The organism is Kribbella sp. NBC_01510, assembly GCF_045040325.1.
Taxonomy (GTDB): domain Bacteria; phylum Actinomycetota; class Actinomycetes; order Propionibacteriales; family Kribbellaceae; genus Kribbella.
This window is the reverse complement of record NZ_CP109418.1, coordinates 4361684-4415800: the sequence shown is the minus strand read 5'-3', so window position 1 is coordinate 4415800 and position 54117 is coordinate 4361684. Positions and strand designations below refer to the sequence as shown.

The following is a 54117-nucleotide window of genomic DNA, read 5'->3' as shown; positions in this document are numbered from 1 at the left end:
ATGACCGAACTGTTCGCCACCACCGGACCGGCCCTGCTCTGCATCGAGCAGGACGCCGAACTGCTCTAGGAGAAGCCATGCCCGAGTACGACGACCTGCGCGCGCTGTACCTGAACTGCACCCTGAAACGCTCACCCGCCGTCAGCCACACCGAGGGACTGATCGACGTCAGCCGGAAGATCCTGGAGAAACAGGGCGTCCAGGTCGACGTGATTCGCGCGATCGACCACGACATCGCCACCGGCGTCTGGCCCGACATGACCGAGCACGGCTGGGCCGTCGACGAGTGGCCCGTGATCCAGGAGCAGGTGATGGCGGCCGACATCCTGGTGATCGCCGGACCGATCTGGCTGGGCGACAACAGTTCGGTCACCAAAAGGGTCATCGAACGCTTGTACGGCAACTCCTCGATCCTCAACGAACACGGCCAGTACGCGTACTACGGACGTGTCGGCGGCTGCCTGATCACCGGCAACGAGGACGGCGTGAAGCACTGCGCGCAGAACGTCCTCTACTCGCTGCAGCACCTCGGCTACACGATCCCACCGCAGGCCGACGCAGGCTGGATCGGCGAGGCCGGCCCGGGCCCGTCGTACCTGGACATGGACTCCGGCGGCCCACAGAACGACTTCACCAACCGCAACACCACGTTCATGACCTGGAACCTGATGCACCTGGCCAGGATGCTGAAAGACGCGGGCGGCGTCCCTGCATTCGGCAACCAGCGGTCCGAATGGGACGCGGGCTGCCGCTTCGACTTCGAGAACCCGGAATACCGTTGACCATTCTCCTGTACGGTCGGCCTGTGGGGGTGGTCCTGCCGACGGACGACGTCCTCGTCGCCGGGCTGCAGGCCGGGGACGGGGAGACATTCGCGTGCCTGCTGAACGGCTGGTCTGGCTCGATGCTGCGGCTGGCTCGGTCGTTCGTGTCAACCGCGGCGAGCGCCGAGGAGGTCGTCCAGGACACCTGGTTGGCCGTCTTCCAGGGCATCGAGCGGTTCGAGGGCCGGTCCTCTCTGCAGACCTGGGTCTACCGGATCCTGATCAACATCGCCCGCAAACGAGGGTCCGCCGAGCAACGCACCGTGCCGTGGGCCAGCCTGGCCCCGGACCGGGACCCGACTGTCGACCCGAGCCGGTTCCGCGGCCCACACGACCAGTACCCGGGCGGGTGGCTGGCGTTTCCGGAGCGGTGGCCGTCAACCGAGAGCGAGGTCCTGGCCAACGAGGTCAGAGCGACCGTGGCGGCGGCGATCGAGCGTCTCCCGATCCGCCAACAGGTGGTCCTGACGCTGCGGGATATCGACGGTCAGACCGCCGACAACGTCTGCGCGCTGCTCGACATCTCGACGGCGAACCAGCGCGTCCTCCTGCACCGCGCCAGGGCGGCGGTGCGCAGCCACCTCGAGCGGTACTTCGCAGCGACCGGAGTTGAGTCATGACGTGTGCAGAGCTGGTTGAACTCGTCACCGCCTTCCTCGAAGGAGGGCTCGACCCGGACACCGAACGGCGTTTCATCGAGCACCTGGCGGTCTGCGACGGCTGCGAGACGTACGTCGACCAGATGCGCCGCACCGTCGCCGAAGTCGGCCAGGTGGAACCCGAGAGCCTCTCGGACGAGACCCGCGATCGCCTGCTCGAAGCGTTCCGCACCTTCCCGCGCGAGTGAGCTGTAACGTCCGACCGCTCCACCGGCACTGAACCGCCATGCCGGATGTGGAGTTCACCACGATCCGGCCGCGCTACTCCTGACTCGAATCGACGAGTGAAGCTAATTTCCGTCGCTCTCCGTATTCCACCGAACTACCGGCGATAACCCCTTATGATTTACGAACAATTTCGGCCGGGATAACGGGTCCCTTACCGCCACCGGAGATTCCTTATTGGGCATTGCTCAGACATCTATTGTCAAAGGAATTCAGCGGTATCGCCCTAGGAAAGGAACTTCCATGCGCACCAGATCGGCCCGTGTCCTGGCTCCCGCACTGGCCGCCGTCGCCGCGGCGTCCCTGCTCGGACTCTCCCCCGCACACGCGACGGCCGGCCCTGTCGCGAACCCGGTCGTCGGGCACGTCTACGAGACGACCAACTCGGCCGCCGGCAACGCGATCCAGGTCTTCGACCGGTTGCATGACGGCCGACTGCAGGCCGGCGCCACAGTCCCGACCGGCGGTCGTGGGCTGGGTTCCTCCCTCGCCTCGCAGAACGGTCTGGTCCGAGACGGCAACCTGCTGTTCGCCGTGAACGCCGGGGACGACACCATCTCGACCCTCGCCATCACCGGCCACGGCCTGGTACGCCGTGACGTCGCCGCCAGCGGCGGCGACCAGCCGGTCAGCCTCACCGTGCGCCATGGACTTGTCTACGTCCTGAACCAGAACAGCGAAAACATCAGCGGCCTCCGGGTGAGCCACGACGGCCACCTCCAGCCGCTGCCACACTCGACCAGGGCCCTGAGCAAGACCACGGCCAATCCGACCGCGGCCGCACAGGTCTCCTTCAGCCCCGACGGACAGGCCTTGGTCGTGACCCACAAGGGCGACCAGACAATCGACACCTTCGCCGTCAGGAACGGTTACGCCGGACCCGCCGTCGCCCACCACTCCTCAGGCTCGACGCCGTACGGATTCGCCTTCGACCGCCGCGGCCACGCGATCGTCTCCGAAGCCGATGCCAGCGCCGTCTCGTCGTACGCCGTACACGCGAACCAACTGCGGACCATCAGCGCTTCGGTGCGCGACAACCAGGCGGCCGCCTGCTGGCTCGTGGTCACCCGCGACAGCCGCTTCGCCTACACCGTCAACGCAGCCAGCTCGTCGATCTCGTCGTACCGCATCACCACCGACGGGCACCTGCGGCTGGTGGCATCAGTAGCAGGAAGCACCAGCGGTGGCGGCACGGACGCCGCTCTGAGCCCTGACAACACGTCCCTCTACGTCCGCCTCGCCAACGGTGTTGTCGCCTCGTTCAGCGTCCACCACGACGGCTCACTCACCACGCAGAATGACACCGCCGGAGCCGCCATCTCCGGCCCCGCAGGACTCGCCACCGACTGATCAGGCGATCAGAACGAGCACACGTGAAGGCTGATGCCAGGGGGCGCGTAACGTCTCGCGCCCCCTGTGACACAAACATCCAGAAGAGCCAAAGCCACGCCGACAGCCGGAGTTCGCCGAGATGATCGTGCATCGCTATGACGGGGACCGGGATCTGCTGCGCCCGCTCTTCCGGGAGGCCGACGACTCCGAGCAGCAGATCGATGCCTACCTCGACCTCGGCGCCGTGTTCGTGGCTGAAGACGACGGCGAGATCATCGGCCACCTACAACTGATCACCGGCGACGACGCCGAGCTGAAGAGCATGGCCGCCGCCGAGAGCCGCCGCGGCACAGGCGTCGGCCGGGCCCTGGTCCGAGCAGCGCTCGAACACTGCCGACAGAACGCGGCGAAACGTCTCCTCGTCGCCACAGCGGCAGCCGACATCGGCAATCTGCGCTTCTACCAGCGTCAAGGCTTCCGCATGCTTCGCATCGAACGCGACGCGTTCGTGCCTTCGACCGGCTACCCCGATGAAATCGTCATCGACGGCATACCACTACGCGACCGCGTCTGGCTCAGCCAGGACCTGTAGGAGGGGCATGAAGACCGAACGGACACCACTGTTCTGCGACGCCGACCTGGCCGAGCGAATCGAGCTGGCCGAATCCCAGCTCATCGAAGCCACCGCCCTCGCCGCCCACCGCCGCCTCGGCGACGGCCGGGGCTTCGTGATCCCGATCGCGGGCGGACTCGCGAGCTTCGCCGACCACGACTCGCCGTTCAACAAGGTCGTCGGGCTCGGATTCGGCGGCGTACCGACCACCGGCGAGCTCGACGAGATCGAGCACGCGTACGCCGCCGTAGGCGCGCCCGTGCAAGTCGAACTCCCGCACCTCGCCGACCCCGAGATCGGCATCGCCCTCAGCCGGCGTGGATACCAGTTGGAGTCGTTCGAGAACGTGCTCGGCATCGCGATCGGCAACAGGTACGACGTCACGCTGCCCGACGGAATCGAGATCCGGCCGAGCGGCGATCAGGAGCTCGACGTTTGGCTGAACGCGATGGCCGACGCGGTCGCCGTACCGGACACACAAGGAGTCCCGTGGCGCGAGGAGTTCCCGCGTGACACCTACATCGAAGCCGAACGTGACGCCGCTGCAGCCGACATCACGCGCTACATCGCCCTACTGAACGGCGACATCGCGGGCGGCGCCGGGCTCCGCACAGGAGACGGCATCGCCCAGTTCGCCGGCGCCGCAACGCTCCCCGCACACCGCCGCCACGGCATCCAGTCCGCTCTCCTGTTCACGCGCCTCTCCGATGCGGCTGCCGCAGGCTGCGACGTCGGCGTGATCACCACCCAACCCGCCTCGAAATCCCAGCAGAACGCCCAACGCAGCGGCTTCAACCTCCTCTACACCCGCGCCGTTCTGGTGAAGCACCTCGACGCCACCTGACAGTCCAGACACATCAGCGCCGGCCGTCGGCGAGGCTGAGCGCGGCGGGCAGTCTCCGCAGCCGCAGCATCGCGACCGTCCCGAGCAGTGCCGCAATCGCGAGCGGCAGTAATGCGCAACGCCAACCGACGACATCGACGGCTACCGGCACGAGGCCCCGACCTCGTCGCGTTCGTGCTCGGCACCACGCGCCAGGACCCTGTCGCATGCCGAAAACAAGACAAGAGGTCGTCTCGATCGCCGGGTGCCTCAGCAGCGACGGAGGACAGCCGCGCCGAGATCGCGGATTGCGCTGCAACGCAGGCTCGGGTCGCCGCGTACGTCGTAGGTTCGACGATCACGTCCGCCAGCCGACAGAGCGAGCCCAGGACGCGGCCACCTCTTGGCGGGCGGCCGGGTTGTCTGGTCGCTGGTGGCCGTCCCGCAGTGCGTTGGCGCGGATGCGCGCAACGTTCTCGGCCAGGGAGTCGAGGCGTACGGCGCGGCGGCGTGCGTCGACGTCCGCCGGGTCGGCGATCGGGAGGGGGTTGAGCAGGCCGTCCTCGTCCCAGTCGAACTGGGTCCCGTAGCGCTGCGGCTTCCCCTCGAAGCTCAGGATGCGGTCCTCCAGCATCGCAACCTGGACCGGATCTACGTCCCCGTCCATCGCGGCCGCCTGTACGAGCGGCAGACCGCGCCGCATGACCGCCGGCGAGCCGATCGCATGCTGCAGCACCAGGAACGCCGCCTGTGACGCATCCTCGCCTACGAGGACACGCCCCGGCCAGCCATGCGCGTCGATGATCGCGTCGAGCCGCTTGGCATTTCGCCGATGGACCTCCGCCATCCGGGAGTGATAGCCCTCGAACAGCGACCCGTCCGCCACCAGCTCCGCTCGCACGGCCTCATCCTCGGCCGCCATCGCCAGTAGCTCCTGCGCCAGGTCGCGGCCTGGTCCCTGCCTCATCGACATGCCGCCTCTCTTGTCTCCGACCCTCGGCGGCCATCCCAAGCCACTACAGGACGGCGCGTCAACCGTCCGATCCAGTGAGCTCCACCCGAAGTGCCGTCGCCACGTTTGTCTTCGGCCGCTCGAGCGTCCGACCGGTCCGGTTGGCCTGGTCGCCTTCCATCACGTCGTGGGCGAAAAGAGGGCTCAGGTCACAGACCGCTCTGACGAACATCGCCGTGCGTCGTCGCCTCCACTCAGACCAAGAAGTCGAGCAAGGACTTCGTGACCAGGTCCGGGTCTTCCTCGCACAGCCAGTGGAGGGCCTTGTCCACAGTGATGATGCCGCGGATGTCGGCTGCGATCTGCGGCAGTGTGTACTCGAACCAGTGGCGCGACGTGGCGGCGATCAACCCCAGCAGCGGCATGGTGACCTTGGCGTAGGTCTTCATGTCGGCGATGTCCTGGTGGACGGCCTGGTACCACCCGTTCGACGCCCGGATCGCGTCCGGATCGTCGTACCAGGAGGTGTAGACGCGGCGGTCTGAGTCTGTGACGTTGCCCTGGTCCCGTAGACCGATGCCATAGTGCCAGTCGATCAGGTACCTGGACCGGCCCTGCATGAGTTGGCCGGGAAGCTCCTTGACCTGGTTGAACGCCCACCACCACATGTGTACGCCGGCACCGGGCTTGGTCAGCATCGGCAGGTTGTAGAGGGTCTCGTCAGGGTGCAGGACGTCCAGGAGCGCGACTCGCCGCGTCACGGCACCGTGGTTGGCCGCGAAGCTGAAGGCCACCATCGCCCCGATGTCATGCCCGGCGATGTTCACCTGCCGGTAGCCGAGGCTGCGGACCAGCTCGTAGATGTCGCGAGCCATCGTCTTCTTGTCGTAGCCGCCGGCTGGGCGTTCCGAGGCGCCCATGCCGCGGATGTCGACGACGATCACCCGATAGTGCTGGGCGAGCAGCGGCATCACCTTGTGATAGCTCCACCAGGTCGCCGGCCAGCCCGGCACCAGCACCAGCGGCTCACCCTTGCCCCCGGCAACGTAATGCAGTCGTACGCCGTTGACACGCGCGAAGTGGCTCTGGAAGTCGCCGTCCAGCCGCGTGGCCAGCAGCTCGTCGTCCATCCCTCTCGCCGGCCGGCGATCCGCCGTACCGAAGGCCTCGCCGGAAGCCGACGCGGCCAGTGCTGCGCCCACACCGACAGTGAGAGCCCTTCTCCTGCTCAGTTCCAGCTCGGGTTGCTCCTATGTCGTCGACCGGGGATCCCGGTCCTCGCTGCACTGGCGCAGCCCGGCGGGTGAAGGTGACATCTGCATCAGTCACCTCGGCTCGATTTGATCCGTCATGTCCCTGACAGTGGACGGAGAAGGGTGAGCGATGAACGAGCAGGACTATCTGGCCGACGGATTCGAGACGCATCGGCCGCATCTGAAGGCGGTCGCCTACCGGATGCTCGGCTCCTTGAGCGAGGCCGACGACGCGGTGCAGGAGGCATGGCTGCGGCTGAACCGCACCGACACCAGCGATGTGGAGAACCTCGGCGGCTGGCTCACGACGGTCGTCGGCCGGGTCTGCCTGGATCTCCTCCGCCGTCGCACCGCCCGCCGCGAGGCGCGGTACGAGGCACATCTCCCGGACCCGATCGTGAGCCGCGACGACACGGTCAATCCTGAGGACGAGGTCCTGATCGCCGACTCGATCGGGCTTGCGCTGCTGGTGGTCCTCGAGTCGCTCGGACCGGCTGAACGACTCGCCTTCGTCCTGCATGATCTGTTCGGCGTGCCGTTCGAGGAGATCGCGACGATCCTCCAGCGCACGGTCCCCGCGGCCAAGCAGCTGGCCAGTCGCGCGCGGCGCCGGGTGCGTACAGCGGCACCGGCGCCGGATCCCGATCTCGCCCTGCAACGTCGCGTGGTCGAGGCATTCCAGGCGGCATCGCGCGACGGGGATTTCGCAGCGCTGGTCACTCTGTTGCATCCAGACGTCGTACTGCGTGCGGACCGCGGTCTGATCGCAGGCGCCAGCTGGACCGAGATCCGCGGGGTTGCCTCGGTTGCCGGCCAGGCGATGACATTCCGCCGACTGTCCGCCTTCCCGCTGCCGGTGCTTGTCAACGGCAACGCCGGTCTGATCACCGTGGCCGACGGTCAGCCGATGGCGGTGATGAGCTTCACGATCACGGGCGGCAAGGTCGTTGCCATCGACATCCTCGCCGACCCCGCGCGGCTGCGGCAGCTCGACATCGACGTACTTATCGCGGACTAAGGCCCAGCGATACCTTCCCCGATCCGGTGCGTCAGTGCAACGCGTACGACACGATCGGCCTGCTGTCGGTGGCGGTCTATCCGCTCGGCGCCCTCGTCGCGCTGCCGGCCTTCAGCCGATCGTCGGCCCATCCGTCCTAGGCGGATGGGCGTCGAGCAGGAGGGCGGCCAGCTCGTGTGGTCGGGTGAGCATCACGTCGTGCGGACCGTCGATGGCAACGGTCCGGTAGCCGATCTCTTGCGCGAGTTGCTCGAACTGATGCGCCTGCGGACGGCAGTAGATGGCGGTCCCAGGGATCTGATCGACGGCGCCGGTCAGCCGAGTGACCTCGGTGAACGTTCGCAGCGGCTGCGGCAGCAGCCGCTGCGACAGCCAGGTGGCGTCGTCGGGATCGGTGACACCGAAGGCGCTCGGGGCCGGCACGGGGATGTATCGACCATCCACGTTTGCCTCGGCACTGCGCCGGATGGCATCGACGAACGGCTTGGGTGCCAGGGTGAACATACCGGCACCGTCACCCCCCGCCCAGCCGTCCACGAGAACCAGCTGACGAACCAGCCGCGGCCGCTGGTCGGCCGCCTCGCGTGCGACCAGGCCCGCGTAGCTGTGTCCGACCAGTACGACGTCGTCCGCGGCGGTCAGGCTGTCCAGAGCACCAACGACTCCGGCGACATGGTCGTGCAGACCTGGATCGTCCTCCCAGGGCAACGTGACACTGATGGTGTGCGCGCCGGCTTCCTCTAGTACCGGGACCACCGATCCGCAGGGGAAATCGTCATCGGTATTTCCAGATCTACTTGGGCGATCTACCAGCTTCGAGCAGGCGGTAGATCGCGAGGATGTTGAGTTTGTGCAGGTTGTGGCACAGGGCAAGGAACTGGTCGACCATCGTCTGCCGGGGCAGCTGGTACGTCGCGAGTCCGGCGAGCAACCGGGGATCCAGCCCGTTGTCGAACGAGGGCGGGCACTGCTCGATCGTCTCCTCGACCGTACGGCGTCTCCTTGCCTAGATGTCGGTCAGCCGGGGGTGTGGACGTACAGCGCGCTCGAAGTTGGGGCAACCCTCGTGTCGGAAAGCGTCCGCCCGCGGACGATTCCCAGGTCCGTGGACGCACGGATCCGGCGATGTCGTGCTCGGCGAGGACATAGGTGCCCCCGGCAAGAATCGCCAGTCGACCGACTCGGTCGAAGTCGTCGATGTCGAGAACATCCAGCCTCAGTGGGCGAATGATCAGATCCGTCGATTCCACTGTCACCAGATCCTCGAGTCGAAAGGCCGCCGCTGCGGCGAGGCCTGTTGGTCCTCGCCGTGCGCGGCTGCGCGAGTACGCCGAACCTCAGCCCCAGGTGGCGCCGGCAGGCTCACGGATTGTGGTGTTCAGGCGATTGAACAGGTTGGTGATCCCGATCATCAGGATGATCGCGGCCAACTGCTGCTCATCGAAGTGGTCCGCCGCCTCCGACCAGATCTCGTCGGACACCGCCTCCGGGTGATCCGCCAGCCGGGTCGCGGCCTCGGCCATCGCGAGCGCGGCCCGCTCGGCGTCGGTGAACAGGTCCGACTCGCGCCAGGCGACGACCTGCAGCAAGCGGTCGTCACTCTCCCCGGCCTTCCGCGCGCTCTTCACCCCGGCGTCAACGCACGGGCTGCAACCGTTGATCTGACTTGCACGCAGATGCACCAACTCCAGGGTGGTCTGCGGGACTCCGCCCTTGTGCATCGCCTTGTAGATGTTCTGGATTCCCGTCATCGCGTCCGGAAGCACCATGGCGGGATTCTTCATCCTGGCAGTCATCTTGTTCTTCTCCGTTGATCCTCATGGAATTGATTCGCCACACTGACGAATCCTGCTGAGGAAAGGTGACAGCCCGAAGGAGAAGGCTTCGGGCTGCTCCAGAGGCGCGCACCCAGCCTGGGGCCAGACGTCGCTCGGCTCCAGTCGAGCGAGGGTTCGATCATCGGCCTGTCGTACGCACCGGCGATGCACGCCTAACTCGTTCCTTGGTACGGCCGTTCCGTCAAGTGCCGGGACGCCGAGTACCCCCGCTGCGTACTGTCAGCACCACTCCTAACCACTGAGCCGCCCCCCAGCGGACCCATACCGTAAAGGACATGTCCGCGTCGCCGTACCCCGTATGGCTCCAGCCGAGTTGCACGGGTACACGCGTAGATCGATGTGTATCGGCGGCGGTCGGCGCAGGTGACAGTTGAGCCGTCGCACCCGGTCCGTCCCTGGCCTGCTCAGGTCCGCACAGCCGTCCACGAGGCTGACGGTGGCGACGCTTGAGGTAAGTAGTGCCTCGCCAAGAAACGTCGAGGTCGTTACCGCACTCGCCTTCCGCCCGGGGCAATTTCGGGGGAGAACCTCGCAGCTGCACCCTTCTACCCACCGCATACCCGGGGTGAAGGGACCAGATCAGGGGTGAACCCCGCACCTGGCCGCCGGGACGGGCTTCGGGGTAGTGGTCACTCCGGATTACCTGAGTTCCTCCCCGTTCCCCGAGCCTCTCGGGACACCTTGCCCGTAAATGGTTGGCTGGTGCGGTGGACGGGTTGGTACCGTGCCGTGGTCCGTGACATCACGCCTGGAGGTGAGACCCATGAACGCTGTAGCGCAGTGGGTGCTCCCCCTCTCGTGGTCACGGGCGGGCGATTGACATAGGTGTCGCCGGGAGCGCCTCCAGAAGTTCGGCACTCCCGAAGGGAAACACCTATGAACTCTTTGCCTAACAGTGCGGGCCTCGGTGCCCACGCGGTGACGATCTCGCGCGTCGCCGAGAATCAATGGCACGCGGTGGAGAACGACCTCGTCGTCGGCCGTGGTCACGCTTCGCGCCGGCTCGACGGCCGGACCTTCCTCAGTATCGACACCTGGCGCGCCGCCGTCTTCGACCGGCTCGCCGCCGCGATGCTGGCCGACCAGTCGACACCGCTGTACACGGTGGTCGACGAGACCGACCGCGACCTCACGGCCAGTTGGGTACGCGCGGGGTTCGCGACGTGGCGCCGCGAGTCGGAGTTCGTCGTACCAACGGGACTCACCCGGGCGACCGTACCGACAGGGGTGCTCATCGCGACCGCCGACGACGTGGCCGAGGCTCCGCTGCGTGATCTGGACCAGGCGATTCGCGACGAGGTCGAGTCCACCGTCGGCTGGCAGACGATGCCCGCCGAGGTACTGCCCTGGCAAGGCGGGACGAGGCCGATCGACACATCGAAGTACACGGTCGCGGTCCGGGACGACCGGTACGTCGGGCTGGTCCGGGTAGCCACGATGACCCGGCGCCCGCGCATCGGGCTGGTCGCGGTACTGGCGGCCGAGCAACGGCACGGCATCGCCCGGGCGTTGCTGAGTCAAGTGCTGGGCGGGCTGCACCGCTCTGGTTTCGAAGCAGCCACGGCAGAGATCGACGAGACCAACACGGCCGCGATGGCGCTGTTCGAGGGGTTCGGCGCACGCCGTACGGGCGGCAGTCTGGAACTGATCCGCCGGCCGGAAGGGGCCTGACGATGCCCAGGACAGCAGGCGGCATCGAAGTCGAGGGCACCGTCGTCGAGTGCCTCCGCAACGCCAACTTCCGGGTCGAACTCACCAACGGCCACAAGGTCCTCGCCCACATCAGCGGAAAGATCCGGAAGAACTACATCAAGATCCTCCCCGAAGACCGCGTCCTCGTGGAGCTCAGCCCGTACGACCTGACCCGAGGCCGGATCATCTTCCGCTACCGAACCTGACCCACCGATGCCGCGCTCGGCAGTCCCGAGCGCGGCTAGTGGTGGATCGGGGTGCTCAGCTGGTGCAAGGGCCGGATGACATCCAACCCAGCTCGTTCGGCGATGATCTCGGCGCAGATCGATACAGCGGTCTCCTCGGGCGTCAGAGCGCCGATGTCCAGACCGATTGGCGCATGCAACCTCGCTAGCGCCGCTGCCGGAACTCCCTCGGAACGGAGTCTCTCCAGCCGGTCCTGATGGGTGCTGCGGCTGCCCATCACGCCGAGATAGCCGACGTCCGTGCCCAACGCGGCGACGATCGCCGGTACATCGAACTTCGCATCATGGGTGAGCACGCAGACGGCGTCCCGCGAGGTCAGGCTCGACCCGATCCGGGCGAGCAGCCGCTGCGGCCAGTCCACGACGACCTCGTCGGCCTGCGGAAACCGCGCCTGTGTCGCGAAGATGGGCCGCGCGTCGCACACCGTCACGGAGTACTTGAGCAATGTGGCCGCCTGCGCCAGCGCCGCGGCGAAGTCGACGGCGCCGAAGATGATCATGCGCCGAGGCGCCGTGAACGACTCCACGAAGACGGTGAGCTCGGTCTGGGCAGGCTCTCCGTGCCGTCCGTAGTGCCGCACTCCGGTCAATCCAGCCGCCAGCGCACCGAGCGCATCCCGTCCCACTCGTTCATTCAATTGCCTGCCGCCGAGGCTCCCGAAGCGTTGGCCCTCGGCTGTGATGAGCACCTTGGCTCCAGTCCCCGGCCCGTCGATGACGGTGACGAGGACGACGGGCCGCCGGGTGCGCAGTGCCTCGGCAAGTTCGGCGTACACGCTGCTCACCAATCGAGCGGCTCGACGAACACGTGGATCGTGCCGCCACAGGTCAGGCCAACGGAGAACGCCTCGCTGTCGGAGTACCCGAACGTGTGGACCGAGCGCTCACCGGTCTTGAACACCTCTTCGGCTGCGGTCACCAGAGCGCCCTCGACACAGCCGCCGGAGACCGATCCGGTGACCTCCAGCCGATCGTTGACCGCCATCGCGGCGCCGGGTCCGCGCGGCCCAGAGCCTTCCAGGTCCACGACCCGGGCGAGTACGACGGCCCGGCCGTCGGCTCGCCACCGGTCGATGTCGTCGAGCAGATCGCGCATCCCGCCTCCTTCCCGTCCCTCGAAGCTAGCGCGGGAGGGCGCTGCGCAAGGCTGCGCACGATTGTCCGGTGCAACGCACGCCTGAGCACCTAAGGGATGTCTTAGGTGATCGTTGACAGTGCAGCCGCGGCGCGGTGACATCGAGATATCCGCGTCGACGAAGGAGCCCGGTATGCAGGTTCCAGCACCATTCGAGTACGAGCGCGCAACTAGTGTCGACGACGCTGTCGAGCTCCTCGACCGGCTCGGCAGCTCGGCCCGCCTGATCGCGGGCGGGCACAGCCTGCTCCCGATGATGAAGCTGCGCCTGGCCAACTTCGAGTACCTGATCGACATCAACGATCTGCACGACGAGCTGGGCCGGATCGCCGTCATGCCGAACGAGGTGCGGGTCGGCGCGATGACCCGTCACCGCGAACTGCTGGAGTCGGCTGAGCTGGCCGAGCTGTTTCCGATCTTCGCCGACGCCGAGCGGGTGATCGCCGATCCCGTGGTCCGCAACCGCGGCACGATCGGCGGATCGCTCTGCCAGGCCGATCCGTCCGAGGACCTGTCCGCCGTCTGTACGACGCTGGACGCGAGCTGCCTGATCCGGGGACCGTCCGGAACCCGATTGGTCACGATGGACGAGTTCTACCGCGGCCCGTACGAAACTGCTGTCGGTGACGGCGAGATCCTCACCGAGGTGCGGTTCCCGATCCGGCCGGGCGGCTCCAGTGCGTACTACAAGGTCGAGCGCCGAGCTGGTGACTGGGCGGTCGTGTCTGCTGGTGCGGCGGTCTGGATCACCGACGGCGTGATCGCCGACGCCCGGGTCGGCCTGACCGCTGTCGGGCCGAACACGACCGGCATCCCAGCGATCTCTGCGGCACTGCGCGGTAACCCGCCGTCCGAGGAGCTGTTCCGGCAGGCCGGCGAGCTTGCCGCGGCGGCGAGCGAACCCGTCACCGACATGCGCGGCAGCGCCGAGTACAAGCGACACCTGGCCGCGGAGCTGACCACCCGCGCGCTGCGGACGGCCGTGCAGCGGTACGTCGAACGCTCCGCAGAAGAGGGGGCATGACCATGCAGGTGACGATGACCGTGAACGGCGAGGAGGTCTCGGCCGAGATCGAGGGCCGGACACTGCTCGTGCACTTCCTCCGGGACCACCTGCGGCTGACCGGGACGCACTGGGGCTGTGACACCAGCAATTGCGGTACCTGTGTGGTGTGGATGGACGACGAGCCGGTGAAGTCGTGCACGGTGCTCGCCGCGATGGCCGGCGGACACGACGTACGTACCGTCGAAGGACTGGAGACCGAGGACGGACTTGATCCGGTCCAGCAAGGCTTCATGCAATGCCATGGACTGCAGTGCGGCTTCTGCACCCCGGGGATGATGATGACCGCCCGGGCACTGCTCGACCGCAACCCGGACCCGTCCGAGCAGGAGATCCGCGAAGCGATCTCGGGTCAGATCTGCCGCTGCACCGGTTACGCGACCATCGTCCGGTCGATCCGCTGGGCCGCCACCCATCCCGACGGCGCACAACCCGCCGACGCGGGCGAACCCGCGTCCGAGCCTGAACCCGCCGGGAGCCCCGCATGACCACGACACCGACCCGTCCCGCCGAGACGTTCGCCAACAACGACCAGAAGCCGCTCGGGCACGGCCGGATGCTGCGCAAGGAGGATCCGCGCTTCATCCGCGGCCTGGGCAAGTACGTGGACGACATCCAGCTGCCCGGCATGCTGCATCTCGCCGTCCTGCGATCACCGCTGGCGCACGCGCGGATCGTGAGCATCGACGTCAGCGCCGCACAGGCACATCCGAAGGTGAAAGCCGTCATCACCGGCGCCGATCTCGCGGCCAAAGGTCTGGCCTGGATGCCGACGCTCTCGAACGACGTCCAAGCGGTGCTGGCCACCGACAAGGTGCGGTTCCAGGGCCAGGAGGTCGCGGTCGTCGTCGCCGAGGACCGATACTCCGCCCGGGACGCGCTCGAGCTGATCGATGTCGACTACGACCCGCTGCCGCCTGTCGTGGACGCCCGGACCGCACTGGCTCCGGAGGCGCCGGTCATCCGCGACGATCTGGACGGCAAGACGAACAACCACTGCTTCGACTGGGAGACCGGAGACGCCGCCGCCACCGAGGAGGTGATGTCCAGGGCCGACGTGGTGGTGACCCAGGACATCGTCTACCCACGGGTCCACCCGGCCCCGATGGAGACGTGCGGGTGCGTCGCGGACTTCGACCGCGTCGACGGCAAGCTGACACTGTGGACGACGAGCCAGGCGCCGCACGCGCACCGGACCATCTACGCACTCGTATCCGGCCTGCCCGAGCACAAGATCCGGGTGATCGCCCCGGACATCGGCGGCGGTTTCGGCAACAAGGTCCCGATCTATCCCGGGTATGTGTGTGCGATCGTCGCGTCAATCGTGCTCGGCAAGCCGGTCAAGTGGATGGAGGACCGGTCGGAGAATCTGATCAGCACCGGGTTCGCCCGGGACTACATCATGCGCGGTGAGATCGCAGCGACGCGGGACGGCAAGATCCTCGCCATCCGGACCAACGTGCTGGCCGACCACGGGGCGTTCAACGGTACGGCGGCTCCGGTGAAGTACCCGGCCGGCTTCTTCGGTGTGTTCACCGGCAGCTACGACATCGAGGCGGCGTACTGCAAGATGACCGCCGTCTATACCAACAAGGCACCGGGTGGTGTCGCGTACGCCTGCTCGTTCCGGATCACCGAGGCGGTCTACCTGGTCGAGCGGCTGGTCGACTGTCTGGCGTACGACCTGCAGATGGATCCGGTCGAGCTGCGGCTGCGGAACTTCATCCGGCCCGAGCAGTTCCCGTACCACAGCAAGACCGGCTGGGTGTACGACTCCGGCGACTACGAGAAGACGATGCGGCTGTCGATGGAGCTGGCCGGGTACGACGATCTGCGCCGCGAGCAGGCCGAACGGTTGGCCCGAGGCGAACTGATGGGTATCGGCGTCTCCTTCTTCACCGAAGCCGTCGGCGCCGGGCCGCGCAAGGACATGGACATCCTCGGCCTCGGTATGGCCGACGGCTGCGAACTGCGGGTGCACCCGACCGGCAAGGCCGTGGTCAGGCTGTCGGTGAAGACACAGGGCCAGGGGCACGAGACGACGTTCGCGCAGATCGTCGCCGAGGAGATCGGCATCCCACCCGACGACATCGAGGTGGTGCACGGCGACACCGACAACACACCGTTCGGGCTCGGCACGTACGGCAGCCGCTCCACCCCCGTCTCCGGGGCGGCAGCCGCCCTGGTCGCGCGCAAGGTGCGGGACAAGGCCAGGATCATCGCCTCCGGGATGCTCGAGGTCTCGGTCGCCGACCTGGAGTGGACCAAGGGATCGTTCCACGTGAAGGGCGATCCGGGGTCGGCGGTCACCATCCAGGACATCGCGATGCGAGCCCACGGCGCGGGTGATCTGCCCGACGGCATCGAGGGCGGCCTGGAAGCCCAGATCTGCTACAACCCCGAGAACCTCACCTACCCGTACGGCGCCTACATCTGCGTCGTCGACATCGATCCCGGCACCGCGCAGGTCAAGGTACGCCGCTTCGTCGCGGTGGACGACTGCGGGACCCGGATCAACCCGATGATCATCGAGGGTCAGGTCCACGGCGGTCTCACCGACGGGGTCGGCATGGCGCTGATGGAGATGATCGCCTTCGACGAGGACGGCAACTGCCTCGGCGGGTCCCTGATGGACTACCTCATCCCGACCGCGCTGGAGGTCCCCGACTGGGAGACCGGCTACACCGTGACCCCGTCACCGCACCATCCGATCGGCGCGAAGGGCATCGGTGAATCCGCCACCGTCGGGTCGCCGGCGGCGATCGTCAACGCGGTCGTGGACGCGCTCAAGCCGTTCGGGATCCGGCACGCGGACATGCCACTGACGCCATCACGAGTCTGGGACGCGATGCAGGGCCACCCGCGGCCCCCGGTGTGAGGTGGGTATGAAGACACCCGTCGCGGACCGGATCGCCGAACTCACGGGGGCCCGTGTGCCGTTCGTGCACGCGACCGTGGTGCGCGCCGAGCACCCAACCTCGGCGCATCCGGGCGATGACGCGATCGTCCTTGCGGACGGGTCGCTGGAAGGATTCGTGGGCGGCGTCTGCGCCGAGGGGTCGGTGGTGTCGGCGTCGCTGTCCGCCCTCACCGACGGCCGTGCTGTTCTGCTGCGGGTGATTCCCACGGACGCGGACGCGTTTCCAGAGGCGCCTGGAGCTGTGGTGACGACCAACCCGTGCCTGAGTGGTGGCGCGCTGGAGATCTTCCTGCAACCACAGATCCCACCGCCGTTGCTCGGAGTCTCGGGGTCGACTCCGATCTCCGAGGCGATCGCCACGGTCGGAGCTGCGGCCGGCTTCGCCATCGACCGGCTCGACGGGACCAAGCCACCGTCGCCGGGCACTCTGGCCGTCGTCGTGGCCGGCCTCGGCCGGGACGAGACGGCCCCGCTCCGGGCGGCACTGGACGCCGGCGTCGACTTCGTCGGTTTGGTTGCCAGCGGCAAGCGTGGTCGTGCGGTGATCGCGGAGCTCGGCCTGACCGACGAGGAGCGAACCCGGATCCGGACACCCGTCGGCCTCGAGCTGGGGGCGGACACCCCTGGGGAGATCGCTGTGGCTGTGCTGGCCGACATCGTCCGCTCGATGCGGCGGGATGGTCTCCGGCCGGTCCCCGCAGCTACCGCCGCGGCGAAGGACGTCGCCGTACAGGTGGTGGATCCGGTCTGCGGGATGCCCGTGGTGATCAAGCCTGACACTCCGCACCTGGAAGTCGACGGCACCACCTACTGGTTCTGCGGTCCCGTCTGCCGTGACGCCTACGCCGCGCAGGTCACGGGTTGAGCGGCATGTTCGTCACCGGACTGGTACTCGCCGCGGGCGGATCGAGCCGGCTCGGTCAGCCGAAGCAACTTCTCCAGTATCGAGGTACGACGCTGCTGGACGCAGTACTGCGAACCGCGAGGGGCTGCCTGTTCGACCAGTTGCTCGTCACCCTGGGTGGTGCCGCGGAGCAAGTCCGCGACGCGGTCGACCTGACCGGGGCCGCGGTGGTGCTCAATGCGTCGTACGGCACCGGCTGTTCGTCGTCGATCGTGTCGGCGCTGGATGCGGTCGACGATCGGTCGGCGGGCATCGTACTTCTGCTCGGCGACCAGCCCGGAATCTCCGTCCACGCGGCGCGGTCGGTGGCGCGCGTGGACGCACCGATCGCCGTCTGCCGATATCGCGACGGGATCGGCCATCCGTTCTGGTTCGCGCGATCGGTCTTTCCGCAGCTCGCCGAACTGCACGGAGACAAGGGTGTCTGGAAGTTGATCGAGTCGGGACGTCACGCGGTCGTGGAGGTGGCCGTGGACACAGCGGTGCCGGCGGACGTGGACACCTGGGCGGACTACGAGCGCCTGCTGGCCCAAGGGACTGGCCGATGACGGCGCCGTTCCGGGACCCCGAGGAGGTGGTCACACGGTTCGACGAGGCCGGACACCTGCTCGACGAGGGAACCGCTACGGCGTTGTACCTCGCATCGACCCTGCCACGTCCGCTCCTCCTCGAAGGTGAGCCCGGCGTCGGCAAGACCACGTCCGCGCTGACTTTGGCAACCGTTCTTGGTACGACGCTCATCCGGCTACAGTGCTACGAAGGTCTCACCGCGCGAGAAGCCTTGTACGAGTGGAACTACCAGCGCCAGTTGCTGGCGATCCGTCTGGCCGAAGCCCGGCACGACAAGTTGCAGGAAGCCGACCTGTTCACGACCGAGTTCCTGATCGAGCGTCCGATCCTCCGGAGTGTGACCGCATCCGGGCCGGTACCGCCGGTGTTGTTGCTCGACGAGATCGACCGCGCCGACGACGAGTTCGAGGCGCTGCTGCTGGAGTTCCTCGGTGAGGCGTCGGTGACGATCCCGGAGCTGGGTACGTTCGCGGCCGCGCGACCGCCGTACGTCGTCCTCACGTCGAACCGGAGCCGTGAACTCCACGATGCGCTGCGGCGCCGTTGCCTGTACCACTGGATCGAGTTCCCCTCCGCAGACCGTGCGGTCCGCATCGTCCGGCGCCGGATACCGGCCGCCGCCGACGCGCTGGTGCAGAGCGCCGCCGACTTCGTCGGCCGAGCGCGCCAACTCGACCTCGACAAGCCGCCCGGACTGGCCGAGACGATCGACTGGGTTGCGGCGCTCAACGCGCTCGGCGTGACCTCACTCGGCCGCGACGACGCACTCCGGACGCTGTCGGCGATCGCCAAGTCACCTGACGACGTGGACGCCATGACCGAACTGCTCGCACCGAGCGAGGGGACAGCATGAAGATCACCCACGAGTTCACCGTGAGCGTGCCGCCCGCCGAGGCCTGGGCGGTGCTGACCGACCTCGAGGCGATCGCGCCGTGCATGCCAGGCGCGAGCCTGACCGGGTTCGACGGCGAGACGTACCTGGGCAAGGTCCGGGTCAAGCTCGGTCCGGTCATCAGCGACTTCGCCGGCACCGCCCGCTTCGCGGCCAAGGACGACGCCACCCACCACGCGGTGATCGATGCCAAGGGCAAGGACTTTCGCGGGGCCGGCAACGCGTCCGCCCGGATCACTGCCGACCTCGAGCCGCACCAGACCGGCACGCTGGTGACCGTCGACACCGACCTAACGATCTCCGGCAAGGTCGCGCAGTTCGGCAGCACCATGATCAAGCAGGTCTCGGAGAAGCTACTCGGCGAGTTCACCACCTGTCTGGAATCCAAACTCGTGGCAGGCGTTCTCAGCGCGGGCGCCGCGGCATCCACGGGCGAAGTGCGAAAAGTGGAGTCGGTGTCTCCGGACGGAGCTGCGGGTGGGCCGGGGTCGCGCACCGCTGAAGCGACTGTCGAAGAGCCGGCACCGCTCGACCTGATGCGGTTCGCGGGTGGATCTGTGGCTCGGCGGACGGTGCCGGTGGTCGTCGGGATCGTCGTGGTGGCGGTGGTGATCTACTTCCTTGTCCGGTGATGCCGTCCTGTTCCGCGCGGTCGACCGCGCGGCCTTCGCCGTGGCGTTCTCGGAGCGGCTGCGAGCGGCGGGAGTGACAGTCGACCTGACCGCGACCGAGATCTTCACCGAGGCACTGGCTGCGCATCCGACACCCGACCGGCGCCGACTGTACTGGCTCGGTCGTGTGACCCTGGTTCGTCATCGCCAAGATCTGGACAAGTACGACAGGGTGTTCGCCTCCGTCTTCGCAGACGCCGTCCTCCCGGCCGATCCGCAGGCTCGGCGCCGACCGCCCGGGTCCGCGCCGGACCGCGCCACGAGCAGCGCGACGCCACCGTTTCCGGACGGCCACGACACAGACGGCCTGCCGTGGATCACCTTGCCCGCGCTCAGCGGCCGGACGGTGGAGGCGAGTACCGGACTCACCGTCCCCGAGCGGCTTCCGAGCGCGCTGGCCGGCCTCCACGACACCCCGTTCGACACCCTCGACCCGGATCTGCTGGCGGCGGTCGGTGTCTGGCTCGAAAGTGCTCGCGAGCATTGGCCGACCCGGCGTACCCGCCGGATGACCAGGCGTGGAAGCGGCGCCACGATCGACCTTCGCGCCACCATGGCGCGCTCACGGCGGACTGGCTGGGAGCCGACCGAACTCGTCCGCACCGGCCCGGTGCGCAAACCGCGGCGACTGGTCATGCTGTGCGACGTCAGCCAGTCGATGCAGCCTTTCATCACCCCGTACCTGCATCTGATGCGCGCGGCAACGGTCACCGCGAACGCGGAGGTGTTCGCCTTCGGCACCACGCTGACCCGGCTCACCGCCGTACTCGCACACCGCGATGTCTCCGTAGCCGTCGACCAGGCGACGCGGCTGGTTGCGGACCGCTTCGGCGGAACCCGGATCGCGACCAACCTCAGCGCCCTGCTCCGGTCTCGCTACGGCACGATCATCCGTGGCGCGGTGGTGATCATCGCCTCCGACGGATGGGACAGCGACGACCCGGCGCAACTGGCTCGCGCGATGGCCAGATTGGCCCGCCGCGCCCACCGGGTGGTCTGGATGAACCCGCGCGTCGCATCTCCCGACTATCAGCCGCTCACCGGCGCGCTGGTCGCCGCCCTGCCCTACTGCGACGCTCTGCTCCCTGGCAACACTCTCGACGCACTCGCCGAGGTGGTCAGCTCCACAAGGTGACGTGGATCGACGGGCGGAAATGGCCGATCGTCACCCCCGACCCACGCAACATCGCCCGAGTAGCTCGCGGCGTGGTGATGAAACGCGTCAATTCGGCCGCGGCCGGTATGACGGCGTGCACCGGCAGTGTCATCGCAGTCCACACCCCATTCATCGTCAGTCCCCGACCGTTGACGATCACCAGTCGGCCACCGGACACATCACCGGCAACCGCGGACGACAACGCCACCGCGACACCGCGCTCGCGCTTGGCCTCCTCGATCGCCGCCGCGTGGCTCTGGAAGATCCGTTGCCGCGACTCGGGGATCTCCAGCTTGTGCAGCATCGCAGTGACCGCACCGCCGGTGACTGCCGACGGGCCGAGCAACCACGTCTGCTCGCGCAGCATCGAAGGCCGGGCCGGGCCGATGGCGGCGGGATGGTCGCCGGCGGCGACCACGACGAGACGGTAGTTCAGGAACGGGATCCGGCGGATCGACTCGGGCAGCCCGGGCGGTACCTGACCGAGGGCAACGTCCACCGCACGCTCGGACAACAGAGCGGCGAATTCGCGCGGATGATGGACACTCAGCTCGACATCCAGATCGTCAGCCCGCCCGGCGAACAGTCCGATCAGGCCCGGCGCCGCGTGCTCGGCGAACAACGTCGAAGCCGCGATCCGCATCAACCGGCGCCCGCGCCCAGCCTGGCTGACCTCCTGGATCGTCCGGTTCTGCAACCCGAGCAGCTCCACGGCGCGGCTGGCCAGTCGCAAGCCGCCAGGCGTGAATGCCAGCCCTGAGTGCGTGCGGGTGAACAATTGATCCCCGAGTTCCTTGCGCAACTGGGCGACGTGCAGAGAGATGGCCGCCTCGGTGACGTTGAGTTCACCGGCCGCGGCCTTCACCGAGCCGAGGCGGACAACCGCTGAGAACGCGCGGAGCTGAGTAGGCGTCATCGTGTCGCCATCGTAGAACCGCGACACACGTTTCGCCGCGAACCTGATGTCGCACGGCTGCGACATCCGGACGGACTCGGCTCTCGCGGCCTGTCCGAATACTGTCAGCCGGTTGTCTTGGCACAAGCTCCCGTGCTGAGGTTGTCGGTGGGTTCCCCGGCCGTCAAGGGGATGTTCCGACTGTGAGGCGCCCGGCCGGACCGTGGCCGGGGAACCCACCACCAATTGCGACCTTCTCGATCGACGTACTCGTCCCGGCCCCTCGACTCGGCGGCCGCCCCTCCCGGTAGCCTCGCCCCGCAAATCCTTCCCGACTTGACGTGGAGGATCCGAATGAGCACCGTCCTGGTCACCGGAGCATCAGGCGTCGCCGGACGGGAGGTCTCCCGACGGCTCGCCGCGGCAGGCCATCACGTGCGGCGCGCGGACGTCACCCCCTCGCCCGATCCCGCAGACGCCGCGATCGGCGAATTCGTGCGCTGCGACACCCGCACGCCGACCGACGTGCTCGAGGCGGTGGAGGCCTGCGACGCAGTCGTACACCTCGCGGCCTGGCACAACGCACACCGCCCGGGCGTCAGCGACGCGACGATCTTCGCGGTCAACGTCGACGGCACCTTCAACGTCGTCCAAGCATGCCGGGCGGCCGGCATCCGCAGTGTCGTCTTCGCCTCCTCGATGGCGTACGGCTGGGACAGCGTCTACAGCGTCACCAAGGTCCTCGGCGAGGATCTCTGGAGGATGTACCAGGAGAGCACCGGGGCCTCGGTCGCGCTCCTGCGTTACCACGGCTTCGTGCCCGAGCCCTACCTGCGCTGGGGCGAGCGGCTGCTGCGGAACGGCGTCGACGTACGCGATATCGCGACCGCGACGGCCGCCGCGACCGAGGCCGCCCTCGCGCACCGCTTCGACCTGTTCCGTACGATCGTGCACAGCGACCACGGGATGCCGGAGGAGGTCCGCGCCGACTTCGCCGCGCACGGTGCCGAGTGGTCGGAGTCACGGATGCCGGGCGCAGCGGCACTGATCGAACGCCACGGGCTCGCGCTGCCGGACAGCGTCGAGCAGCACGACCTCAGCGAGGCGGCTGACCTGCTCGGCTGGCGCCCGGAGCACGACTTCGTCGAGTTCATCACCGACCTGCAACGACGCGAAGCAGCAGGGGAAGACGTCGGCGCACTCTGGGCCCCAGGCCGCATCCCGGCCTGAGCCTCCGCTGACATCCAGCCCTCGACGGCGCGTCTGGTGAGCACACCAGCCCTAGGTCAACTCCTTAGCGCTGCAGGGCAGGTCGGACAGCGCCTGGATCCGCACCTAGCCGAGTGCCGGCGGGTGCTCGGCTGGACGGCGTCCCCAGGCCGAGATCAGCGGCGCGAGTGTCAGGTCGAGTTCGCCCGCGTCGATGGCGGCCAGGTGCGCGTCGATCTCGGCGTCGTCGGCCAGGCCGGCCGCGAGCAGTTCGCCGCGCACGTGCCGGATAGTCGACGCCTCCAGCCGGTCGCAGGCCAGCCCGCCGACCGGGAAAGAGCCCGCGGCGGCGACATCTATCAACCCGGCCTCACGCAATGCCCGCGGCAGTGTCCGGCCGTAGCGAAGGTCTGCGCCGCGGCGCGTCAACAGCTCCCGCACCGCGTCGCGCAGCCGATTGGCCCGCTGCTGCGCAGGGCCGCTGTCGTCCAGGCATGCCAGTGGCTGCAGAGCGGTATCGGCGTCCTCGACCAGCAGCCAGCCGCCGGGCCGTAGCGCTGCCGCCATCGTTGCCAACGCCCGAGCCCGGTCGGGTACATGGACCAGCACGAGCCGGGCGTGCACCAGATCGAACGTCCCCGGCTCCGGAGGCGGATCAGCGGCGACGTCGTGCCGGCGCACCTCGTACCCGTCGCCTGCCTTCAGCCACGACGGGTCGATGTCCGTGGCCAGCACATGCCCGGTCGGACCGACGGCCGCCGCGAGCGCCTCCGGGATACCGGGGCCACCGGCCCCAACCTCCCAGCAGCGCGAGCCAGCCCTGACCCCCAGTCGATCGAAGTGCCCGCGCGTCACACCGTCGAACAGCTCGGCCAGCCAAACGAATCGCTCGCCCGCCTCGGCGCGCGCGTTGTCCAGCAGGTACCCGCCGGCGGGAGCGGACTCTCCACCGAGCGCGGTAGTCCCACCTATCGGATCCGGTCGGCCACCGACGTGCGGCGGGCGGGGCGAAGAGGTCACCACTACATGGTCAACCTCCCCAGGCCACCAGCGCCACGACGACGGTAGCGGGACATCTCACATAGCCAGCGAACCCCGCACGTCCTACAGCACGGTTCTGCACCGCGGCGTACCAGCACAGCAGCGGGTCACTGTCACACGAGCAGCGTCTCGAGCTCGGGAAGTCGGCCGAACATGTCGGGTAGGCCGCGTACGCCGTTGCGCACGGACTCGTGCGACAGCGCGAGGTCAGGGCCTGTGCCCGCCTCGACACCGGCCAGGCAACGGAGGATGTTCCACCTTGTGTGCCCCAGCCAGCCGCCGATCATGAACACGAACCAGCTCGGTCCCGCCGGCGGCAGCGCTCCGCCCCCCGCGACGTAGCCGTCGAGGACCGAGCGGAAGATGGCGGGCTCGATGTCGTCGAAGCCAGGTCCCTTCGCGAGGCTCAGCGCGCTCGACCCGAGTTCACCGGCCAGGTCGAGCATCCCCGAGAGCTCCCAGTCGAGTACTACCGGCCGACCGTCTCGAGCGAGCAGGTTCCACGGTTGGATGTCCTTGTGGGTCAGTACAACGGGGCCTGGCCGTTCGCAGGTGTCGACGAAGTGGGCAATCGCGAGCAGCGTCTCGACCTGGGAGGCGAGTTCGTCGGCCCACGGCTGTCCGCTCGCCGCCGCCCGCTCGGCGAGCTCGGGCCAGTCCCGTGGTGCCGGGTCCTCGATCGACACGTGGGTCCACTCGACGTCCAACGCGTGGAGGCGCGCGAGAATCTCACCGATCTCGAGCGCGTACGCCTCCGACACCGGTGCTTCGGGCATCTTCTTTCCCTCGACCCACCGGTGCACGAGCGTGTCGTGGCTGGCCGAGATCGGCTCTGGCATCGGGATGCCGGCGGCGAAGGCCGCCCGCTCGAACCTGAACACGTCGTCGATGCGGTAGGTCGAGCGGCGGTCGACGAGGTTCAACTCCTTGACCGCGAACGATCCCTGGTCGGTGTCGAGCCGGTACGTCCGGTTGGCGAACCCGCCGTGGACCCGGATCATCGGCCCGATCGGCGCACCGAGATGCGAAAGACTCACCCCACGCACTCTAGGACTCACAGTCCATCGATGCACCGGAATTGCCCGGTATGCATGCAACCAGGCCGGTTGGCCTGGTGAAGGGCTGCCGGGAGGGCACCTGCCGGAAGCGGGCAGCAGTTCGGCGGCGCAACCGGCCTGACACACTCGCGTGGTGGACCGAAAGTTGCTTAGAGCAACACTGAGATCGTGGCCAAGCTGGGCGTCGATCTCCTCGGGCCGGTAGCGCTGGAACCGGCCCGGGCCGAAGAACAATTCCCCGGGCCCAACGGCATGCGGGCGGTTCGAGATACGAGCTGAAGTGGGACGGCTTTCTCCACTGAACTCTGTCAACCGCCGGTGATGCGCCGGCGAGGGCTACTTCCAGAACCGGCTCCAGACGGCGCGCTTTGCCTGACCGAGGGCGTTGATGACGTCTTGGTCTGTTTCGGCGTTGTCCGTGACGCCGAGCGCCAGTCCGATGTCGCGCCATGAGGCGCCTGTCGCGAGGGCTTCTCGGACAGCTTCGCCGAGCGCCTTGTCGAGCGCGATCGACGCTCGGCAGCATTCCTGGACCGCCTGGATTGGATCGCGCTGCCAGCTGCCGCGGTGCCTGAGGCGCAGGACTGCACCGTGCCCGGAGATCCGTAACTGGGGAGTTCGCGTCAACATCGCTTCCACCTCGCTGGTTGGTGACCTACTTCGAGCTTAGGACTTGGAGCGCGGTGATCGGCCACCGCTGGCACGAGCTTCCGGTGATCGGTGGCCTGTTGCGACGAATCGACCGGCGGTTGCCGTAGCCCGGTCAGGCTGTCGTGAGCAGGTGCCCGAACAGGCGGTTGCCGAGTTCCTCGGCTTCGGCCTGGTTGAGGATCTGGCCTGGAACCTGCGGGTGGTCGGTGGTCCAGGCTTCGGCGGCCGCGGTGCTGGCGAAGAAGTTGAGGTAGTCGCAGCAGCAGTCGGCCGATGGCCCGCCTCCTCTGTCGGCGCCAACGAACACCACCCCACCGACCGGTTCCCAGACGGCTCGGCCGGCAGTTGTGGTGACGGTGACTTGTTCGCCGGTGGTGACGTCGAAGGACTCGATCCGGGTGTCTTGGTCGAGCATGGCGGCAATGCCGAGTGCGTCGATCGCGCACATCGCGTAGACGTCGACCCGGTTATCGATGCGGACACGGTGGCGGGTCGGCGTCGCGCAGAACGGGTAGGCCAGCGCAATGCGGCCGTTCGGAGCCAGCTGGATCGCGTCGACGTCGTGCAGTGCGGTGAGTATGTCGGTGGTGCCGCGGCCGCTGTCGGCGGTGAGGGCGTCGAGGTCACTGGGTGTGGGCGGGTGCCCGGTGGTGGCGAACGTGCGCAGGATCGCATGCTGCACCGCTTTCTCGGTGGGGTCCAGCGGCAGGGCGCGGGTCCGCCACGCGCTCAGCACCTCCCCGGGAGTGGTGGTGTCGTGAGTCTGATCGGCTGCCGTGATCGCGACGCGCAACTGCTCGACTGACGGCGCCGGCACGATTCGCCCTTCGCGGTCGCGGTAGAGGCGGCACGAAACCCCGCAGCCGCAGTCGTCGCCGGCGGCGGCGAACGGGTCGAGCCCGTCGATCAGCAGGGTCGGGGAGCCGGCCATGCCGAACTCAGCGGCGTCGGCGTCGGCGTTCACACCGGCCTGGCCGGCCAGCTCGCTGGTTTTCGCATAACCCCATCCTCAACCCTGGACCCAACTACAGAGTCAAGTCCCGAAGCCGAAACACCAGCTGCGGCGATGCAGCGCCGAGCGTGGGCACGTAGCGTCCAGAACGGGCGCCGTTGCTGAACTCGGACGGGTTCATTCACTGAAGTCGTCAGCTCGAGCGAGCGACGGTGGTCCGATCCAGTGAGTGCCCCGACCCGCAGAGGCTCAGGGCATTCGTTGGTGCGGGGTCCCGGGGAGGAGACCGCCACACATTGGGGGGTGCCTTGAGGCTAGGCCGGAGACACGGTGCTGGCCGCAGTGCTGTAGGTCAGAGCGAGCCAGAAGCGTGTGGGGCGAAGAGGCGTGGAAGGTTGCGGCCGGTGAGCGCGAGGCGCGTGAGGTTTGCGAGGACCGCGAGTCCCATTGGCCAGGTGAGTGCGGGTGTCGTTGCGGCGATGACGCCGAGCATGCCGGCGTCGAGGATCATGAGTACGAGACTCGCAGGAGCCGCGAGCCGCGTTGTCGTTAGGCTTTCGCTCCTTGCGACCGTGAGCAGTGTCACCGCGACGGTCAGGAGGATGGTGCCGTAGATGGCGGCGGCACCGGGTGGGATGTGCCAGGTCCATGCTCGCGCGGTGATCAGGGTCGTTCCCCACAGCAGCGCGAACACGGGCGCGGTGGCAAGGAGCGCGATCGCGGTCCGGTGGCCCGCGGACTGCTGTGCGAACGCCGTTGTGACCTGCCGCGGATCGCCGAATTCGGCGATGGCCGATCGTGCCGCGTCCGTCGCGGACAGACCCCGGTACCGGTGGCGTCGGTAGGTCTCCTCGAGGCCGTCGGCCAGCTCCTCGACCGTGCCGGCGGGCAGGCGCTGAGCCAGCTCGTCGAGGTAGCTGCGGATCAGGTCGTGGTCGGCCATGGCCCTGGCTCCAGGAGGGTGGTGACGGCGGTGGCGAACTCGCGCCAGTTGGCGCGTTCGCCGTCGAGTCTGCGTTGGCCGTCGGCGGTGAGTTCGTAGCTGCGGCGGCGGCGACCGTCGACCACGGACCAGGTGCCGCTGATCAGGCCGGCGCGTTCGAGCCGGTGCAGCGCCGGATAGACGGTGCCGGTGGGCAGGTCGAACCTGCCGCCGCTGCCGTCGCGCAAGGCCTCCTTGATCGCGTACCCGTGCTGCGGCCCGTCCTTGAGCGTGGCCAGCAGCAGCACGTCGAGGTGACCCTTCAAGGCTTGCGCATCCGCCCTCATAGGTAGTTATCCTACAACAAGCGGATAGGTAGTAATCCTAGCTATGGCGGTGGGTGTGATGAGCGATCCGGTGATCGTGGCCGAGGGACTCGTGAAGCGGTTCGGCGCAGTCGAGGCGCTGCGCGGTGTCGACTTCGAGGTTCCGGCCGGCGCGGTGCTGGGGCTGCTCGGCCCGAACGGGGCGGGTAAGACCACCGTGGTCCGGATTCTGACGACGCTGCTGCGCCCCGACACCGGCCGGGCGACTGTAGCGGGGATGGATGTGGTCCGGCAGGCGGCCGCGGTGCGGCGGCTCATCGGGTTGTCGGGCCAGTACGCCGCGGTCGATCCGTATCTGACCGGCCGGGAGAACCTGCAGCTGATCGGACGGCTGTCCGGTTTGAACCGGGCCGCCGACCGCCGCCGGGCCGGCGAACTGCTCGACACCTTCGACTTGACCGCCGCCGCGGATCGGATCCTTCGTGGCTATTCCGGTGGCATGCGGCGGCGCCTCGACGTCGCGGCCAGCCTGGTCGCACGGCCGCCGGTGCTGTTCCTGGACGAACCGACCACCGGCCTGGATCCGCGGGGCCGGATCGGGCTGTGGCAGACGATCGCGGCATTGACGGCGCAGGGCACGACGGTGCTGCTCACCACGCAGTACCTGGAGGAGGCCGACCGGCTGGCTGACGGCATCGTGGTGATCGACACCGGCCGGGTCATCGCGACCGGAACCTCCGACGAGCTCAAGGCCCAGGTCGGCGGCGACCGCCTCGAGCTGCAGGCCGCGCCCGGCGTCGACCCGGCCGCGGTGGCGGCAGCCGTCACCGACCTCGGCTCCGGTCCACCGGTCGTCGATCGCGACGAATCGACGGTGGTGCTGCCGGTCGCCGACGGTCCAGGGGTCCTGGGCGACGCGCTGACCCGACTGGCCGCGGCGGGAGTGCGGGTAACCGACGTGGCGCTGCGCCGACCGTCGCTCGACGACGTGTTCCTGGCGCTGACCGGGCAGTCGGCGAGAGCTGGGGCCGGCTCGGATCTCGCCCAGAGCGGGGGCGCGCGATGACAACCAGGAACGACGCCCCGGTCGCGGAATCCGTCGAGCCGGGCGCGGTGCGGTCGCTGGACCGGCCGCGCGGTCTGCGCTGGTTGCTGGGTGACGTGTCGGCGATCACGGGCCGGAATCTGCGCCGGTTGATCCGGGTGCCGACCCTGATCGCCTTCGCCACCGTGCAGCCCGTGCTCTTCGTGCTGCTGTTCACCCACGTGTTCGGCGGCGCCATCCATCCACCGGGCGTGGACAAGTACGTCGACTTCCTGCTGCCGGGGATCTTCGTGCTCTCGATCGCGTTCGGCGCCTCCCAGACCGGTGTCGCGATCGCCGACGACCTTGCCACCGGCATGATCGACCGCTTCCGTGCACTCCCCATGACACGGTCCGCGGTGCTGGCCGGCCGCACCGTCGCCGACGCCGTCCGGAACCTGTTCGTCCTGCTGCTGATGACCGGAGTCGGTTACGCGATCGGGTTCCGGTTCCATGCCGGCGCCGCGGCCGCCGCGGCGGCGATCGGGCTGGCGGTGCTGATCGGCGTCGCGTTCTCGTGGATCAACGCCCTGGTCGGGCTGCTGGTTCACGACGCAGAAACGGCGGGGCTGGCTGGTTTGATGCCGGTCATCGTTTTGGTGTTCACCAGCTCCACGTTCGTTCCGGTCGCCACGATGCCTGGTTGGTTGCAGGCGTTTGCGAAGGTCAACCCGATCACGGTCACGGTCGACGCGCTGCGCGCTCTGGTGCTCGGCGGTCCGACCGCCACGCACGTGTGGCAGGCGCTCGCCTGGATCATCGGGCTGCTCGTGATCACCGTGCCCATCGCGGTCCTGCGCTACCGCCACACCACCGCCGGCTGACACAGCCCAGCCGTCCGGGCGGCGTGCAGCCATTGCCTCAGGCAACACTGGACGGGGGGCCAGGCTGGCGTCTGCCCTGAGCGGCCCGGTAGGGCTGGAGCTCGCCCGGGCGGTGGAGCAACTCCCCGGGCCCCACGGCATGCCCGGCGGGTCCCGCTTCGAGTTGAAGTGGGACGGGGTCCTTCACTGAACAAGTCAAGTGCCGAATCGGCTGCCGAGCATGGCTGATCGAGTGCCGGAGCGCCCGCTACTTGAGCTGCGCCAGCAAGCAGTCTCGCGCGCAGCCCGTCGAGCGGCTTGCCACTCGGCGCTCTTCTGCCAGTAGTAGTGGGTCTTTGTCTCGGGTGACAGCGCAACGACGTCGAACGTGGTCAGAGCGAGGTGGACCTGCTCCCAACTCGGCAGCGGCACCGAACGATGTTCGGCGTACGCCGTCCAGAGGTAGCGACGGAGGTCACCGTAGGAGCGTTCGGCGGCCGAACTTGCGCTGTCCCACTGGCTGCACGTGAAGTCGACAAGAGGAGACAGACACGTCCGAACCCCCAGTCGACGGTCGCCGTCGGTGGCGCGGGCGGCGGTTCCGACCAGGCTGCGTTTCGGCCAAGCGTGCTTCGGCATTGGACGTTATCCCCTCGATGCGCGGCGGAGGGCACGCAGATCGTCGTTGACGCCTATGTCACCTGCTGGGTTGACTGGTTGCGGGTCAGGTCGAATCGGACACCAGGCACCGGCCTCCCAACTCAGCGAAAGGCCGGTGCCGCGGGGAAGCGAGTTCGTGCGTCAGATCGGCAGCGGGTCGTAGTTGGCGCCGAACGGGGCGTCCGGCCTGGCGAACTCCCCCATCAGTGCGCGCCTCAGGGGCGTGGTGCGCTCGAGGAACTCGGGGTCGTTGCTGAACCGGTCGGCCATGCGGACCCACGGTGGGCTGTAGACGTAGTGCGTTGTAAAGCGGTCGTAGTCGCCATCGTGGCGGAAGGATCGATGCCAGACGCCGTTGTGGAACACCAGAGCAGCCCCGGCCTCGGCGCACACGACATGGCCGATCGCGATGTCGTCGTTGCGCTCACGGATTGCGTCAGGTAGACCGACTCGCGAGCGGTGGCTGCCGGGAATCAGCTCCATGTTGCCCATGCCGGGCACGGTCTGATCGGTGAGCAGATACGACACGCGGAGCTGAAGCAGGGGAACCGGGAATCCCAGGTCCTTGAAGTCGAAGGCGGACGATCCGTCCTGGTGCCAACGGCCGTTCCCCGCGTGCGCCGGCTGCATGGTGTTCCAGCCGGCCTGCAGCACGAATCGGTCGCCGAGCAGACCCTGCACCTTCGGAAGGACGTCAGGATGATCTATGAGCCGCTCGAGAACCGGCTCGCTCTCGTAGGTCCGGCCGATCTGCCCGAACTCGCGGTCGCGCGTCTGGTGCAGACGCCGCGAAACGTCGTACGCCTCCGCGGCCTCCTCGTTGGTCAAGACGTTGGGAATCATGAAGTAGCCCCACGACTCGAAGATGAAGCGGTCAGTCTCGGTCAGCTGACCTTTGTCGACGACGGGATCGAGCATCACTGTGTCCTCTTCTTCATGTTGTTGGAACGGCTTCTCGGATCTGGCATCGCAGCGACCAGGGAGCCGGACGGATCACCAAATCGGGTGGTGGTCAGCGCAGCAGCCACCATCTCCAGGCAACCCACGGATGGTGGCTGTCAGTGTTCGCTGAGGTGCTCAGATCCTCAGGGCACGCGACCATCGCCGGAAACGGGGCAAGGCGATGGGGTCCTGAGGTTCCGCCTGAACCTCGTGCAGGTGCGAGCGGAGCTCATGGCAGTCCGCCGGCATGCGGCTCGCCAGGCCGTGCACGAGGTGGATGGTTGCGGTCACGATCCAATTCTGACGCCAGTCGTATACCGATAAACATCCAACTCACTCAGATTGGCACCAACTCAGAACTCGTTGACGAAACCGCGCCGGACTTTGCGGATCACGACCTGTCCGCGGATCTGGGGCGCGATCCGCGCCAGCTCCAGAGTCCGGCGCGTTCACAAGGCGACGCTAGCCCTTTGCCGGGAAGGAGGGTAGCCAGGCCACCCAGCTAGCAGGGATGCGGACCCCCTCTTGGCCAGCACTCCGAATTGCCGCTGGCGGCGATGCCGGCGGGCCACCCGAAGGCCAATCCTGGTCACCGTGGACAAGCGGACCGAAACTTCGCGCCGGGTTGGCCTTCAGCTCGGCACTTCATCAGATTGCCGTCGCCCGAGGGGCGGTCAGGGATGACGTCTGAGGCAACGACACGGCCGGTCTGGCTGAAGATCTGGCAGTCCGAGCGCCAGGGGTCCGTGATGCCGTCCGCCATAGCGATCCACCGGTCGGTCGAGATGCACGTGGCGTCCAAGGCGGGCGTCGCGCTGACCATCCAGCAACTCCGCCGGGCCGCTGTCTATACAGTGCGGTACGACGAGGAGAGCGACCGCCTGCTGCACGAGGTGTTCGCGCCGTACGGCATCCCCTATCGGCAGCCGACCGCATGAGCGCCGTGGACGCGATGGCCGCATCGCCGCCGACCGGCCATCCGCTGCGCTGGCGGACGTTGGCGGTCACTCAGCTCGCCGCGTTCATGGCACTACTCGACGTCAGCATCGTCAACGTGGCGCTGCCGTCCATCGAACGAGGGCTCGGTGTCTCGGCCGGAACCGCGCAGTGGGTGGTGTCCGGGTACGCGCGCTCAGCTTCGGGCTGGCGCTCGTACCGGCCGGTCGGCTCGGCGACGCACCGGGCCGGCGCCGGATGTTCATGACCGCCCTGGCAGCGTTCGTGCTGACCAGCGCTCTCACCGGTGCTGCCATCGTCGACCTCGTCCGGCACCACCGACGGTCGCCGGCGTGACCGGCAACGCCGGCTGAATGTCCGACCCCGTGCCACACCACATCGATGCTGCTCTTCGCGGCTGTGGTCACACCGGACGTCGTCCCGCGTCCGAGGTGATCGTGGGGATCACCGCCGAATAGTCGAGGTCGGCCGCGCCGGCCACGGCCGCCTCCTCGAGCCAGTCACGGGACGCCGCCGCCACCTCCAGCCGCCGGCCGTTCTGCTCGGCGATCTCGACGACCAGGTTGAGATCCTTGAGAGCCAGGCTGAGCTTGAAGTTGGCAGGGTAGGTGCCGGATTCGACGTTGGCGCGTTTGGCCACGACGGTGCCCGCGATCGGGGTGTCACACAGTACGTCGAGTACGACGGAACGCTCCAGCCCGAAGTCGTCGCCGAGGGCAAGGGCTTCGCCGAAGGCGGCGATGGCCGCGCCGAGCGTGGAGTTCACGACGACCTTGGTGGCCGCGCCTGCTCCCAGCCCGCCGACGTGGTGCAGCGTGCCGAGTGGCGTGAGGATCGGCTCCACGCGCTGGAATTCGGAAGGATCCGCGCCGACGTAGATGGCCAGCCGACCGGTAGTGGCCTGGGGAACGCTGCCCCGCACGGGTGCGTCGACCATGGCGACGCCGGCTGGCAGGCGGGATGCGACCGAGCGCACCGCGTCGGGACCCACCGTCGACATGTCGATGAGCAACTGCCCTGGTGCCAGCGCCGCGGCCAGTCCGTTCTCGCCGAACACGACCTGCTCGAGCGCGTCCGCGTTGGTCACCATGGTGATCGCGGCATCGGCACCCGCGATCGCCTCCATCGGCGTCGATGCGGCCGTAGCGCCGTGGTCGGTCAGCGGTTTGGTCTTCGCAGCGGTCCTGTTCCATACGGTCACGTCATGACCGGCCTCGAGCAACCGAGTGGCCATGGGTGTGCCCATCAGACCGAGACCGATGAATGCCAGCTTCGCCATTGTGTACTCCTCTCACATGCCTTCCGGGTTCTGTCGGGTACTGCCTCGGATCACGCTGCGGGAGTGATCACCGAGTAGACGTGGTGGAAGCCGATCAAGTCGAGCTTGCCATCGAGGAAGCTCTGCGCGCTGATCCGGTCCACCGTCGCGTAACCGGGCTGCCACGGAGAGCAGGAGCGTCGACACCACCATCGGCCCTTTCGACCATTGCCGGCGAGTCTTCCCTTCCGCCCGTCCCAGTCGCCGTACCGGCTGGCGGTACATCACGGTGTTCAACGGACCCGGTGCCTCTTTCGGATGCGGAGAAGGACGAAGACGGCCGCGGCCACAGCGATCAGCACGAGGGGCACAGAGGTGAGAGCGTGGTCCAGCGTCGTCAGCGAGGCGGAGAAGACGTAGCCGAGCAGCACGCAGCCCGCACCCCAGACGACGGCGCCGGCCACATTCCACGGCAGGAACGTACGCAGGTACGGCATCCGTGCCATGCCGGCCATGCCCGGTGTCAGTGCTCGCAGGCCGGCGGTGAATCGGCCGAGCAGCACGGCCCGTCCGCCGTGCCGCCGAAGGAAGTCATCGGTTCGCCGCCATCGATCGTCGCCGACCCGGCGACCCAACCGGGACGATCGCAGCGTCGGTCCGAGGCGACGCCCGACCTCATAGCCCACGCTGTCGCCGAGGGCCGCCGAGCCGATCGCGACCGCCACCATCGGCCACAAGGAGATCCAGCCCTGGTGGGCGGCGAATCCGGCCACCACCAAGGCCGTCTCGCCGGGAAGAACCAGCCCGAGCATGACCGCGGCCTCGGCACAGGCGAGACCGCCGGCGATGACGTAGAACCACGCCCCGAGCTGTCCGCCGAGCTGCTGCAGGTATCCGAGCATCGTCAGGTGGTCCTGAGCCGACGCCGGCTGATCGAGTGCCGCACACCAACCACGGTGCCAGCCGGTCCCGCTGTTCTCCTTACCGCCAGCGCCAAGACCGGGGTCACGACAGCAGGAACCCGGGCGCTACTTGTGGGTCCAGCTAGCCGGATTGTCCGTGAGCCGGTCGGTTGGCATGCTGAACCCATGGAGTTGCGCTGCTTGATCGTTGATGACAGCCGTCATTTCCTGGCGGCTGCACGCGGTCTGCTGGAGCGCGAGGGCATGGTGGTCGCGGCCGTGGCGTCGAACGGGGACGACGCGGTACGGCGCGCCACGGAACTCGGACCGGACGTCACCCTGGTCGACATCGACCTCGGCGGGGAGAGCGGCTTCGACGTCGTACGGCGGCTGACCCGCGAGACCGACTTGGCGCCGGCGACGGTGATCCTGGTCTCCACCCACGCCGAGGAGGACTACGCGGAGCTGATCTCGGCCAGCCCGGTCGCCGGGTTCTTGCCCAAGACGAGGCTGTCCGCTCCCGCCATCCGCGATCTGCTCGGGCTGCCGGCTTGACTGTGGCCGGCCCGGTCAGCGGGATTCGAGGAAGGTGACCACCGCGAGCACCCGGCGGTGGTCGTCGTCGGCCTCCGGCAGGCTCAGCTTGGCCAGGATGTGCCGGACGTGCTTCTCCACAGTCCCCTCCGTCACCCACAACCGTCGCGCGATGCCGGCGTTCGAACGTCCCTCGGCCATCAGCGCGAGTACCTCGTGCTCCCGCTGGCTCAGCCCGGCCAGTGGGTCGTTACGCCGCCGCGCTCCTACCAGCTCCTGCACCAGCGCGGGATCCATCACCGAACCACCCCTGATGATCCGCTCCAGCGTCTCGACGAACTCGTCCACATCCGTCACCCGGCTCTTCAGCAGGTAGCCGATCCGCTGACCGGTGGCCAGCAACTCCATCGCATGCTCGACCTCGGCGTGGGCCGAGAGCAGCAGAATGCCGATCTCCGGGAGCTGTTTGCGGATCTCCCGCGCGGCGTCCAGTCCCTCGGTGGTGTTGGTCGGCGGCATCCGGATGTCCATCACGACCAGATCGGGCTTCAGGTCGCGCACGAGCGGAAGGATCCACGCGCTGTCGCCGGTCTGCCCGACCACGTCGAACCCCGACCGCTCCAGCAGGCCGGCCAGGCCGGCGCGGAGGAGGACATCGTCCTCAGCCAGCAGCACGCGCGACACAGCCCTACCTTCGTCGCTCTGTGTGCGCTGGTCGGACGGCTCAGTCGGCATGTCAACGAGTATCCCCGGGGCCTGGCCGCTCCCGCTACCTGCGAGCCGGAAGCCCGTCTGCTTGCTGACGAGAGGAAGCATCGCCCGCGACCGCCGGCCTTACAGCGTACGAGTCCACGGCGCGACCCGCCGCCACGCAGCGTGATCCTCCCGATCACTCAGCGCTGACCTGCAGGTGCGCGAGCAGGCGTGCCGCCATGAGCTCGATCTCCGCCAGCTCGGCGTGCAGCTTGCGAACCTCGTCGTCTCCCCAGATCTGCGAGGCGAACCGGTGATGCGTGATCGCCGTGATCATCAGAAATCGAGCCTGGGTGGGATCGAACGCACCGCCCAGCCAGTCTGCGCGCTCCATTGCCGGATCGTTGCCTCCAGCATCATCTCCACCACGCGGCTGGCACCGCCTCCGGTGCGCCTCATCGGGCAGGACGCGGTCGTTGTGAGCCCACGCCGTCGGCTCGCCGCAACTGCTTGGCCCTGGCAATGCCGGAATCCCGAGGGTTTGCTGCCGGGTACCGCCACTCCCGGCACGTCGGGACAGCGGCAGGGCGCGGCGCTCGTTCTCGACTGCCGCGGTCAGGGTACGACAACCACGACAGGTGCGTCCTTTCGGCAGATCAGGCGATGGCTGAGGGACCCGGCGACCTGATGCCACCTCTTCGCGGACCGGCCGACCACGACGAGTTTGGCGTTGACGCTGCGCGCGATGTCAGCCAGGGTCTCGGTGGCGTTGCCGTACGCGCTGACAAAGCTGACCGAGATGCCGAGGTCGTCGGCACGGCGCACTGCTTCGTCTTCGAGCTCGCCGGCGATCGCTTGTCTGGTGTTCTCGAGGCCGGCGTAGTCGTACGGCACAGCGAGAGCGGCCGCGGGTTCGGTGAAAGGCATGACGTAGACGACGATGAGTCGGCCGTTGGAGCGCAGCGCTTCCCCGGCTGCCCAGGAGAATGCGTCCCAACTGGTCGGCGAACCATCGACTCCTGCGACGATGACTGGTGCCGCAGGATCTGCCTGGTTCGCCGGACTCTGTGTCGGCGCAACGGCGGGGTCTTCGGTCATTGTGATCACCTCATCGGCAACGGATGTCAGTCCGTACGGCTGTTCTGATTCTCGGCAGCAAGTTCGGCCAGGCGGAGCAGCGCCGGCAATGCCGCCGTGAGTGCGCCGGCGTCCTGTTCGTCGAGCTCGTCGATCAACCCCGTGAGCATCGCCGCGCCGGCCCGGCGCATACCGCGAAGGTGTTGTCGCCCCGCCCGGGTGATCGCGACCAGGACCACTCGGGCATCGGCAGGATCACGGCGGCGTTCGGCGAGGCCGAGCTTTTCCAGTTGGGTCACCAGTGCGGTCATCGACGGCTGGGTCACATCCTCGTTCACGGCAAGGTCCGTCAATCGCCGCGCACCGGTGCGCTCCAGGGTGACCAACGTCGAGGCGGCGGTCAGCCCCAGCGTCCGGTCGCGGCGCCGGATCGCGATGCCGGCCAGCGCGAAAAGCGTCTCGCCGAGGATCGAGCTCTGTTGGGCCACGGTCTAAGTATAGACGGAACTATATAGATGCGTTAATGAAAACCTTGCGCGACTTGGCTATCGAGGCCTCGATGCGCTCGCCGTCGGGATGCCGGGCGCGCCGTCTCCGGCTGGGCCAGGACAAGATCGCCACTATGGGATCCCATGTGGTGCCTGCCGCCCGTGGGCTACAGGATCGCGATGTGACCCGCTGTTGGCGAGTGAGAGGTTGGCGTCGAACAGGCACAACATGGCTGTCCAGCGGTGGACGGCCACCGATGGGCGAGCGAAGGCTTGTCCTATGAGCGTAGAAGATCAGCTGAGAACTTTTGTCCTAGTGCCTGGAGCTTGGCACGGGGCGTGGGCGTGGGACGGCATCGTGGCCAGGCTTCGAGAAGCCGGCCATCAGGCCGTTGCCGTCACGCTGGACGGCCTGGAGCCGGACCCGTCGCCGGCCAGTGCTGGGGCGAACCTGGACACCCACATCGATCGAGTGCTCACCGTGTTGGATGCCTGTGGCCCGGGGCCGATCACGTTGTGCGCCCATAGCTATGCGGGGCTGGTGGCTGCCGGTGCCGCGGACCGATCCACGCGCCCCATCGATCGGCTGGTGTTCTGCGACGCGATCGTGCCGGCTGACGGCGACTCTTGGTGGGACCGGGTCAACGACCACTACCGGAACCGGGCCATCGCCGGGGTAAGGGCGGACGGCCGCACGGTTGCTCCCGGAGCCGGGAAGGACCCGAGGAGGCGACCGCATCCTGTCGCCTCGTTCCTCCAGCGGCTTCGCCTCGGAGACGGCATCGATCGAGTCGCGCGACGAACGTTCATCTACGCATCCGGGTGGGCAGCAACCCCATTCCACGAACAGTACGAGCGGCTACGCACCGCCCCCGCGTGGGAGGTCCACGAACTGGCGGTGGCTCATGCCGTGTACGACGAAGCCCCGGACGACCTCTTCGCCATCCTGACCGACAACGCTCGCTGAGTCGAAGGCACAGACGAGTTTCGCCGCTTGTCATCGCCCAGCAGCCTGCCGGGCGGAACCTGAGCCCGTCCAGTCGTGTTCCGATGCCATCAGGAAGAAGTCCCGGACGTCCTCGGCGAGCAGGTCCGGCACCTCCATCGCGGCGAAGTGGCCGCCGCGCTCGAACTCCGACCAGTGCCTGATGTCGTACAGCCGCTCGGCCAGCGGTCGTACCGACTGGGTGATGTCATGGGCGAACACCGCCACGCCGAGCGGCGCCCGGCACGACAGCTGGCTCCCCCGCGGGGCGTCGTGATGGAACCGGCCCGAGGAGGCCGCGGTGCCGGTCAGCCAGTACAGCGAGATGTCGGTGAGCATTTGATCGTCGCTGACCGGGTCGGTCAGGTCGTCGAGGTCGGCCTGGGGGATGTCGATGCGGAACGGCTTGATCATGGTGTCAACTCCGGCGGATTCATTCGGCGCCCAAACGTTCAGGCGACTAACGTTTATCGCCCAAACGATACCATCATCGTTGGTCCGTCTAACGATTCGTTAGACTGGTCACATGGAGAAACCATCCGAGGAGGAGACGCCCACCCGCTGGGAGGGCCTGCCCAGCTGGCTGCTCGGCCAGACCGCCCAGCACGCGCACCGTCTGGTGGGCGATGGGTTCTCGTCCGTCGGCGCCCGCGGCTACCACTACCGCCTGCTGGCGACGCTGGAGGATTTCGGCCCGGCCAGCCAGGCCGCACTGGGCCGCCGTAGTGGCATCCACCTGAGCGACATGGTCGCGACGATCAACGAGCTCGCCGATCGCGGACTGGTCGAGCGCGCCCCGGACCCCTTCGACGGGCGGCGCAACATCATCTCGCTGACCGCCGCCGGCAAGCGACAGCTACGGCGGCTGGACAAGCGGCTGGCCGAGTCCCAGGACGAACTGCTGGCTCCGCTGTCACCCGAGGAGCGCCAGCGGCTGATCGAGCTGCTGTCCAAGCTGTCGGACCACCACAACCGACGAACCGATATCCCCGAAGAGCCGATGCGCTGACCGGGACCGCGCAGCCGCAAACAGCCACGTGGCGTCAGCGGATGCGGTCGACCCTGCGGAGCCAGACCAAAGATGTCGCCGTGACCGCACCGGCGACAAGGAAAGCCGCCTGCGAGCCGTGAAAGCGGGCGACCAGGAGACCGGCGATCCATGAACCCACCGCCTGCGCAGCCGCGGGAATCGCGACCAGCCAGGTGTTCGCCTCACCACGGACATCGGCGGGAACGGCCGAGTTGGCCAGTGTGGTGTAGGCAGCGACGGCGGGTGCGACCGCGAGTCCCCCGAGTCCCCCGAGTCCAAGGACCACACCCATCGGTATCGGTCCTGACGTTGCGGCCAGCAACAACGTCGAGACCACGATCAGAGAGAGCAGAACCGCGAGCACGGTCTGGAGCGACCGCCATCAAGCGGACGGCCTTCACCACCGGATCCAGCACCGTCACCGTGGGCAGGCCGACAGCTATGTCGCGCGCCCGCATCGCTTCGCCCTGACCGACCTGACCGACCGCCTCGACACTGCTCACCCTGACCTCCCTGACCGCCCACAACCGGACGGCCATCCAGGACATCAGTCTTGCTGTGCAACCACCCCTCCTCCATGGGGTCCACCACCCAACTTCAGCCGGCCCAGGCGATCCATCCAGCGGGCGATCGGGCGCGCTCTGTCGTCAGGTGATTGGTCTGCGTTACTTGACCGCGATGACGTCGATTGTCCGGATGTCCGGGTCGGCGGCCAGGAGGTCGGGGCCGACCTGGCCGAGGGCGGCCGGGATCTCGCCGTTGAGGTGGGCCTGCCGGCCGTCCTCGTCGGCGAACGTGTCGAAGATCCCGAACGTCGTCGGCCCGAGGCGGAACGCGTACCAGGTGACCGTCCCCTCCTCGGCGGCCGCGAGCTCGCGCCCCGCCTCGAGGAACGCGCGCAGTTCCTCCTCCTTGCCCGGCTTGGCCTCCAACGTCGCCAACAGTCCCCGGTCGATGCTCATCTCAGTGTCCTCTCGTGAGTTCCTTCCACCGACCGTACTGCGCCCGGCGTCCCTCGACGTCGATCACCGGAACAGCAGTCGCTGGCGGTAGCTGGGAGTGGTCTTGTCGAAGTACCGGTCGACCCAACTGTCGTCCGGCGTCAGGTACGCCGTCGCTGCCGCGTCGTCCGCCCCTCGCAGCTTCTGTACGAGGTAGCGGAAGTAGTAGTGGTTGAAGATCCGCATGAACTCGCCGAGGTAGATGTCGGCCACCCGCTGGTCGCCCTGGATCACCAGCATGTTCTCGTCGTTCTCGTTCACCGACGGGTTGCTGAAGTTCCCCGATCCGCTGATGACGAGCGGGGTGTCGCCGAGCGGATCGATCAGCATGAATTTGGTGTGGCTGTACCGGACCCGCGGGTTGAGGCCCGTGAGCTGCTCCCGGACCCAGCGGTCCAGGATCGCGGTCCGCAGGAACGAGCCGACCGCGACCTTGACGTCATGGTCGGTCTCGAAGGTCACCTCGTCGTCGCCGGGTGCGCGTTCGAGCACGAGATACCGCATGACGTCGGACTCGGGCGCGATCGCCCCGGCGATCTTGTCGTGCAGACCGAAGGCCGCCGTCATGAAGAACGACTTCTTGGCTTTGGCAGCCTCCCGTGCGTACCAGTCGATCAGATCCAGATTGGTCCGCGGGCTGAAGATCGGGGCGATCCCGGCGGGCGGTGGGGTGGCCGGCGTGGGAGTCGCGTCGGTGTCGGCCGGCCGGAGCCGGTTGTACGCCGGATCGACCGCGAGCCGTTGCCAGTAGTCGAAGTACTGCGTGGCTACCGCAGGGTCGCGGACCAGATGACCGACGTTCGACTGACCGAAGAGTCCGCCCCAGGTGATGTTGGTGGATCCGGTCCACACCTGCTGGGGCACGTCGTCGTGCAGCAGGACGAAGAACTTGTTGTGCGCGATCGCGCTGTTCGTCGTCCGCGGGATCATGTACGGCGTGAGCCCGGCAGCCGCGATCTGCGGTTCGCTCTGCTGCCACACCCGCGGGCTGTCCGGATCGGTACTCGCCTTACCACGCCGGTCGTACACGATCCGCAGGTCGACTCCACGCGCCGCGGCCTTCGCGAGGGCCTCCAGCACCCGCGGATACGCGAACTCGTACACCGCACCGCGCAGCGCGAATCCGGGCCCCGTGGCCGACTCGATGAACGCGAGCAGGGCCTCTTCCAGCCCCCTCGACAGCCAGTCGTAGACCGAATCACTCCGATCGCCGGGTCGCGGCGCGCGACCGAAGCGCTGGGCGTACGCCTGGCTGCCTGCGACACCGCGGTTGAAATGTACGGCGTGCGTGCCTTCGTCGACTCGCTCGGTCGTGACGGCCACGGTCACGTCATGGCGGATCACGAGGTTCTTCGGCTTGCCGTAGAGCCCGACCACCCGGTACTCGTACTGCCGGCCGGGCTTCGCGGTGTAGTCACCCCAGAGGAACGACTGCACCGGGTGCTCGCGCAGACTGACGGAGGTGCCTGGTGGAATCCCGGCCGACGTCTCTTTGAACACCTTCATGCCGCGCAGCCAGTAGCGCTCCTGCTCAGTCGGATCCCACCGCTCGATGGCGAAACCGAGAAGCCCCTTGGTGCGTGCCTTGGGCAGATCGAGTCCCAGCAGCACGACGTGCGTGCCGGCGATCGCGTGAACTCGCAGGGATCCCGCCGTACCGCTTCTACCTCGCATTGCTCCCCCAGCGCATCGTGTTGGTCATTGCTCGGCGAGCAGACTGTCGACCTGGCGCCGCAATGCCTGTCCACGGCCGGTCAGACCGAGTGTGCCTCCCGACAGCGCGAGCAGACAGCGGAATCGCATGTCCAGCCTCCACAGCAGGTCGACGACCTCGGACTCGTTCGCGGTGTTCGCCGGCCACGCGATCACCGCACAGCGAGCGTCTGCGACGAGTCGCCGCCGGATGGCCCGGACCGATCCCAGCAGGACTGCGAAAGGTACGACGTACAGCAGGAGCAGGCTGAACACCACAGCGGTAGCGAGCGCCGATCGCCAGACCCAGCTGGGCTGGACCGGCCACCACCAGATGATGCCAACGGCAACTATGACGTAGCAGGCTCCGTAGATCACCGACCAGGTGGCCGCGACGCCGCTGGAGTGAGTGACGCCGCTGACTTGATACACCGTGCCGCCCGATGCGGTGCTCCGTTCGGACCAGGACCGCAACCGCCAGCCGGTCCAGTAGCCGATCGCCAGGCCGACGATCACGAAGGCGGCAGCGATGGTGATCAGCAAGAGGCGATCGTTCTTCCACTGCACGGCGTTGGCGTCGATCCATTCGACCAGGCGGACCATGCCGTAGACGGCCGCCGCGGCAACCGCGAGCGCGAGCACGACCAGCACGATCCAGGCGACGGCGACCAGCAGCCGCAAGAGGATCCGCTGTGGCGTCTGGAGCTCCGAAACCGCGACACCGAGAAATCTCTGCGCCAGTCTGTCCAGCGCGCGATACAGGGTCGAGACCGGACTCCGGACCTGGGACGGCAGACTCCCCAGCAGCATCAACGCGAGCGCGAGCGCGACGATCGTGCCGGCGACAGCCAGCGCGTGGTTCCGCCCGGTGCTGTCTCCACTGCGCCACCCCTCGACCGCGAACGCGACCAGTGGAATCACCGGCGTCAGCACGCCGTCGGCCTCGGCGCGCCGGAAGGTGAAGGTGCCCTCGTGCAGCATCTGCGGCAACTGCTGACCGAGCGCGTCGACCGTGACGATCCTCGCTCCGTGCAGCAGGGTCGTGGTGATGATCAGCTCAATCGGATGGGCCGATAGCGAGGTGGGTGTCCACCCGGCGCACAGTTGCTTCATCGCTTCGTAGAGCTTGGGCAGGAAATAGTCGTCGCCGCGCAGGAGCGACGCCGGTGATCCCTTGAAAGGCCGCTGCAGCAGCGATTCCATCCGGCCCTGCTCCGACCACAGGTCGCGCATCAGACCGACGTCCGCATGCGCGTTCGCCTGGCTCAGCGCGAGTGCCGCGCCGTTGATCCCGCCCGCCGACGTCCCGGCGATGACATCGGCCCGGGCCTTGACGTCGAGCAACTGCGGCAAGGGCCCGTACGGGCCCTTGCCGCGGGTGGCGCGATCGATCTCGCGCACCACACCGCCCATCCAGACCGCGAGACTCACTCCACCGTTGAGCACGACGGCGAAGCGGATCTCCTCCGGTGCGTCCTGGACGTCGTTCAGCTGATCCATGACTCCCCCACGCCGGCCACCGCGCCCACCCCTGGATCGCCCACCGGCCCCCTCGAGTGGATGGTACGCCCGGCGTCACACTCCGTCACCCCCGAAGTGCGATTCACCGCCGGGCCGTCAACCTGTTCGCCGCGTCAGCTTGGTGCGGGCGAGTCCACGCCTGTCGGAGTGTTTTCTGCGCCGGGCTGTGCGGGCCTGCGCCTGCCCAGCCACAGTCCGAGCGCCACCAGAACCAGGCCGAGGACCAGCAGCACGATCGGACCCCACACCTCGATCCAGCTGAGCAACTGGTCGGAGTTCGCCACCCTGTCCGCCGCATCCTGCACCGACGCCTGGTCTTCGGCGACGTCGATCGTCAGTACCGGGAGCAGCGGAATCGATGCCGCCGCCGTCCCCACGTTGGCGACCACCGAGCGGTTGATCTTCGTATCCAGGGGAGCACCCAACGCGGCGTCTGCCCAGACGTCGTATGTGCTGGTGGCCGTGTAGCTGAGCGGTACCTGGTCCGGCAGCACCGACACGAGCGGGAGCAACCTCTGCTGAGTCTCGGCGGGCAGCAGAGCGAGCAGTTTCGGCGCGAGCGTCCTCGGAAGCGAGGCGGGCAATTGCTGCAGCAACGCGGGATTGGCCAATGCGCCGGACGCGGTGGCCCGATAGTGGTAAGTGTCGCGACCTGCACGCGTCTCGGTGCCGACGTACGTCACTGGTACGGCGGTCCGCGTCGGGGTGTCCCAATACGTGTAGACGCCGGACTTCGGTTCCGGGTCGACCGGCAGGCTGACCGTCAGCCCCTGGTGCTTTTCGACCTCGACACCGTTGATGGAGGCGGTTTCGGTGAGGTCCTTCCGGTCGACAGCGTACGTGTGGTTGTCCTTCGAGGACGTCGTTCCGGCCTTCAGTGTGAGGTCGTCGTGCACGATCGCCGTGTCGCTGTTCGCGTCGCTGACGTAGACGTGCCGGTCGAGAGTGACCGGGATGTCTCGCGCGAGCGCGTTGGCCACGTCGCCCGACTGCAGTGCCGCGGCGTTCAGCACAGTGCCCTTGCCGCTGTACGCCGTAGTGATGTCGGTGTCAGCCGGCAGTCTCGTCACGCTCGGCGCGACGACGAACCTGAGCAGGGCCGCACTGACGATCAGCAGTACTCCGACCCCGATGAGAAGCCACCCTGAGCGGCGCATCTCGGACCTCCAGAATCCGACGGATATGCCCGTCCTGAGTCCCATGGTGATCGTTCTGCGAGAAAGCCGGTTCATCCCTTGTGGGCGAGAACCTTCGGAGTTGACGGGGCACACTTGAGATATGGGCCGGGAGGGTGGGGTCCGCCGACGCGCCGGGCGCCGTACCAACGTCGCCCTGTTGATGCTGCTCGTTCTCGCGTTCGGGACCGGCTGGGTCGCGTTCGGCACGGGCACCACGACGCCCGAGCGGATCGTCACCGTGCTGCACGGCGCAGCGGGCCTCGCGCTGGTGTTGCTTGTCCCGTGGAAGTCGCTCATCGTGCGGCGGAGCAGGGCGTTCCGGTCAGCTTCCTGGCGTGCGGCTGACGGCGTCGCCCTCGGGCTTCTCGTCGCCATATCGCTCCTCGCGGGCGTTGTACACGTCCTCGGCGGCTTCCGGACCTACGCAGGTCTCACCCCGATACAGGTGCACGTCGGCGCCGCGGTGCTCGCGGTGCCGTTTGCCGTCGTGCATGTGTTCCGGCATCCGCAACGGCCGCGGCGTACGGACCTGTCCAGGCGCACACTGCTCCGCGCGCTCGGTCTGGGAGGTGGTGCGGCTGCGGCGTACCTCGCCGTGGAAGGTGTCGCCCGTGGGCTCTCCCTACCGGGACAAGACCGCAGGGCGACCGGCTCACACGAGGTCGGCTCGAATCGCCCGCAGGCGATGCCGGTCACTCAGTGGGCCCTGGACACTGTGCCGGAGATCGATCTCGCCACGTGGCGGCTGCGTGTCGAGGTGGCGGGTCTGCAGGTGGCCGAGCTCGACGCTGACGCGCTGGTGGCGATGGCCACCGACGAGATGGAGGTAGTGCTCGACTGCACGGGCGGTTGGTATGCCGACCAGCATTGGCGCGGGGTGCGGCTCGACCGGCTCCTGCCGGCATCGCTCCCGCCAGACGCACGGAGCGTCGTCGCGATCTCCGTCTCCGGGTACGCGCGACGCCTGCCATTGCGGGACTTACCACACCTGCTCGTCGCGACACATGTCGCCGACCGGCCGCTGTCGATCGGGCATGGTGCACCCGCGCGGCTCGTCGCGCAAGGTCGCCGGGGCTTCTGGTGGGTCAAATGGCTGGACCGCGTGGTCGTCGACACCCAGCCGTGGTGGTGGCAGCCCCCCTTCCCGCTGCAGTGATATGCGTCCGTCCGCATCCATTCTGCCGTCGCGCTAGCGCCGGATGAGGCCGAGGTCGGTGGCGGTGGCGACGGCGGCGGTGCGGGAGTCGACTCCGAGTTTGGTGTAGATGCGGGCCAGATGAGACTTCACGGTGCCCTCGGTCAGATGCAGACGCTGACCGATGGCCTGATTGGACAGTCCCTCGGCCACGAGCGCGAGGACCTCGGTCTCGCGCCGGGTCAGGGCGGTGCCCGGTGTGCGGAGGCGGGCCATCAGGCGATCCGCGACACTCGACGCCAGCGTGGTGCGGCCTGCGGCGGCAGTGCGCACGGCGGCGGCCAGATCCTCTGGTGGTGCGTCCTTGAGCAGGTAGCCGGTGGCGCCGGCTTCGATGGCGGGCAGGATGTCGGCATCGCTGTCGTACGTGGTGACGATCAGCACCCGGGGAGCGGGGGCATGGCCGGCGATGGCAGCCGTAGCCTCAGCGCCGTTCATGCCCTTGCCGAACTGGATGTCCATGAGCACGACGTCGATGTCGCCCTGTGCGGCGCGGGCGACGGCGTCCTCCGCGGTAGCTGTCTCGGCGACCACCTCGATGTCGGCTTCAGTCCCCAGCACGGCCCGCAGCCCGGCCCGGACGACCGGATGGTCGTCGGCCAGCAGCACACGGATCGGCGTATCGGTCACGGGCGAGCCTCGGTTGTGCGGTCGAGGGGCAGTTCGGCGGCCACGGTGGCGCCATGGCCGGGGACGGATCTGACCGTCAGGGTGCCGCCGAGCTCCTGCAGGCGGGACCGCATGGCGGGGAGCCCGAACCCGCCGCCGTCCGGCGTCCGGTCCGGCAGTTGGTTCGGGTCGAAGCCACGTCCGTCGTCGACGATGGTCACGACGACACGGTCCCCGGAGTAGCAGAGGGTGATCTCCGCCGAGGTCGCGTCGGCGTGGCGGACGACGTTCGCGAGGGCAGACTGGACGACGCGCAGCAGCGCAACCTCCAGTGCCGTCGGCAACGGCACGACGCTGCCTGTCAGACGGAACCGTACGTCGAGCTGGTGCCGGGCGCCGGTAGTGGCGCACAACCGTTCCAACGCACCCGCCAGCGTGGCGCCCTCCAGGGAGGGCGGTGCCAGGGCCGCGACGAATCGCCGTGCCTCGGCGAGGTTGTCGGCAGCGCTCTGGCGGGCCTGCTCGACGTACTCGGCGGTGTTCTGCGGGCTGTCCGGAAGGGAGCGGCCGGCGGCGTGCAGCAACAGCTGAATGCTGGACAAACCCTGGGCGAGCGTGTCGTGGATCTCGCGGGCCAGGCGTTCACGTTCGGCCGCCACGCCCGCCGCGTGCTCAGCGGTTGCCAGGTCGGCGCGGGTCGCGGTCAGTTCCTCGATCAGGCGTCGGCGTTGCTCGCTCTCGCGATACAAGGCCTGATAACCCCACACGACGGCGACGGCCACGGCGGCGCCGAGGGCCGGCCCGATAGCAATCGCGATGCTGAAGGTGCCCTGATGCGCGGAGAAGCCGATGATCGCCGCCACCGCTGTCGCCACGACCGCAACCAGCCCGGCCCGTCGAGACGCCAGATGCAGTTCGACAAAGTACAGCGGAAACGCCAGCCACACTGCGTCGGCGGAGAGCACCAGGACGACCACCCACGCAGCAACCAGGACGCTGAGCCACACGAGGGTGTTGCGACGCGAACGCCGTACGCCGGGCAACACCGGGCCGGCGGCATAGACCACGGCGCAGATCGCGGCTGCCGCGACGACCAGTCCCGCCCGCGGGCTGTCGTCGGCCACGGCTCGGACGGCCGTCAGGGCCAGTAAGGCGAAGACCAGCAGATGCAGACACCACGCCAGTACTCGAGTGGTCGGAGTCAGGACAACAGCATTCACAGTGCTTCCAGGCTAGGGGCAATCCGATCGCCAGACGTCTGTCGAAAGTTGGAACCTGCGCACCTGCTTTCGGCGCCCCAAGTGCCGTCCTGCGCCAGATGCCCGGCCGCGGTCCGGTTGGAACCCTGGAGATATCCCACTTCCACCTCATGAAAGCGCAGGGTTACCGCCGTGTTCGTCGCCTGGAGAGACCTGAGATTCGCCAAGGGGCGCTTCGCCCTGATGGGGACCGTCATCGTGCTGATCACGCTGCTGGTCGGGTTGCTCTCGGGCCTGACCGCCGGACTCGGCCGGCAGAACATCTCCGCGATCACAGGTCTCCCGGTGAACAGGATCGCGTTCGACGCGCCCGGCGACCGGCAAGAGCCGTCGTACTCGAACTCGACGGTCACCGAGCAGCAATGGGAGCGATGGGCCGAGGCGCCGGGCGTCAGCAGCGCCGAGCCGCTCGGCATCACACTGACGAAGGCGAGCGCCGGAACCAAGAGCATCGGCGTATCCGCGTTCGGCGTTCGGCCCGGCTCGCCCCTCGCCCCGGACAGCTGGAAGATCGACGGCCGGGCAGTGGTCCTGTCGTCCACCGCGGCGGATGACCTCGGTGTGATCAAGGGCGACGCCGTGACCATGGCCGGACAGGAGATGGTCGTCGCGGCGGTCAGCGGTGACGCTTCGTTCAGCCACACACCTGTCATCTGGACCAGCCTGAACACCTGGCAGCAGACCACACCTCCCACCGGCGGACGGGACGAACTCACCGCCACCGTCATCGCCGTGAACGCCACGTCCGACGCCGATCTCGGAGCCGCGGACGAGGTTGCGGGCACCCTGTCTGTCTCCAAGGCCGACTCGCTGCCGGCCATCGGCTCCTACCGTTCCGAGAACGGATCACTGCAGCTGATGCGCGGCTTCCTGTTCGCGATCTCGGCCTTGGTCATCGGCGCGTTCTTCACCGTGTGGACGATCCAGCGAAGCGGCGACATCGCCGTACTCAAGGCTCTGGGCGCCTCGACCGCCAACCTGCTCAAGGACGCGCTCGGTCAGGCCCTCGTCCTGCTCGCCGGCGGGACCCTGATCGGCACCGCAGTCGCCGCGGGCCTGGGAGCCGTCGTCGCCGGTTCGGCGATTCCCTTCGTTCTCACACCCACCGTGGTGCTCCTGCCGGCCACCGTAATGATCGCCCTCGGAGCGTTCGGCGCTGCGGTGTCCATCCGCCGCATCACCTCCGTCGACCCGCTGACCGCGCTGGGGAGCACCCGATGAGCCTGCACCTGACCGACATCACCCTCACCTACCCCGATGGCGACTCCCGCCTGACGGCGCTGGACCGCGTCACACTCGACGTACCGCCGGGGAGCCTCACCGCCGTCGTCGGCCCCTCCGGCTCCGGCAAGTCCAGCCTGCTCGCGGTCGCCGCGACCCTCATCGCCCCTGACGCGGGCACCGTCACCATCGACGGCACTACGACCACCGGGCTCACCCGCGGCCAACTCGCCGACCTCCGCCGCCGCAAGATCGGCATGGTGTTCCAGCAGCCAAACCTGCTGCCGTCCCTGACAGCCTCCGAACAGCTCCAGGTCATGGCACAGATCGACGGTCGCAAGCCTCGCACTGCCGTCCACAAGGCCGCGGAACTGCTCGCCGCAGTCGGCCTGTCCGACCAGGCCGGCAAACGGCCCCACCAGTTGTCCGGTGGCCAACGCCAGCGGGTCAACATCGCCCGCGCTCTCATGAACGATCCAAGGCTCCTCCTCGTCGACGAACCCACGAGTGCTCTGGATCACGAACGCGGCGCCGCCGTCATCGACCTGATCACCCGCCTCACCCACGACCACTTCACCGCGACCGTCCTGGTCACCCACGACCGCACCCACCTCACCGCCGCCGACCAGATCACCGAGGTCGTCGACGGCCGCCTCCACCTCCCCAGCATTCGATGATCAGGCGCCGACCGCCGGTCTGCGAGTATCGGTTGCCTCGGGCCACCTGACGGCTAGCGATTCACCGCCAGGACGACCTTGCCCAGTTGGGTGTTGGCTTCCAGATAGCGATGAGCCTCGACGACCTCGGTCAGGTCGAAGGCGCGGTCGACCACGGGCGCCAAGGCACCCGAACGAAGGCCCGCGGTGACGAATCGTTTCGCCCGCTCGAGCCGCGCATCGTCATCCATCGTGACTTCGGTGAAGGCATAGGTACGAACGTTGCGGGCCCGGAAGTCCGGATGCACCGGCAACGGCATCGGCGCCGGATCCAGCCAGCCGTAGACGACCAGGGACCCACCAGGAGCGACAGTCTGGATCAGCGTGTTCAGGCCGGCGCCACCGATCGCGTCGATCGCCAGCGCCACACCATCGCCATTCGTGACGGAGAGAACCTCCTTGACGACATCCTGGGTCTCGGTCACGACGACATGGGCGGCACCGGCGTCGAGGAGTCGCTGCCGCTTCGCATCGGTGCGCGTCGTCACGATCGGAACCGCACCGATGCTGTTGGCGATCTGAATCGCTGCGATCCCGACACTGCTCGACGCGCCAGTGATGAGAACTGGCATCGCGGGTACGAGTCCGCCGAACTCCAGCAGCATCCCGTAGCCGGTCGAGTAGGCCATCCAGGTGGCGGCGGCGTGCACGGCGTCGACATTTCCGGGATGCCGCACAAGTGCCCGGGCCGGCAGGATCGCGGTCTCGGCGTACGTCGCGAACTCGGTCATCAGGAAGGTCGGCAACGCGCTGACCGCATCACCGGGCACGAAGTCGTGCACGCCTGCACCGACTGCCTCGACCACCCCGGCCGCCTCGTACCCGAGTCCCGATCCGGGCAGCGCCGGCTGGTAGACGTAGGTCCCGTTCCGGAAGTTGGCCTCCGCCCGGTTGACACCGATGGCGTCCACCCTGAGCCGTACCTCTCCCGGCCCGGGATCGCCGACCCCGACCTCCTCGATCCGAAGCACCTCCGGACCCCCGAGCCGATCGAACCGCACCACCCTCGCCATCTCGTCCTCCTGATGTGCCGATCGGTCGACCGGGCTTCACGAGGAGGCTATGTAGCCGTCAGGTAGATGCTCAATTGGTATCCGTCCAGGATGACCAATTCATCGTCTACACTTTCGGCCATGGATGTCCTGACCGACGCGATCACCGCGATGCGCGCGGGTCGTCCACATTCGAAGCGTCACGTCCTCACCTCTCCCTGGGGAATGCACTTCCGCGACGACTACGGTGCCGCCTTCCACGTCGTACTGCAGGGCTCGTGCTGGTTGCTGCCGCCAGGCGATGCCGCACCGGTCCAACTGGGTCCGGGCGACGTCGTCTTCCTGCAGAACGGCGCTCCTCACGGCCTGGCGGACCACCCTGACACCCCGACCCGCCCATTCGATCCAACCCGCCAGGACGGGCTCCCGGCCGGCGACGGCACGGCGACGATCCTCCTCTGCGGCGCCTACGTACTGGATGCAGCGCGGCCACATCCGCTGCTGACAGCCGTGCCGCCGATGATTCACCTGCCCGCCAGACTCGGGCAGCGCGACTCGCTCCGGGCTGCCGTTGGCATGCTCGGCGATGAACTGTCGACTCCTCGCCCCGGATCGACGGGCGTCATCGCAGCCTTCATCGATACGCTGCTTCTCTACATCCTCCGCACTTGGTTCGAAGAGCAGGCGCAAGAGGTACCCCCGGCAGGATGGGCACTCGCACTCCAAGATCCCGCTGTCGGCGGTGCGCTGCAGGCCATTCACGACGCGCCAGAGCGCGGTTGGACTGTCGCTGACCTCGCCGCAACCGCCGGCCTGTCGCGCGCTGCCTTCGCCGGGCGATTCGCGACGCTGGTCGGATGCCCACCGATGAAATACCTGACCTGGTGGCGCCTGACCACCGGAGCCCGCCTGCTGCGTGAATCGAACCAACCGCTGGCCACGGTCGCCCGCCAAGTCGGCTACGGCTCCGACGTTGCCTTCGCCCTCGCCTTCAAGCGGGAGTACGGCGTCACCCCCGGCAGATACCGCCACGGGCCTCAGCCCACAGACCTCGAAGGTCCACAGACGCTCAACACAATGCCTTAGGCATCGAATCGCCGATCAGACGCCGAACCCGCGAAGGCGTTAGCGCAGTCGACCACTACCAGGCGATGACGACACCACGTGGATCAACTCTCAAGCAATACCCGGGCAGGTGGAGAGCCGTCCGCGACAAACCGGCTGCGTTTGTCGTACGTCGCGAGCCTCGTGCGGACCTTGGTTCGATTGGGGACGGCGTCCCGATCGTCCCGGTGAGACTAGGGTCAAGGTGTGCTCGCTTTGACCACCACGGCAACCGCGCCGCACGTCGTGCTGACCAGCGTGGCGGATCCGGTCCCGTCGCGGAACGAGGCTCTGGTTCGGGTCCGGGCGTTCTCGCTCAACCGCGGCGAGGTTTTGGATCTTCCGGGATTACCTGAAGGGTCAGTCCCGGGTTGGGACGTGGCCGGTGTCGTCGAGCGGGGCGCCGCGAATGGGGCAGGGCCGCCCAGCGGGACACGAGTGGTCGGATTGGTAAGGGCTGGAGCATGGGCGGAGTTGGTGTCTGTCCCCACCACCATGCTGTCGCCGGTTCCCGGCAACGTCGCTGACGTGCAGGCCGCCACACTACCCACGGCCGGTGTGACGGCATTGCGGAGCTTGGAACTCGGCGGGCTGGTGCTCGCGAAGCGGGTTCTCATCAGCGGCGCGACGGGTGGCGTGGGGCGGATCGCCGTGCAGCTGGCCCGCGCGGCAGGTGCGCACGTGACTGCTCTGGTGCGCAACGCAACAGTGTCTGCTCCATTGCTTCACGAACTGGGTGCTCGCGAGGTCATCGAGCGGCTGGAGGGAGACTTCGACCTGGTCATCGACTGCGTCGGGGGCGCCGTCTTCGGGCAGGCCGCGGAGCACCTTGCGCAGCGCGGCATTCTGGTCAATATCGCCACTCAGAGTCCGGACCACACGGTGCCCTTCCGCGCAGGCCGGTTCGATCGGTCCCCAGGCGCCAAGATCTACACCCTGAATCAGTGGGACGAAAGCGCCGCGCAGGGCGGCGCTGCCAACGACCTCGCTCGCCTTTGTGCTCTGGTCGCCGATGGGCGCCTCGACGGGCAGGCCGAATACGAAGGCTCCTGGCGCGAACCGGAGATCGCTGTCGAGGCTCTCCTGAAGCGCACGATCGGTGGCAAGGCAGTGTTGCACGTCGACTGAAACCCGTCTCAGCGCGACTGCACGCAGCGTGACCTGGCGACGTAGGCGCCGCTTGAGACGGTGGATGGCGCGTCTGGGCCGGGTACGGCAGGCTGCTGGCATGGCGCGTGAGGACTCTGACTCGACGCGCTCCAGCGGGCTGACGTCACCCCGAAAGGACAGCATGAACGCTCTGCAGAAGTTCTCGCTCGAGGGCAAGGTTGCCCTCGTGACCGGTGGGAGCCGGGGTCTTGGACGTGCGATGGCCGAAGCGCTCGGCGATGCGGGTGCTGCGGTAGCGGTCACCGCGCGAACGCTGGCTTCGGCCCAAGCGGCCGCCGAGGAGCTGAGTGCGCTCGGCATTCGCGCGTACGGCGTACAGCTCGAGGTGTCCGATGTCGAGGACGTCGAACGTGCGGTCGAGCAGGTGAGCACCGAGTTCGGTGAGATCGATGTGCTGCTCAACAACGCCGGCATCGGCGTCGCGGGCCGGGCCTTCGAGACGCCCGACGAAGCATGGCATGAGGTGTTCTCCGTCAACGTCGACGGCGTCTGGTACTGCAGTCGTGCGGTCGGACGCCGGATGGCGGAGCGAGGTGGCGGCACGATCGTCAACGTCGGTTCCATGTCGGCCGAGATCGTCAACCAGCCCCGCTGGCAGGCGTCGTACCTCTCGTCCAAGGCCGCGGTCCATCAATTGACCAAGGCGCTGGCGGCTGAGTGGGCGCCGCACGGGATCCGCGTGAACGCGATGGCGCCTGGATACTTCCTCACCGAGATGTCGCCCGTCGACCAGCCGGAGTTCAAGGAGTGGTGCGTCGATCCCGCTGCCATGAAGCGCTATGGGTTGCCACCAGAGCTGGGGCCGGTGGCGATCTTCCTGGCCAGCGAGGCGTCCAGCTTCATGACCGGCTCGATCGTCAAGGTCGACGGCGGCTTCACCCTGTTCTGAGGCCGGCTTCCCATCTCCTGAAAGGTCTTTCATGGTCACCATTGGCATCGTCGGCGCCGGACTGCGCGGGAGGCTGTTCGCCGAGGCTCTCCAGGCGCAGCCGGACGTCACGGTCGTCGGTCTCGCGGAACCCTCGGCCAAGGTGGCCGAGGAGGCGAGGGATGCCACGGGCCTGCCCGTCACCGCGTCGCACTCCGAGTTGCTCGAGTCATTCGATCCGGACGCCGTGATCGTGGCGACCCCTGACTTCGCCCACCGCCAGATTGCCGTCGACGTGGCCGAGGCCGGTAAGCATCTGCTGATCGAGAAGCCGGTCGC

65 protein-coding genes (2 of these 65 only partly in view) are annotated in these 54117 nt (G+C 67.9%); 33 read left to right on the top strand and 32 right to left on the bottom strand.

The features are described from left to right. The 7 genes from OG558_RS22075 to OG558_RS22045 all read left to right on the top strand — a co-directional run. Positions 1 to 69: the 3' portion of a thiamine pyrophosphate-binding protein gene (locus OG558_RS22075; RefSeq protein WP_405071974.1), read on the top strand. It extends 1860 nt beyond the left edge of the window; only the last 69 of its 1929 coding nucleotides appear in the window; its start codon lies beyond the left edge, outside the window; its stop codon occupies positions 67 to 69. An 8-nt stretch (positions 70 to 77) separates the two neighbouring features. Further along, complete coding sequence (locus OG558_RS22070; RefSeq protein ID WP_405071973.1) at positions 78 to 782, top strand: flavodoxin family protein; 705 nt, start codon at positions 78 to 80, stop codon at positions 780 to 782. 23 nt (positions 783 to 805) lie between these two features. Next, positions 806 to 1444 (top strand): RNA polymerase sigma factor, encoded by a 639-nt coding sequence (locus OG558_RS22065; RefSeq protein WP_405071972.1) that lies wholly within the window; start codon positions 806 to 808, stop codon positions 1442 to 1444. Beyond that, positions 1441 to 1671 carry an anti-sigma factor family protein gene (locus OG558_RS22060; RefSeq protein WP_405071971.1) on the top strand — a complete coding sequence of 77 codons (231 nt, stop codon included), beginning with the start codon at positions 1441 to 1443 and terminating at the stop codon, positions 1669 to 1671. The genes OG558_RS22065 and OG558_RS22060 overlap by 4 nt, the downstream gene beginning before the upstream one ends. Positions 1672 to 1951: 280 nt before the next feature. Beyond that, positions 1952 to 3058, top strand: a complete 1107-nt coding sequence (locus OG558_RS22055; protein ID WP_405071970.1) for a lactonase family protein — start codon at positions 1952 to 1954, stop codon at positions 3056 to 3058. Between the two features lie 121 nt (positions 3059 to 3179). Beyond that, positions 3180 to 3632, top strand: coding sequence for a GNAT family N-acetyltransferase (locus tag OG558_RS22050; protein WP_405071969.1), 453 nt, complete (start codon positions 3180 to 3182; stop codon positions 3630 to 3632). A gap of 7 nt (positions 3633 to 3639) precedes the next feature. Beyond that, on the top strand, positions 3640 to 4497 hold the full coding sequence (locus OG558_RS22045; RefSeq protein WP_405071968.1) for a GNAT family N-acetyltransferase: 858 nt from the start codon (positions 3640 to 3642) through the stop codon (positions 4495 to 4497). Between the two features lie 13 nt (positions 4498 to 4510). Here the strand turns inward: OG558_RS22045 and OG558_RS22040 are convergent, their stop codons facing one another. The 3 genes from OG558_RS22040 to OG558_RS22030 all read right to left on the bottom strand — a co-directional run bounded on the left by OG558_RS22040 (position 4511) and on the right by OG558_RS22030 (position 6630). After that, positions 4511 to 4648, bottom strand: a complete 138-nt coding sequence (locus tag OG558_RS22040) for a hypothetical protein (RefSeq protein WP_405071967.1) — start codon at positions 4646 to 4648, stop codon at positions 4511 to 4513. 186 nt (positions 4649 to 4834) lie between these two features. Continuing rightward, a complete protein-coding gene (locus tag OG558_RS22035) occupies positions 4835 to 5449 on the bottom strand; it encodes a DUF6624 domain-containing protein (RefSeq protein ID WP_405071966.1) in 615 nt (204 codons plus the stop codon). A 233-nt stretch (positions 5450 to 5682) separates the two neighbouring features. Continuing rightward, positions 5683 to 6630, bottom strand: coding sequence for an alpha/beta fold hydrolase (locus OG558_RS22030; RefSeq protein WP_405071965.1), 948 nt, complete (start codon positions 6628 to 6630; stop codon positions 5683 to 5685). Positions 6631 to 6811: 181 nt separating this feature from the next. Here OG558_RS22030 and OG558_RS22025 point away from each other — a divergent pair, with 181 nt between their 5' ends. Then, positions 6812 to 7699, top strand: coding sequence for a sigma-70 family RNA polymerase sigma factor (locus OG558_RS22025; RefSeq protein WP_405071964.1), 888 nt, complete (start codon positions 6812 to 6814; stop codon positions 7697 to 7699). A gap of 111 nt (positions 7700 to 7810) precedes the next feature. On the opposite strand, the gene OG558_RS22020 is transcribed toward OG558_RS22025, so the two are convergent. From OG558_RS22020 to OG558_RS22010, 3 genes are all read right to left on the bottom strand, one after another. After that, positions 7811 to 8455 carry an alpha/beta fold hydrolase gene (locus OG558_RS22020; protein WP_405071963.1) on the bottom strand — a complete coding sequence of 215 codons (645 nt, stop codon included), beginning with the start codon at positions 8453 to 8455 and terminating at the stop codon, positions 7811 to 7813. Positions 8456 to 8492: 37 nt separating this feature from the next. Next, positions 8493 to 8630 carry a hypothetical protein gene (locus OG558_RS22015; RefSeq protein WP_405071962.1) on the bottom strand — a complete coding sequence of 46 codons (138 nt, stop codon included), beginning with the start codon at positions 8628 to 8630 and terminating at the stop codon, positions 8493 to 8495. Between the two features lie 406 nt (positions 8631 to 9036). Next, on the bottom strand, positions 9037 to 9495 hold the full coding sequence (locus OG558_RS22010; protein WP_329474819.1) for a carboxymuconolactone decarboxylase family protein: 459 nt from the start codon (positions 9493 to 9495) through the stop codon (positions 9037 to 9039). Positions 9496 to 10413: 918 nt separating this feature from the next. Here OG558_RS22010 and OG558_RS22005 point away from each other — a divergent pair. Together OG558_RS22005 and infA are read left to right on the top strand one after the other, a co-directional pair. Then, complete coding sequence (locus tag OG558_RS22005) at positions 10414 to 11208, top strand: GNAT family N-acetyltransferase (protein WP_405071961.1); 795 nt, start codon at positions 10414 to 10416, stop codon at positions 11206 to 11208. A 2-nt stretch (positions 11209 to 11210) separates the two neighbouring features. Continuing rightward, positions 11211 to 11435, top strand: coding sequence for a translation initiation factor IF-1 (infA, locus tag OG558_RS22000; RefSeq protein WP_405071960.1), 225 nt, complete (start codon positions 11211 to 11213; stop codon positions 11433 to 11435). Positions 11436 to 11470: 35 nt separating this feature from the next. Here infA and OG558_RS21995 read toward each other — a convergent pair whose 3' ends face one another. Together OG558_RS21995 and OG558_RS21990 are read right to left on the bottom strand one after the other, a co-directional pair. Continuing rightward, on the bottom strand, positions 11471 to 12259 hold the full coding sequence (locus tag OG558_RS21995) for an XdhC family protein (RefSeq protein ID WP_405071959.1): 789 nt from the start codon (positions 12257 to 12259) through the stop codon (positions 11471 to 11473). Beyond that, positions 12256 to 12570: an XdhC family protein gene (locus OG558_RS21990; protein ID WP_405071958.1), complete on the bottom strand. Its 315-nt coding sequence runs from the start codon at positions 12568 to 12570 to the stop codon at positions 12256 to 12258. The genes OG558_RS21995 and OG558_RS21990 overlap by 4 nt, the downstream gene beginning before the upstream one ends. Before the next feature lie 172 nt (positions 12571 to 12742). Here OG558_RS21990 and OG558_RS21985 point away from each other — a divergent pair, with 172 nt between their 5' ends. From OG558_RS21985 to OG558_RS21950, 8 genes are read left to right on the top strand one after another with little or no spacing between them, the layout of a single operon-like run. Continuing rightward, complete coding sequence (locus OG558_RS21985; protein WP_405071957.1) at positions 12743 to 13633, top strand: FAD binding domain-containing protein; 891 nt, start codon at positions 12743 to 12745, stop codon at positions 13631 to 13633. Continuing rightward, positions 13630 to 14160: a (2Fe-2S)-binding protein gene (locus OG558_RS21980; protein ID WP_405071956.1), complete on the top strand. Its 531-nt coding sequence runs from the start codon at positions 13630 to 13632 to the stop codon at positions 14158 to 14160. The genes OG558_RS21985 and OG558_RS21980 overlap by 4 nt, the downstream gene beginning before the upstream one ends. Next, a complete protein-coding gene (locus OG558_RS21975) occupies positions 14157 to 16550 on the top strand; it encodes an aerobic carbon-monoxide dehydrogenase large subunit (RefSeq protein WP_405071954.1) in 2394 nt (797 codons plus the stop codon). Before OG558_RS21980 ends, OG558_RS21975 begins: the two co-directional genes overlap by 4 nt. 7 nt (positions 16551 to 16557) lie before the next feature. Beyond that, positions 16558 to 17457, top strand: coding sequence for an XdhC family protein (locus OG558_RS21970; RefSeq protein WP_405071953.1), 900 nt, complete (start codon positions 16558 to 16560; stop codon positions 17455 to 17457). A gap of 5 nt (positions 17458 to 17462) precedes the next feature. Beyond that, positions 17463 to 18044 (top strand): NTP transferase domain-containing protein, encoded by a 582-nt coding sequence (locus tag OG558_RS21965; RefSeq protein WP_405071952.1) that lies wholly within the window; start codon positions 17463 to 17465, stop codon positions 18042 to 18044. Beyond that, a complete protein-coding gene (locus tag OG558_RS21960) occupies positions 18041 to 18919 on the top strand; it encodes an AAA family ATPase (RefSeq protein ID WP_405071951.1) in 879 nt (292 codons plus the stop codon). Before OG558_RS21965 ends, OG558_RS21960 begins: the two co-directional genes overlap by 4 nt. Beyond that, the gene (locus OG558_RS21955; RefSeq protein ID WP_405071950.1) at positions 18916 to 19590 is read left to right on the top strand and encodes an SRPBCC family protein; all 675 of its coding nucleotides are present in this window, start codon (positions 18916 to 18918) and stop codon (positions 19588 to 19590) included. The genes OG558_RS21960 and OG558_RS21955 overlap by 4 nt, the downstream gene beginning before the upstream one ends. Further along, entirely contained in the window at positions 19580 to 20764 is a 1185-nt protein-coding gene (locus OG558_RS21950; RefSeq protein WP_405071949.1) for a vWA domain-containing protein, read from the top strand. The genes OG558_RS21955 and OG558_RS21950 overlap by 11 nt, the downstream gene beginning before the upstream one ends. Here OG558_RS21950 and OG558_RS21945 read toward each other — a convergent pair. Beyond that, entirely contained in the window at positions 20748 to 21701 is a 954-nt protein-coding gene (locus OG558_RS21945) for a LysR family transcriptional regulator (protein WP_405071948.1), read from the bottom strand. The genes OG558_RS21950 and OG558_RS21945 overlap by 17 nt on opposite strands. A 333-nt stretch (positions 21702 to 22034) precedes the next feature. On the opposite strand from OG558_RS21945, the gene OG558_RS21940 reads away from it, so the two are divergent. Next, complete coding sequence (locus OG558_RS21940) at positions 22035 to 22910, top strand: NAD-dependent epimerase/dehydratase family protein (RefSeq protein ID WP_405071947.1); 876 nt, start codon at positions 22035 to 22037, stop codon at positions 22908 to 22910. 105 nt (positions 22911 to 23015) lie between these two features. On the opposite strand, the gene OG558_RS21935 is transcribed toward OG558_RS21940, so the two are convergent. The 6 genes from OG558_RS21935 to OG558_RS21910 all read right to left on the bottom strand — a co-directional run bounded on the left by OG558_RS21935 (position 23016) and on the right by OG558_RS21910 (position 27860). Beyond that, positions 23016 to 23909, bottom strand: a complete 894-nt coding sequence (locus OG558_RS21935) for a methyltransferase domain-containing protein (RefSeq protein WP_405071946.1) — start codon at positions 23907 to 23909, stop codon at positions 23016 to 23018. 134 nt (positions 23910 to 24043) lie between these two features. Further along, a complete protein-coding gene (locus OG558_RS21930; RefSeq protein WP_405071945.1) occupies positions 24044 to 24967 on the bottom strand; it encodes a phosphotransferase family protein in 924 nt (307 codons plus the stop codon). A 357-nt stretch (positions 24968 to 25324) separates the two neighbouring features. Continuing rightward, positions 25325 to 25618 (bottom strand): hypothetical protein, encoded by a 294-nt coding sequence (locus tag OG558_RS21925; RefSeq protein WP_405071944.1) that lies wholly within the window; start codon positions 25616 to 25618, stop codon positions 25325 to 25327. Positions 25619 to 25751: 133 nt separating this feature from the next. Then, complete coding sequence (locus OG558_RS21920; protein ID WP_405071943.1) at positions 25752 to 26603, bottom strand: alkylmercury lyase family protein; 852 nt, start codon at positions 26601 to 26603, stop codon at positions 25752 to 25754. A gap of 340 nt (positions 26604 to 26943) precedes the next feature. Further along, entirely contained in the window at positions 26944 to 27534 is a 591-nt protein-coding gene (locus OG558_RS21915) for a permease prefix domain 1-containing protein (protein ID WP_405071942.1), read from the bottom strand. Continuing rightward, positions 27516 to 27860, bottom strand: a complete 345-nt coding sequence (locus OG558_RS21910) for a PadR family transcriptional regulator (RefSeq protein WP_405071941.1) — start codon at positions 27858 to 27860, stop codon at positions 27516 to 27518. The genes OG558_RS21915 and OG558_RS21910 overlap by 19 nt, the downstream gene beginning before the upstream one ends. 58 nt (positions 27861 to 27918) lie before the next feature. Between OG558_RS21910 and OG558_RS21905 the strand changes: the two genes are divergently transcribed. Continuing rightward, the gene (locus OG558_RS21905; RefSeq protein ID WP_405071940.1) at positions 27919 to 28905 is read left to right on the top strand and encodes an ATP-binding cassette domain-containing protein; all 987 of its coding nucleotides are present in this window, start codon (positions 27919 to 27921) and stop codon (positions 28903 to 28905) included. Further along, the gene (locus tag OG558_RS21900) at positions 28902 to 29747 is read left to right on the top strand and encodes an ABC transporter permease (RefSeq protein WP_405071939.1); all 846 of its coding nucleotides are present in this window, start codon (positions 28902 to 28904) and stop codon (positions 29745 to 29747) included. The genes OG558_RS21905 and OG558_RS21900 overlap by 4 nt, the downstream gene beginning before the upstream one ends. A gap of 195 nt (positions 29748 to 29942) precedes the next feature. Here OG558_RS21900 and OG558_RS21895 read toward each other — a convergent pair whose 3' ends face one another. Continuing rightward, positions 29943 to 30365 carry a hypothetical protein gene (locus OG558_RS21895; RefSeq protein WP_405071938.1) on the bottom strand — a complete coding sequence of 141 codons (423 nt, stop codon included), beginning with the start codon at positions 30363 to 30365 and terminating at the stop codon, positions 29943 to 29945. Between the two features lie 162 nt (positions 30366 to 30527). Next, the gene (locus OG558_RS21890) at positions 30528 to 31304 is read right to left on the bottom strand and encodes a phytanoyl-CoA dioxygenase family protein (protein WP_405071937.1); all 777 of its coding nucleotides are present in this window, start codon (positions 31302 to 31304) and stop codon (positions 30528 to 30530) included. 704 nt (positions 31305 to 32008) lie between these two features. Between OG558_RS21890 and OG558_RS21885 the strand changes: the two genes are divergently transcribed. Beyond that, positions 32009 to 32266: a hypothetical protein gene (locus tag OG558_RS21885; protein WP_405071936.1), complete on the top strand. Its 258-nt coding sequence runs from the start codon at positions 32009 to 32011 to the stop codon at positions 32264 to 32266. Beyond that, a complete protein-coding gene (locus tag OG558_RS21880) occupies positions 32263 to 32532 on the top strand; it encodes a hypothetical protein (RefSeq protein ID WP_405071934.1) in 270 nt (89 codons plus the stop codon). The genes OG558_RS21885 and OG558_RS21880 overlap by 4 nt, the downstream gene beginning before the upstream one ends. 156 nt (positions 32533 to 32688) lie before the next feature. Here OG558_RS21880 and OG558_RS21875 read toward each other — a convergent pair whose 3' ends face one another. Then, a complete protein-coding gene (locus OG558_RS21875; protein ID WP_405071933.1) occupies positions 32689 to 33564 on the bottom strand; it encodes an NAD(P)-dependent oxidoreductase in 876 nt (291 codons plus the stop codon). Positions 33565 to 33836: 272 nt separating this feature from the next. Continuing rightward, the gene (locus OG558_RS21870) at positions 33837 to 34445 is read right to left on the bottom strand and encodes a DedA family protein (RefSeq protein WP_405071931.1); all 609 of its coding nucleotides are present in this window, start codon (positions 34443 to 34445) and stop codon (positions 33837 to 33839) included. Between the two features lie 186 nt (positions 34446 to 34631). On the opposite strand from OG558_RS21870, the gene OG558_RS21865 reads away from it, so the two are divergent. Further along, a complete protein-coding gene (locus OG558_RS21865; RefSeq protein ID WP_329474810.1) occupies positions 34632 to 35000 on the top strand; it encodes a response regulator in 369 nt (122 codons plus the stop codon). Between the two features lie 15 nt (positions 35001 to 35015). On the opposite strand, the gene OG558_RS21860 is transcribed toward OG558_RS21865, so the two are convergent. The 4 genes from OG558_RS21860 to OG558_RS21845 form a co-directional block, all read right to left on the bottom strand. Continuing rightward, entirely contained in the window at positions 35016 to 35714 is a 699-nt protein-coding gene (locus OG558_RS21860) for a response regulator transcription factor (RefSeq protein ID WP_329474809.1), read from the bottom strand. A gap of 154 nt (positions 35715 to 35868) precedes the next feature. Continuing rightward, positions 35869 to 36066, bottom strand: coding sequence for a hypothetical protein (locus tag OG558_RS21855; protein ID WP_405071930.1), 198 nt, complete (start codon positions 36064 to 36066; stop codon positions 35869 to 35871). 221 nt (positions 36067 to 36287) lie between these two features. After that, positions 36288 to 36770 (bottom strand): universal stress protein, encoded by a 483-nt coding sequence (locus tag OG558_RS21850; protein WP_405071929.1) that lies wholly within the window; start codon positions 36768 to 36770, stop codon positions 36288 to 36290. Positions 36771 to 36796: 26 nt separating this feature from the next. After that, positions 36797 to 37237 carry a MarR family winged helix-turn-helix transcriptional regulator gene (locus tag OG558_RS21845; RefSeq protein ID WP_405071927.1) on the bottom strand — a complete coding sequence of 147 codons (441 nt, stop codon included), beginning with the start codon at positions 37235 to 37237 and terminating at the stop codon, positions 36797 to 36799. A gap of 88 nt (positions 37238 to 37325) precedes the next feature. Here OG558_RS21845 and OG558_RS21840 point away from each other — a divergent pair, with 88 nt between their 5' ends. Next, positions 37326 to 38204, top strand: a complete 879-nt coding sequence (locus tag OG558_RS21840; RefSeq protein ID WP_405071925.1) for an alpha/beta fold hydrolase — start codon at positions 37326 to 37328, stop codon at positions 38202 to 38204. A gap of 30 nt (positions 38205 to 38234) precedes the next feature. Here the strand turns inward: OG558_RS21840 and OG558_RS21835 are convergent, their stop codons facing one another. Then, positions 38235 to 38636 (bottom strand): hypothetical protein, encoded by a 402-nt coding sequence (locus OG558_RS21835; protein ID WP_405071924.1) that lies wholly within the window; start codon positions 38634 to 38636, stop codon positions 38235 to 38237. A gap of 112 nt (positions 38637 to 38748) precedes the next feature. Between OG558_RS21835 and OG558_RS21830 the strand changes: the two genes are divergently transcribed. Then, positions 38749 to 39231: a MarR family winged helix-turn-helix transcriptional regulator gene (locus OG558_RS21830; RefSeq protein ID WP_405071923.1), complete on the top strand. Its 483-nt coding sequence runs from the start codon at positions 38749 to 38751 to the stop codon at positions 39229 to 39231. Between the two features lie 34 nt (positions 39232 to 39265). Here the strand turns inward: OG558_RS21830 and OG558_RS21825 are convergent, their stop codons facing one another. From OG558_RS21825 to OG558_RS21805, 5 genes are all read right to left on the bottom strand, one after another. Further along, the gene (locus OG558_RS21825) at positions 39266 to 39616 is read right to left on the bottom strand and encodes a hypothetical protein (RefSeq protein ID WP_405071921.1); all 351 of its coding nucleotides are present in this window, start codon (positions 39614 to 39616) and stop codon (positions 39266 to 39268) included. A 301-nt stretch (positions 39617 to 39917) separates the two neighbouring features. Next, complete coding sequence (locus OG558_RS21820) at positions 39918 to 40214, bottom strand: putative quinol monooxygenase (RefSeq protein ID WP_405071920.1); 297 nt, start codon at positions 40212 to 40214, stop codon at positions 39918 to 39920. A 63-nt stretch (positions 40215 to 40277) separates the two neighbouring features. Next, the gene (locus tag OG558_RS21815) at positions 40278 to 41927 is read right to left on the bottom strand and encodes a phospholipase D-like domain-containing protein (RefSeq protein WP_405071919.1); all 1650 of its coding nucleotides are present in this window, start codon (positions 41925 to 41927) and stop codon (positions 40278 to 40280) included. Between the two features lie 24 nt (positions 41928 to 41951). Beyond that, entirely contained in the window at positions 41952 to 43445 is a 1494-nt protein-coding gene (locus tag OG558_RS21810) for a patatin-like phospholipase family protein (RefSeq protein ID WP_405071918.1), read from the bottom strand. Positions 43446 to 43579: 134 nt separating this feature from the next. After that, positions 43580 to 44623, bottom strand: a complete 1044-nt coding sequence (locus OG558_RS21805) for a porin PorA family protein (protein WP_405071917.1) — start codon at positions 44621 to 44623, stop codon at positions 43580 to 43582. A gap of 121 nt (positions 44624 to 44744) precedes the next feature. Between OG558_RS21805 and OG558_RS21800 the strand changes: the two genes are divergently transcribed. Next, on the top strand, positions 44745 to 45800 hold the full coding sequence (locus tag OG558_RS21800) for a molybdopterin-dependent oxidoreductase (RefSeq protein ID WP_405071916.1): 1056 nt from the start codon (positions 44745 to 44747) through the stop codon (positions 45798 to 45800). 33 nt (positions 45801 to 45833) lie between these two features. Here the strand turns inward: OG558_RS21800 and OG558_RS21795 are convergent, their stop codons facing one another. After that, on the bottom strand, positions 45834 to 46469 hold the full coding sequence (locus OG558_RS21795; protein WP_405071915.1) for a response regulator: 636 nt from the start codon (positions 46467 to 46469) through the stop codon (positions 45834 to 45836). After that, complete coding sequence (locus tag OG558_RS21790) at positions 46466 to 47668, bottom strand: sensor histidine kinase (protein ID WP_405071914.1); 1203 nt, start codon at positions 47666 to 47668, stop codon at positions 46466 to 46468. The genes OG558_RS21795 and OG558_RS21790 overlap by 4 nt, the downstream gene beginning before the upstream one ends. Before the next feature lie 171 nt (positions 47669 to 47839). Here OG558_RS21790 and OG558_RS21785 point away from each other — a divergent pair, with 171 nt between their 5' ends. Together OG558_RS21785 and OG558_RS21780 are read left to right on the top strand one after the other, a co-directional pair. Further along, a complete protein-coding gene (locus OG558_RS21785) occupies positions 47840 to 48928 on the top strand; it encodes an ABC transporter permease (RefSeq protein ID WP_405071913.1) in 1089 nt (362 codons plus the stop codon). Then, a complete protein-coding gene (locus tag OG558_RS21780) occupies positions 48925 to 49605 on the top strand; it encodes an ABC transporter ATP-binding protein (protein WP_405071912.1) in 681 nt (226 codons plus the stop codon). The genes OG558_RS21785 and OG558_RS21780 overlap by 4 nt, the downstream gene beginning before the upstream one ends. Positions 49606 to 49658: 53 nt before the next feature. Here OG558_RS21780 and OG558_RS21775 read toward each other — a convergent pair whose 3' ends face one another. Further along, complete coding sequence (locus tag OG558_RS21775) at positions 49659 to 50657, bottom strand: zinc-dependent alcohol dehydrogenase family protein (RefSeq protein ID WP_405071911.1); 999 nt, start codon at positions 50655 to 50657, stop codon at positions 49659 to 49661. Positions 50658 to 50777: 120 nt separating this feature from the next. On the opposite strand from OG558_RS21775, the gene OG558_RS21770 reads away from it, so the two are divergent. From OG558_RS21770 to OG558_RS21755, 4 genes are all read left to right on the top strand, one after another. Then, positions 50778 to 51722 (top strand): AraC family transcriptional regulator, encoded by a 945-nt coding sequence (locus OG558_RS21770; protein WP_405071910.1) that lies wholly within the window; start codon positions 50778 to 50780, stop codon positions 51720 to 51722. 225 nt (positions 51723 to 51947) lie between these two features. After that, positions 51948 to 52868 carry a zinc-binding dehydrogenase gene (locus tag OG558_RS21765; RefSeq protein ID WP_405071909.1) on the top strand — a complete coding sequence of 307 codons (921 nt, stop codon included), beginning with the start codon at positions 51948 to 51950 and terminating at the stop codon, positions 52866 to 52868. A gap of 163 nt (positions 52869 to 53031) precedes the next feature. Then, positions 53032 to 53799: a glucose 1-dehydrogenase gene (locus OG558_RS21760; protein ID WP_329474767.1), complete on the top strand. Its 768-nt coding sequence runs from the start codon at positions 53032 to 53034 to the stop codon at positions 53797 to 53799. Between the two features lie 31 nt (positions 53800 to 53830). Beyond that, positions 53831 to 54117, top strand: the beginning of a protein-coding gene (locus OG558_RS21755) for a Gfo/Idh/MocA family protein (RefSeq protein ID WP_405071907.1). It continues 748 nt past the right edge of the window; the window shows 287 of its 1035 coding nt (coding positions 1-287); its start codon is at positions 53831 to 53833; the stop codon falls past the right edge of the window.

Excerpts from the sequence above, each read along its gene's own strand:
- OG558_RS21770 (WP_405071910.1), top strand. The coding sequence starts at position 50,778 with ATGGATGTCCTGACCGACGCGATCACCGCGATGCGCGCGGGTCGTCCA.
- OG558_RS21850 (WP_405071929.1), bottom strand. The coding sequence starts at position 36,770 with ATGACCGAAGACCCCGCCGTTGCGCCGACACAGAGTCCGGCGAACCAG.
- OG558_RS21780 (WP_405071912.1), top strand. The coding sequence starts at position 48,925 with ATGAGCCTGCACCTGACCGACATCACCCTCACCTACCCCGATGGCGAC.
- OG558_RS21960 (WP_405071951.1), top strand. The coding sequence starts at position 18,041 with ATGACGGCGCCGTTCCGGGACCCCGAGGAGGTGGTCACACGGTTCGAC.
- OG558_RS21895 (WP_405071938.1), bottom strand. The coding sequence starts at position 30,365 with ATGCCGAAGCACGCTTGGCCGAAACGCAGCCTGGTCGGAACCGCCGCC.
- OG558_RS22055 (WP_405071970.1), top strand. The coding sequence starts at position 1,952 with ATGCGCACCAGATCGGCCCGTGTCCTGGCTCCCGCACTGGCCGCCGTC.
- OG558_RS21945 (WP_405071948.1), bottom strand. The coding sequence starts at position 21,701 with ATGACGCCTACTCAGCTCCGCGCGTTCTCAGCGGTTGTCCGCCTCGGC.
- infA (WP_405071960.1), top strand. The coding sequence starts at position 11,211 with ATGCCCAGGACAGCAGGCGGCATCGAAGTCGAGGGCACCGTCGTCGAG.
- OG558_RS22010 (WP_329474819.1), bottom strand. The coding sequence starts at position 9,495 with ATGACTGCCAGGATGAAGAATCCCGCCATGGTGCTTCCGGACGCGATG.
- OG558_RS21915 (WP_405071942.1), bottom strand. The coding sequence starts at position 27,534 with ATGGCCGACCACGACCTGATCCGCAGCTACCTCGACGAGCTGGCTCAG.
- OG558_RS21900 (WP_405071939.1), top strand. The coding sequence starts at position 28,902 with ATGACAACCAGGAACGACGCCCCGGTCGCGGAATCCGTCGAGCCGGGC.
- OG558_RS21855 (WP_405071930.1), bottom strand. The coding sequence starts at position 36,066 with ATGGAGCGCGCAGACTGGCTGGGCGGTGCGTTCGATCCCACCCAGGCT.
- OG558_RS21840 (WP_405071925.1), top strand. The coding sequence starts at position 37,326 with ATGCCGGGCGCGCCGTCTCCGGCTGGGCCAGGACAAGATCGCCACTAT.
- OG558_RS21775 (WP_405071911.1), bottom strand. The coding sequence starts at position 50,657 with ATGGCGAGGGTGGTGCGGTTCGATCGGCTCGGGGGTCCGGAGGTGCTT.
- OG558_RS21980 (WP_405071956.1), top strand. The coding sequence starts at position 13,630 with ATGACCATGCAGGTGACGATGACCGTGAACGGCGAGGAGGTCTCGGCC.
- OG558_RS21760 (WP_329474767.1), top strand. The coding sequence starts at position 53,032 with ATGAACGCTCTGCAGAAGTTCTCGCTCGAGGGCAAGGTTGCCCTCGTG.
- OG558_RS21905 (WP_405071940.1), top strand. The coding sequence starts at position 27,919 with ATGAGCGATCCGGTGATCGTGGCCGAGGGACTCGTGAAGCGGTTCGGC.
- OG558_RS21865 (WP_329474810.1), top strand. The coding sequence starts at position 34,632 with ATGGAGTTGCGCTGCTTGATCGTTGATGACAGCCGTCATTTCCTGGCG.
- OG558_RS21940 (WP_405071947.1), top strand. The coding sequence starts at position 22,035 with ATGAGCACCGTCCTGGTCACCGGAGCATCAGGCGTCGCCGGACGGGAG.
- OG558_RS22070 (WP_405071973.1), top strand. The coding sequence starts at position 78 with ATGCCCGAGTACGACGACCTGCGCGCGCTGTACCTGAACTGCACCCTG.
- OG558_RS22005 (WP_405071961.1), top strand. The coding sequence starts at position 10,414 with ATGAACTCTTTGCCTAACAGTGCGGGCCTCGGTGCCCACGCGGTGACG.
- OG558_RS22060 (WP_405071971.1), top strand. The coding sequence starts at position 1,441 with ATGACGTGTGCAGAGCTGGTTGAACTCGTCACCGCCTTCCTCGAAGGA.
- OG558_RS21885 (WP_405071936.1), top strand. The coding sequence starts at position 32,009 with ATGACGTCTGAGGCAACGACACGGCCGGTCTGGCTGAAGATCTGGCAG.
- OG558_RS22025 (WP_405071964.1), top strand. The coding sequence starts at position 6,812 with ATGAACGAGCAGGACTATCTGGCCGACGGATTCGAGACGCATCGGCCG.
- OG558_RS22050 (WP_405071969.1), top strand. The coding sequence starts at position 3,180 with ATGATCGTGCATCGCTATGACGGGGACCGGGATCTGCTGCGCCCGCTC.
- OG558_RS21810 (WP_405071918.1), bottom strand. The coding sequence starts at position 43,445 with ATGGATCAGCTGAACGACGTCCAGGACGCACCGGAGGAGATCCGCTTC.
- OG558_RS21860 (WP_329474809.1), bottom strand. The coding sequence starts at position 35,714 with ATGCCGACTGAGCCGTCCGACCAGCGCACACAGAGCGACGAAGGTAGG.
- OG558_RS21800 (WP_405071916.1), top strand. The coding sequence starts at position 44,745 with ATGGGCCGGGAGGGTGGGGTCCGCCGACGCGCCGGGCGCCGTACCAAC.
- OG558_RS21925 (WP_405071944.1), bottom strand. The coding sequence starts at position 25,618 with ATGTTGACGCGAACTCCCCAGTTACGGATCTCCGGGCACGGTGCAGTC.
- OG558_RS21830 (WP_405071923.1), top strand. The coding sequence starts at position 38,749 with ATGGAGAAACCATCCGAGGAGGAGACGCCCACCCGCTGGGAGGGCCTG.
- OG558_RS21880 (WP_405071934.1), top strand. The coding sequence starts at position 32,263 with ATGAGCGCCGTGGACGCGATGGCCGCATCGCCGCCGACCGGCCATCCG.
- OG558_RS21955 (WP_405071950.1), top strand. The coding sequence starts at position 18,916 with ATGAAGATCACCCACGAGTTCACCGTGAGCGTGCCGCCCGCCGAGGCC.
- OG558_RS21805 (WP_405071917.1), bottom strand. The coding sequence starts at position 44,623 with ATGCGCCGCTCAGGGTGGCTTCTCATCGGGGTCGGAGTACTGCTGATC.
- OG558_RS21815 (WP_405071919.1), bottom strand. The coding sequence starts at position 41,927 with ATGCGAGGTAGAAGCGGTACGGCGGGATCCCTGCGAGTTCACGCGATC.
- OG558_RS21875 (WP_405071933.1), bottom strand. The coding sequence starts at position 33,564 with ATGGCGAAGCTGGCATTCATCGGTCTCGGTCTGATGGGCACACCCATG.
- OG558_RS21990 (WP_405071958.1), bottom strand. The coding sequence starts at position 12,570 with ATGCGCGATCTGCTCGACGACATCGACCGGTGGCGAGCCGACGGCCGG.
- OG558_RS21970 (WP_405071953.1), top strand. The coding sequence starts at position 16,558 with ATGAAGACACCCGTCGCGGACCGGATCGCCGAACTCACGGGGGCCCGT.
- OG558_RS21975 (WP_405071954.1), top strand. The coding sequence starts at position 14,157 with ATGACCACGACACCGACCCGTCCCGCCGAGACGTTCGCCAACAACGAC.
- OG558_RS21835 (WP_405071924.1), bottom strand. The coding sequence starts at position 38,636 with ATGATCAAGCCGTTCCGCATCGACATCCCCCAGGCCGACCTCGACGAC.
- OG558_RS21870 (WP_405071931.1), bottom strand. The coding sequence starts at position 34,445 with ATGCTCGGATACCTGCAGCAGCTCGGCGGACAGCTCGGGGCGTGGTTC.
- OG558_RS22045 (WP_405071968.1), top strand. The coding sequence starts at position 3,640 with ATGAAGACCGAACGGACACCACTGTTCTGCGACGCCGACCTGGCCGAG.
- OG558_RS21890 (WP_405071937.1), bottom strand. The coding sequence starts at position 31,304 with ATGCTCGATCCCGTCGTCGACAAAGGTCAGCTGACCGAGACTGACCGC.
- OG558_RS21985 (WP_405071957.1), top strand. The coding sequence starts at position 12,743 with ATGCAGGTTCCAGCACCATTCGAGTACGAGCGCGCAACTAGTGTCGAC.
- OG558_RS21965 (WP_405071952.1), top strand. The coding sequence starts at position 17,463 with ATGTTCGTCACCGGACTGGTACTCGCCGCGGGCGGATCGAGCCGGCTC.
- OG558_RS22035 (WP_405071966.1), bottom strand. The coding sequence starts at position 5,449 with ATGTCGATGAGGCAGGGACCAGGCCGCGACCTGGCGCAGGAGCTACTG.
- OG558_RS21910 (WP_405071941.1), bottom strand. The coding sequence starts at position 27,860 with ATGAGGGCGGATGCGCAAGCCTTGAAGGGTCACCTCGACGTGCTGCTG.
- OG558_RS21820 (WP_405071920.1), bottom strand. The coding sequence starts at position 40,214 with ATGAGCATCGACCGGGGACTGTTGGCGACGTTGGAGGCCAAGCCGGGC.